Genomic DNA, 49,682 nt, shown 5'->3' on the forward strand with positions numbered 1-49,682 from the left:
ATCGGATTTTTCGTTGGTGTAGTTGTTGATGACGATTATTTCCGTGCCGTAAGATCTGAACAGCTTCTCGAAGAAATTGAAGCCGGTCCTGGTCAACCTGTCTTTGTAAGTGATGATGACCTTTTCAATCCGGTAGTTGAGGATCTCTTTAAGTAATTCGTTAAAATCTTTCCGGTTGTCAAAATCTAAAGCGGAAGCAATGTCTTTGTAAATCCCATCAATTGTCCAACCGTTGTTGAGGCAGAACTGTTTCAACAATTCTAGCTGATTTTCTAAATCTCTCTTTTGCTTATTTGTGGACACCCTGGCGTAGAGCACGGTTTTCCTCTTGACAGGCTTGCCGGTGGTCTTTAGCAGGTATTCATAAACGGATTTTTCGTCGTAGTCGTAGTAGCCGTTGGGTAGTTTGTTTACTTTGATTTTATTTTCCCACCGCAACCTGTTGAGGGTGCTCCGGCTGATACGTAATAATTCCATTACTTCTTTGGCTTTCATAGTAAGTAAAGTATATCCAATTTGATAAAGACTGTCAAGAAGGTGTTAGAATTGTGGACTATATCAGGAAAACAACGGGTAACAGACGTTGGAGTTTTTCTTACTGTTTTTTGCTTATAGCCGGGGCGGCAAAATGCTTGCAAAAACCCGCCCATAGTTGTAAAATATAAAAGCGGAGAGCGGGCGGCTAGCACCCTTAAACCCTTTGCCAGGTACCCCCCTCTTGAGTTTTTTGTGCGGCATGAATATAATAAATTATACAGAAGAATAGCGTACCAGCGGCAGTAGGCCACGGTCATGGCGTGGAGAGATGGCTGAGTGGTTGAAGGCGCTCGCCTGGAGAGCGAGTAGACGGGTACAAAGCCTGTCTCGTGGGTTCGAATCCCACTCTCTCCGCCAGTGTCAAGTTTTTGGCCGCAGGTTTGGCAGGGCCGGCCGACGGCCTGTGGAAGCATTGGCCGTGCTAGACGGGGAGGTAGCGGTGCCCTGTACCCGCAAACCGCTGTAGCGGGGTCGAATTCCTGTCCGCGGGTGTGGCTTGTGGGGTCTGGCCCCTGTAAGGGGTGACGACGGTTGGGTCTTGCGCGACGGAGACTTCTGAACCGTGTCAGGTCCTGGCGGAAGCAGCACTAAGGAAGCCCCTCCGGGTGCCGCAAGGGTGCCTGACCCGAGCTACCTGCAGGGGTAACGCCCGGAAGTCACCATTCAACGACAGGTGCACGGCCAACAAGAATTCGCGAACTGCGTAAAAGCAGTTCTTTTTTTCTATAAAGAGGAAATTAATTAAAAGGTGACGAATTTGTAGTAAGGCTTATGCACCAAGCGTGTGCGCATCCAATAACCGGATTCATTAAATGCTTACTGCCATGCCGTATGGCAATTTAAATGAGCACCGTGGAGTGAATTACCATGTCTTACCAGGCCCTTTACCGCAAGTGGCGCCCCCGGCGTTTTCAAGAAATAGTCGGCCAGGAACATGTTACCCTTACGTTGCAAAATGCCCTGCTGGCCGGGAGAGTTGCCCACGCCTACCTTTTTTGCGGTCCCCGGGGCACGGGCAAAACAACCACAGCCAAGGTGTTGGCCAAGGCATTGAATTGCCTTGCCCGCCAGGGGTCCGAACCCTGCAACGAATGTGCCGTTTGCCGGGAGATTAGCGCGGGCACGTCCATGGACGTGGTGGAAATAGATGCCGCCTCCCACCGGGGCATCGATGAAATCCGGGAGCTGCGGGAAAAAGTGAGATTTTCGCCGGCAATGGCCGGCTACCGGGTTTATATTATCGACGAAGTGCATATGCTGACCAGTGAAGCCTTTAATGCCCTGTTGAAAACTTTAGAGGAGCCGCCAGCCCATGTGGTTTTTGTTCTGGCTACCACCGAGCCCCATAAAGTTCCCCTGACCATCTTATCCCGGTGCCAGCGTTTTGATTTTTATCCCATTGGCCTTGAGGATATGCTGGCCCGCTTGCGGGAGGTAGCTGCCGGTGCAGGTTTTAAAGTGGAAGAGGAGGCTTTATACCTGATTGCCCGGGCTGCCGATGGCGGCCTGCGGGACGCTCTGGGCATCCTGGATCAGGCGGCGGCCTATGGCAACATGGTTGTCACCGTAGACCATGTGCACCGGATTATGGGTACCGTCCGGGACGACCTGCTGGATGAGGCAGCCCGGGCTCTGGCGGCCGGCCGGGCCGACCGCCTGCTGCACCTGGTGGCCGCCCTGGTAGCAGAAGGAAAAGACCTGCGCCTCTTTGTCCAGGGGCTGGCGGCTTATTTGCGCAACCTCATGCTGCTCCGGGTTTCCCCCCAGCAAGAGCTGGCTCTGGCTCCCGGGGAAAGGGAGCGTTTGCTGGAACGGGCCGCTGAATTCACCCGGGAACAATTGCTGCACATTTTACAGGTGCTGACCCGGGTGGAGCAGGATATGAAATGGGCCAGCCAGCCCCGCATATTACTGGAGGTGGCCCTGGTGGAAGCCACCCGTCCCGAAAGCGGCAGTTCCCCGGCCGCCCTTGCCCGGCGGGTGGAACAGCTGGAGTTGCGCCTGGAACAGATGATAGCCGGTTGCGTGAATGGTTTCGTTGAGGAAAAAGATGTTGTTGCAAAAGATGTCCGACCGCCAGAGGAAGAACTAAAGGCTGGCAACACGGGCGACACAAGCACAGAACGGTCCCAGGCAAGAAAAAACACCGCTGCGGGAGGGCGGGGGAAAAAACAAGCCGCCACAGAAGAAGTTCAGCCAACTCAGGCCGTAAAAGCTCCCCTCGAAAGCGGGAATGCTTGCGCCAACGGCGGGATCACTCTGGACAAAATCAGGCAGCGCTGGCAGCAGGTGCTGGATCTGGTCCGCAGCAAGAGCGTTCCAGTATACAATTATCTTACCCACAGCTGGCCGGAACAGGTTGAGGAGGGTTGCTTAACCATAGCCTTCGGCCTCGATGACATGTTCAAGAATTTGCTGGACACGGCGGTAAACCGCCGGGTGCTGGAAGAGGCGCTGGCCGTTTTATTCCCGGGAACCTGGCGGGTAAACATAGTGTACGGGAACGCTCCCCCGGAAGAAAGGAAACCGGACGAGCCGAATGAGCACCTTGACGCCGCCACGGCCATCCAGCTGTTCGGGGGAGAAGAGATAGAAGAAAACAATTAATCAAAAGGAGAGATCAAATCATGATGGGTCCCAATATGAACAAAATGCTAAAGCAGGTCCAGAAAATGCAGGCAGAAATGATGCGCCTGCAGGAGGAACTGGGCAACCGGACGGTGGAGGCCACTGCCGGAGGGGGAGCCGTAAAGGCCGTGGTGAACGGGAAGCAGGAACTGGTGGCTCTGGAAATAAAGCCCGAGGCAGTGGACCCGGAAGATGTGGAAATGTTGACGGAGCTTGTTCTCACGGCCGTAAACAGCGCCCTCAATCAATCCCGGGAAATGGTGACCAGGGAAATGGGCAAGTTGACCGGCGGACTAAACCTCCCCGGCCTCTTTTAGGGGTGAGCTCCGGTGAGGTATCTTTCCGGCCCGGCAAACCGCCTGATTGAGGAGCTCGCCAAGCTACCAGGCATCGGTCCTAAAACGGCCCAGCGCCTGGCCTTCCACCTTTTGAACGCTCCGCCGGAAGTAGCCCACAACCTGGCCCGGGCCCTGGTTTTCGCCCGCGATAACGTCCGCTATTGTTCGGTCTGCGCCAACCTCACCGACCGGGAAGTCTGCCAGATTTGCTCCGACCCGGAGCGGGACCCCACCCTTGTCTGCGTGGTCCAGGAACCGCGGGACGTGGTGGCCATGGAAAAAACCCGGGGCTACCGGGGGCTCTACCACGTTCTGCAGGGAGCCATCTCCCCCCTGGCCGGGGTGGGTCCGGACGACCTGACCATCAAGCAACTTCTGGCCAGATTGGGCGAAGGAAAGATCAAAGAAGTAATTCTGGCCACCAATCCGGACGTTGAAGGTGATGCAACCGCCCTTTACCTGGCCCAGCTAATCAAACCCCTGGGTTTAAAGGTTACCCGCATCGCCCACGGTTTGCCCGTGGGCGCCCATCTGGAATATGCCGACGAGATGACCCTGGCCATGGCTCTGGAAGGCCGGCGGGAATTATAATAGGTGAGCATATTTTTCCATCCCACCCCATATACATGCTGTGGGACAAGATTGCCGCCAAAAGGGGTGGGGCTGATGGAATTAAGATTAATTTTTTTAATAGGCCTCGGGCTTCTGGGCTTATTTCTCATGGGTGGTGTTTTGTTCAAGGTTTTTAAATTTAGCATACAGTTGATCCTCCATATCCTGCTGGGGGGAGTTATATTGCTTATGTTCAATATTTTCTTCGGACAGTTGGGCTTAAGGATCGCTGTTAACCCGGTTACTCTCCTCACCGCCGGATTGCTCCAGGTGCCCGGGGTGCTCCTGTTAATCCTGTTGCACTACTTTTTTATTTAGAAAGTTTACTTTAGATAAGCGTAAATTTTGCAATTTTTGACTTGTGTTGACGTGGAGTCCTTTTTGCAATATACTAAATACGGATTGAAGGGTCGTGATAAAACAAATAAAATTAATAAAGATGAATAAAATTAGGGACAGTAGGCCCAACTGTCCCGGTTTTCGTTCTTATGTTGTTGTAGTCTTTTTAGAAAATAAATATGGGTTTTTAAAATTTTTTATTTTCGCGTCGACTTGGCGGAGGTGAGATGTATTTCCGGCCGGATAGTAGAAGCCTATATTGGAGAGTATGCCAGTGGCAAGAGTGAAGTGGCAGTCAACCGGGCTATTTTTCTAGCCTCCAGTGGCCGGCGGGTTAACCTGGTTGATCTGGACATCGTGGAGCCCTGCTATACCCTGCGGCCGATCAAGAAAAAATTAACTGCTATGGGGATGAATGTAGTGGCCTGGGAAACCAGGGAAATGATGGGTTTGGGAGAAACGGGAAGCATTCTTCACCCCGCCAATCGTTGGGCCCTAAGGCTTCCCGGGGACGTAATCCTTGATATCGGCTACGGCGTGGAAGGAGCCAAAACCTTAAACCTTGTGGAGGGTGCGGCTACCGACCCTGACTTAAAAATTTTCGCGGTGGTAAACGTAGGCCGGCCCATGACCGGTACGGTGGAAGAAATTGTGGAATATGTCCGGTCCCTGGGAAGAGTGGATGGCCTGATCAACAACAGCCACCTGGGTGATGAAACTACCGTGGAATTTGTCCAGGAAGGGGCAAGGATTGTGAACGACGCTGCCAGGCAACTGGGCATTCCCGTGGTGGCCACTACCGTCCTGGAAGAGCTGGCCCGGGTCATCGGCACCCATGATGCGGCAGGCCACCCGGTGAGGCCCATCAAGCGTTATATGACCAAAACCCTGTGGTGAAAAAGAAAAGCTCTTTTTGCGCTTTTCTTAAGGGCAAGAGTGAATGTTCAGCAAAACCGTACTGACGAGGGTGCGGCACTGTCCGGAGCGAACGACTTGCGAAGCGCCGGTAACAGCACCCGGTGAACCCGGCACTCACCGGCAAAAAATGCTCATTTCAAGGCTAATGCAACAGGCAGGAGAAGATTTGGTCTTCCTCGTACAGCTTTTTCAGTGAGTGCTGGGCGGCCGAAGCGAACCGTGGTGCGCATCTTACGCGAAGCACTGGAGTGAGCAAGGACAGCGCCGCACCCAAGCGGGTTCACTGAACATTTACGGGATGAGATTTTCAGGAGGTGTAGGTTCTTATGCCTGATAAACCAATTGAGGGTGAAAAGCGGGTCTTTATGACCGGTAATGAGGTGGTTGCCTGGGCTGCGCTGGTGGCCGGCGCCGAGATCATGTACGGTTACCCGATTACCCCTCAGAATGAAATCATGCACTACTGGACCCGCCTGGCGCCCAAATATGGCCGCGAGTTCCTGCAAACGGAGGATGAGCTTTCCGCCGGTTTTACCACCGTCGGCGGAGTGCTGGCGGGACGCAAAGCCTTCACGGCCACGGCAGGACCGGGTAACACCTTGATGCAGGAACCCATGTCCATGGCTGAGGCCATGCGCCTGCCCACGGTAGTGGTAATCCAGCAGCGGGGCGGTCCTTCCACGGCCACCGTAATTTACTCCCAGCAGGAAGTGACCATGACCACCCTGGGCGGCAACGGCGAAGGCTTGCGTATCGTCTACTCCACTGCCAACCACCAGGAGCTCTTTGATTATACCATCAAGGCCTTTAATACGGCCTGGAAATATCGTTTCCCCACCTTTGTTCTGGGTGACGGCTACCAGGCGAAAATGAGGGAATCCCTGACCATCTACGACCCCGCCAGCCGGGGCATTGAGCTGGTAGAAGCCGAGCCTTACTTTGGCAAGCCCGGTGTTCCCGGGGTGGACAGGCCTCCCACACAGCTGCGCAATACCTACAACGTAGAAGAAGAACTCTACGAGGTGTTGGAAGGGTACTTCAGGGACTATCAGAAAATCGCCCCGGAAGTAGCGGAGCACGAAGCCTTTGGTCTTGAGGATTCCGACCTGGTGGTGGTTTCCCACGGTGTTGTATCCCGGGCATGTAAGGCCGCCGTGAAAGAGCTGCGGGAAGCGGGTATCAAGGTTGGCTACTTCCGTCCTATCACCCTGCGTCCCCTTCCGGTGGAAGCCATCCGGGAAACGGCCAGCAAGGCCAGGCAATTCCTGGTTGTTGAATCGGCCCAGGGGCAGTTGGCCAGGCTTTTGAAGGAAGCGGCTTTCGGATGTCCCGTGGAAATGCTGGATCTTTTCAAGCCCGGTGTAGGCATCACTGCCGAAGATGTGGTCAGCCGCGTGAAAGAGATTGTCGGTTAATGGCGAAACAAGGAAAGGAGGCCATATTTGATGTCTGTGCAACCTGCCATGCCCAAGAGCTGGCGTGTAGATACCAAGCCCCACAAATTTTGTCCCGGTTGCGGCCACGGCCTGGTGCTGAAGGCGCTGGGTCAGGCCATTGACGAATTGGGGATCCAGGACCGGGCCGTTTTTGGCTGTGATATTGGCTGTTCCTTGCTTGCCTGGGACTTCTTCAACGTGGATACCATACAAACCCATCACGGCCGGACCACGCCGGTGATCACCGGTTTAAAGCGGGCCAATCCCAACCTCATCGGCATCGCTTACATGGGTGACGGCGGCGGCTATGCCATTGGCTCGCAGCACCTGGTAAATGCTGCGGCAAGGAATGAAAAGATCACCGTGATTCTGGTCAACAATACCCAGTACGGCATGACCGGCGGCCAGATGGCGCCCACCACCCTGCCCGGCCAGAAGACCGAAACCACACCCTACGGCCGGGATCCGGAAAAAACCGGTTATCCCACCCAGGGTCCGGAAATGGTGGCCGCCATTACCCGGGAGGGAGCCTATGTGGCCCGGGGTACCGTGGCCAACCTGCGGCAGTTAAAGAATTACCTGAAAAAGGCCCTGGAAAATCAGATGGCGGGCAACGGTTTTTCCTTTGTGGAGGTCCTCTCCACCTGCCCCACAAACTGGCGGACCAACGCCGAGGAGACCTGGAAAATGGTGGAACAGGAACTTCCCAAGTACTTCAAGGTGGGCGAAATTAAAGTGCCCGGCGGCCAGAAGGAGGGTGAGGCAAATGGCTAAGGCGGTGAAGATTCTTCTGGCCGGGGAAGGTGGTCAGGGGGTCCAATCAGTAGCGGAAATCATTGCCGAGGCGGCCAACGAGGAAGGCCGCGAGGCCCTGTACATCCCTAACTTCGGCGTGGAGCAACGCGGGGGCGTTTCCATTGCCTATTTGCAAATCGGGGATGAACCCATTGGCGCACCCAAGTTCCAGACCGGGGACATTGTCATTGCCTTGAGCGACCGGGCCGTGCACCGGACCCGGCAGTATGTAGGCCCCCAGACCCTCTTTGTTTACGATTCCAGCATTGAAGGTGTGGACGATGCCCTGCCCACCCAGGCGAGGAAGATTTTACCTATCCCGGCCATAGATGTTTCCAAGAAGGAACTGCACCCCCGGGTATTCAACATTGTCATCATGGGAGCGGTAATCAAGGCTACCGGGGTAATTTCCGTAGAAGAGGCTAAAAAGGCCATTGAGAAAAAACTTGGCTACAAGTTTGAAAAGAACCCCAAGTTGCGGGAACTAAACTTCCGTGCCCTGGAGCGGGGCATGGAGCTTGTGGCCCAAGCCATCTAAGGGGGGGTAAGCAATGACACAGCACTTTAAGGCCCGGACCATAGAAACCACCAAAAGCTTCTGGACGATCTTCCCCGGCCTGTGCAAAGGCTGTGGGTTGTGTATGCAAAAGTGCCCCAAGAAGTGCCTTTCCTGGTCGGATGTCCTGGGAGTTTACGGTACTCCTTCGGTTGAACCAAACGATGAGTGCATTGCCTGCGGCATCTGCCAGACAGTTTGCCCTGACTGTGCCATTAACGTGACCAAGAAGAAAGAAGAAAGAAAAGCCGGTTAATAATCAAGGGCCCTTTCCCCATGGGGAAAGGGCCTTTATCTTAACAGCACCGCCTTACGGCGGGGCTGGTCAAAAAATTTTTAAGGATACCTTGGACATCTGAACAAGTAAAAGTTGCTATACACTATGAAGGAATACAGGCAATGGTTCTGGATGGGGTTTTGGTGATACGGTTAAAGATAGACCAGACGGTTTAATTCCTTTTTCCGGGCCAGGCGCAGGCGGCGGTGGGCCATTTCGATATCGCCCCGGATTCTGTTTAAGGTAGCGGGGTCGATACCCGTGCTGGCGGCAATTTCCATATCCGAAAGGCCCCTTTTCCAGGCCCGGATCAGGCGGGAAACATTGGTTTTATACTTGCGGGAAAGGCTTTTTTCGTCAATTTTATCACCCCTCATCCGTTGCCTCTCCTTTCTCTTTGTCTTTAAACTTATTTTGACCGCCGCCTTGACCGGATATAAGATTAAAGTAATGGCAATGCTTTATGACGAAGGGCACTCATGTTAAAATAAAGCTGTTAAACCAAAATTTTGACTTGTTAAAAGGTGAAAACGGTTTATGAACCAGCGGGAAGCGCCCCTGTTGGCCGCACTCTATGCCCATTGTGCCCGGGATTACGCCCACCTGCACGTGCCCGCACACCGCCAGGGAGAAGCCGTTTTTCCCGAGTGGCAGGGGGTCAAAGAAATCCTCCAGCTGGATCTTACCGAGTTGCCCGGTCTGGATGACCTGCACCGTCCCGAAGGGGTGATTGCCCGGGCCCAGGCCCTGGCGGCAGAGCTTTTTGGTGCCGGGCAAACCTTTTTTCTGGTTAACGGGAGCACGGTGGGTATAACGGCGCTGTTGCTGGCCCTGTGCCGCCCGGGGGAGGAAGTCCTGCTTCCCCGCAACGCCCACCGGGCCGTGCTGGGGGGGTTGATTTTTTCCGGGGCCAGGCCCGTCTTCCTTGAACCTGTAATACTGGAGGAGTTCGGTATAGCTGCCGGGTTGACTCCCCGGGCAGTTGCCGGAGCCCTGGAAGAGCACCCGCTGGCGAAGGGGCTTTTGGTTATCCACCCCACCTATTATGGAATTACGGGCGACCTGCCGCGGCTGGTGGGGCTGGCCCACAGGGTGAACAAGCCTGTAGTGGCCGATGAGGCCCACGGGGTGCACTTCCCTTTTTATGAGGGGCTGCCGCCGCCGGCGTTGCAGTGCGGCGTGGACGCCGCAGTGCAGAGTATGCACAAGATGGGTGGTTCCCTTACCCAATCCTCGTTGTTGCATCTCAAAGGAAACCGGGTGGATGTCCGGAAAACAGCCTGGGCTTTGAGCCTTTTGCAGAGCAGCAGCCCTTCTTATCTTCTGCTGGCCTCCCTGGACGGCGCCCGCAGGCAGCTGGCCACAAAGGGCAGGGAAATGCTGGAACGGGCGGTGGGTCTGGCCCGGGAGGTGAGGCAGATCCTCTCCCGCTTGCCCGGCATTACCCTGCTGGGGGAAGAACACCTGGGCCGGCCGGGAGCACACGGCCTGGATCCCACCCGGCTGGTGGTTTCCGTACGGTTCCTGGGTTTGACGGGATACCAGGCGGCCCGCATCCTGGCCCGGGATTACCGGGTACAGGTGGAAATGGCCGATTACTATAACCTGGTGGTGGTGGTTGGCATAGGTACCACCCGCCGGGACTGCGATCTCCTCGTCCGCGGTTTGCAGGAAATGGTTCACCGGGAGGGAGGGAGGCAACCTCTTGGAGCCTGCCCCGAACGGCCGCCGCTTCCACTGGCGCGACTTACCCCCCGCCAGGCCTGGTTGGCTCCCAGCCGCCCCCTGCCGTTGGAGGAGTGCGCCGGCCACATCTGTGCCGAATGGGTGAACGTATCCCCGCCGGGCATTCCCCTGCTCTACCCCGGGGAGGAGATTGGCCCGGAGATGGTCGAATATCTACAATGGGTGAGGAAACTGTCACTTCTCGTACAGGGCCCTGAAGATCCCGGGCTGGCGAGCTTGCGGGTGGTGGTCTGTTGAAAGGTTTTTTTATCGTTTTTGAAGGCATTGACGGTGCCGGCAAAACTACTCAGGCCCGGCTTTTAGCGGCGGCCCTGACCCGGCGGGGGCACCCGGTGGTGCTCACCCGGGAACCAGGGGGGACTCCGGTGGGGGAAAAGATTCGCAGCCTTTTGCTCGATCCGATACTGGCCGGTTTAAACCCCCTGGCCGAGGCCCTGCTTTACGCCGGTGCCCGGGCCGAGCTGGTGGCCCGCACCATCCGCCCCGCTTTAGCCCGGGGCCGGGTGGTGATCAGCGATCGCTTTGTGGATTCCAGCCTGGCTTATCAGGGCTACGGGCGTTGCCTCGACTTAAAGGAATTGGAACAGCTTAACGCCCTGGCCACGGGAAGGCTTGTGGCGAACCTGACGGTGTTGCTGGACATGCCGGCTGCCGGGGCTTTGGCCCGGCTGGCGGGCAGGGCGGATCGCATCGAGCGGGAGCGGCTGGAATTTTTTGATCGTGTGCGGCAGGGATACCTCCAGCTCGTAAAAAGGGCCCCCGAGCGTTACCTGGTGCTGGACGGACGCCTGGACTGCCAGGAACTCCACCGGCAGATCTTAAAGGCTGTGGAGGAGAGGCTTTAGGTGAAACTGTCGAACATTATCGGACACGGCGAAATAATCCGCGCCCTGTGCCGGGCGGTGGAACAAAACAGGGTCAGCCATGCCTATTTATTTGCCGGGCCGGAAGGCGTGGGCAAAACCACCACGGCCCTGGCCTTCGGGGCCGCCCTGCTGTGCCGGCAGCCTGACTTTGGGGATGCCTGCGGTCAGTGCCGGGATTGCCGGCAGGCAGCCGGACAAAACCACCCCGACCTGCACCGGATTGCTCCCCAGGGGGCGTCCATCAAGATCGGGCAAATACGGGAGATGTTGCGCCGCATTACCTTGTCCCCCTACCAGGGGCAGCGGCAGATTTTTCTCGTGGAACAGGCTGACCTGATGACCCAGGAGGCGGCCAACTGCCTTTTAAAGACCCTGGAAGAACCACCGGCCGGTACGGTGCTTATTTTAATTTCCGACCGCCCCCAGGCTTTGCTGCCTACAATCCTTTCCCGCTGCCAGATCTTCACCTTTCACCCGCTGCCTCCGGAACAGGTGGCCGGTATCCTGAAAAGGGAAACGGACGTTTCCCGGGAAGAGTTGGAGCTGCTGGCCCGGCTTATCGGGGGATGCCCCGGACGGGTCGTGCGGCTGGCCGGTATGAATGGCGGCTATTTTGGCTTCCGGCAAAAGGTGGTGGATCTGGCCACCGGGTTGGGTCGTGCTTCCGTTGCGGAGGCCTTCCGGCTGGCAGCTATGGTGGCTGAAGATAAAGAGCTGGCTTTAGCTTACCTGGAGCTTTTCCTGCTGTGGTACCGGGATTTGCTGGTGTGGAGGGAAACCGGGGCACCCGGGTTGCTTTTCAACCAGGATCACCTTTCCCTGATAGACCGGGAGGCCCGTTTGTACAGCCGCACCCGGCTCCTGGACATTATCAAGGAAATTGAAGGAACCAGGGATTCCCTTTTGGCAAACGTTAATACCAGACTGGCACTGGAAATGCTTTTTATGCGTCTGGCTGGTGCCGCCTGATTTAACAAGGAGGCGCCCAGGCCAGGAGGTTGAATGGAGGGGGAAACATGCCCTACCGGGTTGTAGGGGTCAGGTTCAGGCGGGCGGGTAAAATCTACTACTTTGACCCGGGGGAATACCAGCTTAAACCCGGCGATACGGTCATTGTAGAAACGGCCCGCGGTATAGAAAACGGGCAGGTGGTAATCGGGCCCACCGAAGTGCCGGACGAAGAAGTGGTGGCACCTTTAAAAAAGGTCATCCGGCCGGCCACCGGGGAAGATCTGGAGAAGATTGCCGCGAACAAACAAAAGGAAAAACGGGCTTTTCAAATCTGCCTGGAAAAGATTGCCGCCCACGGTTTGCCTATGAAGCTTGTGGACGTGGAGCAGACCTATGACGGAAACAAGATCATTTTTTACTTTACCGCCGAGGGGCGGGTTGATTTCCGGGAATTGGTGAGGGATCTGGCCGCGGTTTTCCGCACCCGCATCGAACTGCGGCAAATTGGAGTGCGGGATGAAGCCAAGATGATGGGCGGCCTGGGTTGCTGCGGGCGGGAATTATGCTGCAGCACCTGGTTGTGCGACTTTGCCTCCGTTTCCATCCGCATGGCCAAGGACCAGAATCTTTCCCTGAATCCGACCAAGATTTCCGGCATTTGCGGGAGGTTGATGTGCTGCCTCAAGTATGAAAACGAGATTTACGAGCAGGCCAAGGAGGAACATCCCGAAATTGGCGCCCGCGTGTTGACTCCCCAGGGAGAGGGCAGGGTTACGGCTGTAAACATTTTTCGCAAAACCGTGACGGTGGAATTAAAGGAAACCAGGCTTAACAAGGAGTATTCTTTTAGCGAGGTAATCACCAAGACGAGAGGTGACCAGTGTGCAAGCTCTGACCGCAATGCTCAAGGAAATGGAAGCCAGGATCCAGGCACTGGGGAGCGACATGCAGAAAATCAAAAAGCAGATCCGCCTTTTGATGGAGGAAAATGACAAATTGCGGGAGGAGTTAGCCAGGGCCTACGGGCAGGCAGGCGACAGCACCCCTGCCAGGGAAGGACTGAAAAACCTGTGGGACCTCTACCAGCAGGGTTTTCATATTTGCAACGTACACTTTGGCCGCATCCGGACGACGGAATGTCTGTTTTGTGAAGCATTTTGGGACAGGGAGCGGGAGGGGGGAAGGTGAGCCAGCAGGGAGTCCTCTTTCTCTGCGCCACCCCCATTGGCAACCTGGAGGATATTACCCTGCGGGTCTTACGGGTGCTGCGGGAAGTGGACTTGATTGCAGCCGAGGATACTCGCCACACCAGAAAGCTCCTGGCCCATTACGATATACACAAACCAGTGGTCAGCTACCGCGAACAAAACCGCCGGCAAATGGGCCGGCATCTTTTAAACCTCCTGATGGCCGGCCATAGGATCGCCCTGGTTTCCGATGCCGGCATGCCTGGTATATCCGACCCCGGGGAGGAACTGGTTTCCCTGTCCATAAGCCAGGGTATTCCAGTGGTGCCCCTGCCCGGACCCAACGCGGCCCTGGCCGCCCTGGTGGCCTCTGGTCTGCCCACCTCTTCTTTTTGTTTTGAGGGTTTCCTTCCGGCGGCAGCCGGTGCCCGGCGCCGCAAACTCCAGGAGTTAAAGGGAGAGAGGCGGACCATTATTTTTTACGAAGCCCCCCACCGCCTTTTGGAAAGCCTTTCCGATATGGCGGATATTTTCGGAGAGCGGCAGATTGCCGTAGCTAGGGAGCTGACCAAAAAATATGAAGAAATCTGGCGGGGGACGCTACCCCAGGCGGTGGAACACTTTCGCCTCCATTCTCCACGGGGTGAGTTTACGCTGGTGGTGGCCGGCGCCCGGGAAGGGGAGGCAGAGGGTACACGGGATGAACCCTGGCGGGGGCTTTCACTACAGGAGCACGTTGCTTTCCTCCAGGTGCAGGGTTTGGATAAAAAGGCAGCTATCCGTGAAGTGGCCCGGCTGCGGGGAATGTCCCGGCGGGACGTTTACAACCGGGTGGTTCGGGACGGTGAAGGAAATTCTTAAGGGCCGGTTGGTGAAAAAATTTCCTCCCCCCGGCCCTTCGCCATGGTCATTAAAGGTCATGATTAAATTTTATGATTCCCTACATGGCCTTGGCATTTTCAAACATTTCCACAGCACAGTTCCGGCATACCAGCTTGCCGCGGTAAAGCTGTACCTCCGCCGCATTGCCGCAGAAGACGCAGCCGGGCTCGTACTTCTTGAGGATGATCTTTTCGTTGTCCACGTAGATCTCCAGGGCGTCCTTTTCATCAATCCCCAGAGTCCGCCGCAGTTCAATGGGAATAACCACCCTTCCCAGCTCGTCCACCTTCCTGACAACACCTGTTGATTTCAAAGTCTTTCCCTCCCCTTAAAATTTACATAGATCGACAAGAAACTAGTTTATCATACAAGTAAATGGTACCAAGATACCCAGTTAAAGTCAATATGTTTTTGGCTTTTTTTGTATAAATTTTTCGTGTGAAGGGAAAACTTGACAAGTCAAGGCTTTTTTCAATACAATCTAGGTGTTGGGAACAGGTGATGAAGGGGAAGAGTAGGACTGCCGGTACCCGTACAGAGAGCGGGGGTCAGGTGAAAGCCCGCCGGGGAGGACAGTTTGAACATGGCCCCGGAGCTGCCCGCTGAACGCCTGCAAGGCCCAAAGGGGTACACTTTTTAGTGAAGGGTCAGTAGGTGGGGCCGGGGTTGAGCACCCGTTATCCACGCTTGCAGTATTGCCGCAAAGGTTGTGCCCTTGCGGCCGTACTGACCGAGGCTCCGGACCGTGAGGCCGGGGTGAATCTGGGTGGTACCACGGAAAGATCTCCGTCCCGGAAAGAAGGACGGGGTTTTTTTATGGCAGCAAAGGAGGGATCAGTTTTTGCGCAAAACGTTTTATATCACTACGCCAATTTACTACCCCAGTGACAACCTGCATATCGGCCATGCCTACACCACCGTGGCCGCCGATGCCATGGCCCGGTTCAAACGCCTCACCGGCTACGACGTCAGGTTTTTAACCGGCTCCGACGAGCACGGTCAGAAAATTGAGCGCACTGCCCGGGCAAAAGGTATGACTCCCCAGGAATATGTGGACAGGATTGTGGCCGGGTTCAAACATCTGTGGCAAAAACTGGACATCAGCTATGACGACTTCATCCGCACCACCGAGGAAAGGCACAAGCGGGTGGTCCAGGCCATTTTCCAGAAGCTTTACGACCAGGGGGATATTTACAAGGCCAGCTACGAGGGCTGGTACTGCACTCCCTGCGAAACCTTCTGGACGGAAAGCCGGCTGGAGGAGGGCAACTGCCCGGACTGCGGCCGCCCGGTGGAACTGGTGCGGGAGGAGAGCTACTTCTTCCGCCTGTCCAGGTATGCCGGCCGGCTGCTGCAGTACATCGAGGAAAATCCCCATTTCATCCAGCCCGTCTCCCGGCGCAACGAAATGATCAGCTTTATCAAAAGTGGTCTGGAAGATTTGTGCGTTTCCCGCACAACCTTCGACTGGGGCATCCCGGTACCCTTCGATCCCAAGCACGTGATCTACGTCTGGGTGGACGCCCTGACCAACTACATCTCAGCCCTGGGCTACGGCAGCGAGGACGACAGCCTTTTCCGCAAGTTCTGGCCGGCCGACGTCCACCTGGTGGGCAAGGACATCGTACGCTTCCATAGCATCATCTGGCCCATTATCCTTATGGCCGCCGGCATAGATTTGCCCCGGCAGGTGGTGGGACACGGGTGGCTCCTGCTGGAGAGCGGAAAGATGAGCAAATCCAAGGGCAACGTGGTGGACCCCCTGGTCCTGATTGACAAGTACGGGGTGGATGCCATCCGCTACTACCTGCTTCGGGAGATGCCGTTTGGTGCCGATGCCTATTACTCCGAGGAATCCCTGGTACAGCGCATTAACATCGACCTGGCCAACGACCTGGGGAACCTGGTCAGCCGCACCCTGGGTATGATCGAAAAATATTCCGGCGGCGTGCTGCCACAGCCCGGGTCGGTGGAAGGCGTGGACCGGGAACTAATTGAACTGGCCGAACAAACCCCCGCGGCGGTGGAGGAGCTGATAGACCGCCGGGAGCTGTCCAGCGCCCTGGGCGCTATTTGGAAGCTGGTCAATCGGGCCAATAAGTACGTCGACGAAACTGAACCCTGGGTTTTGAACCGGGATCCCGTCCGCCGGGAACGCCTGAACACCGTACTCTACAACCTGGCGGAAAGCGTGCGCTTTATCGGCGTGTTGATCACCGCCTTTATGCCCAATACTCCCGGCCGGATCTGGTCCCAGCTGGGCATTGCCGACCAACCCGGGCTCCATACCTGGGAGTCCTTGAGCTGGGGACGCCTGCCGGCGGGAATCAAGGTGCGGCGGGGCGAAGCCCTCTTCCCGCGCATTGATCTGAAGACCCTGGAAAAGGATAAGTAGGGGGTTAGCATGATTAACCTGATTGACAGCCACGCCCACCTGGACGACCGCAAATTTGAAGCCGACCGGGAAGAAATGCTGGACCGGGCCCAAAAGGCCGGCGTGGTGCAGATAATCAATGCCGGTTACGATCTGCCTTCCTCCGCCCGGTCCATAGATCTAGCTGCCAAATATCCCTTTATATTTGCCGCCGTGGGCATCCATCCCCACGATGCCGGGGGGGTCCCGGAGGATTACCTGGCCCAGCTGCGGGAAATGTGCCGCCGGCGGGGTGTGGTGGCCATCGGGGAAATCGGCCTGGACTATTACCGGGACTTGAGCCCGCGGGACGTGCAGCAAAGGGTTTTCCGGGAGCAGCTGGCCCTGGCCCGGGAAGTGGGCCTGCCGGTGATCATCCACGACCGGGACGCCCACGGGGATATTTTGGACATCCTGCGCAGGGACGGTGTTGGGCCGGCCGGGGGAGTAATGCACTGTTTTGCTGGCAGCTGGGAAATGGCCAGGGAATGTATGGCCATGGGCCTTTACATCTCCTTTGCCGGGCCGGTGACCTATCCCAATGCCCGCCGGTCCAAAGAGGTGGCCGCCCGGGTGGATCTTTCGCGCCTGCTGGTGGAAACCGACGCTCCTTACCTCACCCCCCAGGCCCGGCGGGGGAAGCGCAACGAGCCGGCCTATGTTCGCTATGTGGCGGAGGAAATAGCCGCCTTAAAGGGCGTGACCCTGGAAGAGCTGGCCCGGGCGACCACGGCCAATGCCCGGCGCCTGTTTGGACTGCCCGAAGCCGTTGCACAAGCCGGCTGCGCATCAAAGCCGCCGGCCCGTGACATTCCGCCTCTATAGCCCTGGAAAGCTCCGGTCCGGTGGGAGGATAGTATAAGGCTGTTAATGAAATCAAAAATAGAGGATGTTGACAGCTTGCCCCGAAATCAAACGTACAGGGGGATACATTGCGGTTGCGGACTATACGTGGGGGGAGAGGGGAAAAATGAGCGAAACAAACGGGCTGATCCTGGTTTTCACCGGCAACGGCAAGGGCAAAACCACCGCCGCCCTGGGCATGGGTCTGCGGGCCTGGGGCCAGGGGATGAAGGTGCTGGTGCTGCAGTTTATTAAAGGGGGCTGGCGGTATGGTGAGCTGAACGCCCCCGCCAGGCTGGGTGACCGTTTTGAAATTCGCCAGCGGGGGGAGGGTTTCACCCGGGTGGATAACGGTAAAACCCTGGAAGACCACCGGGAAGCGGCCAGGCACGCCCTGGAAGAAGCCAATAAAGAAATAACCGCCGGCAACTTTGACCTGATCATCCTGGATGAAATTTTGTACGCCCTGAAATTCGGCCTGATCACCCGGGAAGAGGTTTTAGCCCTGCTGGACAAAAAGCCACCCCGCCTGCACATAGCGCTTACCGGCCGGGACGCTCCCCCGGAAATTATCGACCGGGCGGACCTGGTCACGGAAATGAAGGAAATCAAGCACCACTATAAAAAGGGGATTAAAGCCCAGCGGGGGATCGAGTTTTAGTTTCTCTTGCACCCACCCCATTAAGGCGGTGGGTTTTCTTTTGATCGTTGGTGAAAAAATTGACGGTTTGCGGAAAATCGCTTTACAGATAGGAAGACTTTAAAGTAAAATAAAAAGCAAACTTTTTGTTACCGTAGAAACAAGGTGCGTTGACCATGATCGTGAATATTGTAACAGGCTACCTTGGCAGTGGGAAAACCGCTCTTATCCAGCATCTGGTAAGGCAGCTGACCCCCGGGGAACGGGTAGCTGTTTTGGTAGGAGAGTTTGGAGAGATAGGAATTGACGGTGCCCTTTTGGCCCAGGATGCACCCGATGTGCTGGAATTGGGCTGTGAATGCATTTATTGCACCTTGAGCGCCGACCTGGCCAGGCAGATTCCCTATGTGGCAGGTTCCCTCTCGCCGGACAGGTTGATCATAGAATACCCCGGTGTGGCAGCAGTTCAGGGGTTGCTGGCGGCGGCAAAGGTAATGGGTCTGCATTTAATGGACCACCGTTTCAGCATCATTCACGTTATTGACGCCTGTTCCTTTGACGAACTCTACGCCCGGTCCCCGCTTTTTGCCGAATCCCAAATTTGCCGGGCCAATGTGCTGGTGTTGAACAAGTGTGACCTGGTCCCGGAGAAAAAGGTGCAATCGTTGGCGAGAAAAATCAAGGAGCTTAATTCCCGGGCACGCTTTGTTTCTACGCACCATGGACAGGTAAGTCCGGCGGATTTGCAAGTGGCCTCTCAAACCGGGTTTTCCTCTCCCAGGGAGAGGAAGGTTTGCCGGAGGCCCCAGAGTGCCGTGGATATCCCCAGTTATTACAGTTTCTCACGCAAGTTTCAGGGCACCTTTTCCAGAACACGGCTCACCAGGTTATTTGAAAACCTATCCGGATCATGTATTGGCGAAGTGGTAAGGGCCAAGGGCATCTTTTGCTGCGAAGAAGGGTGGATGCGCCTGGATTTTCTCCCTTCCGGCGTTTCCCTTGAACCTGTGACGGGCCGCTTTGACGAGAGCAAGGTGCTGGTTATTGGTTCTACCCTGGCCGCCGGTAAGCTTACCGCCGCCCTTCTGGATTGTCTTCACAAAGAGCCGCAGGGTTTCTATGAAAATGGTGGTGACCGGCGGCGCAGGGTTTCCCGTCCGACCGGCTTAAACCGCCTGCGTTCCCAGGCTTGCACTGCACCGGGCGATTATGCAGGTTCCCCCTTCCGGTTGGGCCATGACAAAAAGGAATTGAGTTAGAATTCCCTGGAGGCTTGCTGCTATACAGTACTCAGGTTGGGCTATGACAAAAAGGAATTGAGCTCGTAAAAAATCCCCTCGCCGGGGGTTTTATTTCTCCAGTTATGAAAGTCTGCTTGAATCTCCGGGCAGCCTGTGCTATGATTTCGATCAAAGTCACCGGTGTGAAGCCATAGATTTTAACGGGATGAAAGGGTGGACGGGATGAGTTTGGGGCAAAAAATCAGGGACTTTCGCAAGGAAAGGGGCATTACGCTGACCGAACTGGCCAACCAGTTAAAAATATCCCCTTCTTACCTCAGTGCGGTGGAACGGGAAATCCGCAAGCCGTCCATCCCCATGTTAAAGAGGATTAGCGAGGCTCTCAACGTTTCAGTGAGTTACCTGGTAGGCGATACCGACGATACAATCACCGGGGAAAAGCTGCGTTTTATGCGGGAAAGCCGTGGTCTTTCCCTCGAAGACCTGGCCGAAATCAGCGAACTGCCCGCATCCATGCTGGAAAAGTTTGAAAACGGGCAGGCTACTCCGGATTTAGAGGATTTAAAAAAACTTTCCGAGGCCCTGAATGTAACCCTGCGCTATTTCCTTGACCAGACGGATCGTCCCGATAGCCTGGGCTACCGCCTGCGCAAGCTTCGGCAAAAGCAGGGACTGACGGTGGCCGCCCTGGCCGAGAAGGCGGGAGTTTCCCCGGGCTTGTTAAGTCAGATTGAAAACGGACAAACCACTCCTCTGTTGGATACCCTTGAAAAAATTGCCAGGGTGCTCAATACCTCAGTTAGTTACTTTCTGATGAAACAGGAGGATGTGGAGGATCTCCTGGCCACATTGAATTCAGATATTTTAGAAACGCTGGGGGACCCCAACGTTCAGGCAGTTTTGCGGGCGGTGCGGGATTTTGACGCCAGTGAGATCAAATACATTCTTAATTTCATCCAGTTCTTTAAACAAAACCGTCACCTGCTCTGATCTTCTTGCCGGGGAACCTTTCAAGGGCAAAATAGGACGATTCATGGATTGGCTGTTGTCAGTTCCAGCTTTCCCCTTTAGGATAAGAATTAAAAGGTCCGGAGGTGGGGGTGGGTGCTGGAGCCGGAACGGGAATGGCAAGAACCGGAATTATATTTATTGATCAGGCTGAAAAAGGCGGTGGTAGAACACAATGAGGAAGAACTGCTTGCCGCCATTGAAGACGCCTTCTGTGAAGGTCTGGATGCCCGCAAGGCCATCTTCGAGGGACTGGTTCCCGGCATGGAGGAGGTCAGCCGGCTCTACGAGGAAGGAATTTACTATATTCCCGAGTTGCTCCTCTGCGCCGAGGTGTTATACCGGGGGCTGGCCGTTTTTAAAGAACATGTCGAGAAGAGAGATCTGGGCATAAAAGGTACGGTAATTATCGGGGTAGTGGAAGGGGATATCCATGACATCGGCAAGAACCTGGTAAAGATGATGCTGGAGGGGGCCGGTTTTGAAGTAATCGACCTGGGGCGGGACGTGCCCCTGCACCGGTTTCTGACCGAACACCGTAAAGTGTGCCCCGACATTGTTTGTCTTTCCACCATGATGACCACCACCCTGGCCGAAATGAAAAAAGTGATCAAGGAACTGCGGGAACGCAACCCCCGGGTGAAGATCATGGTCGGGGGTGCCCCATTAAGCGATTGTATAGCCAGGCGCTGGGGAGCCAGCGGCTATGCCCCCAACGCCCACCAGGCTTTAAAAAAGGCAGTGGAAATTATGCTTTCGGTGAAAGACAGTTGTCATGAGTCATAGCGGGGCCGGGGAATTACCGTGACGGGTGGCCAATGATTTCAAAATATTCTGGTTAACCGGTTCCTTATAGCTCTGGAATTAAAAATCTTGAGTAGGGGGGTAGATGGCGCGTGCTGTGTTCGCAAAAGGAGAGGGAACTTCTCAGTCGCCTGCGGGAAGGGGTAATCAGTTTTGATGAGGATGCTGTGGTACAGGCGGCCCGCGAGTGCATAGAGCTGGGGATGGATGCTACCAGGGCCATTTTTGAAGGGCTGGTGCCGGGAATTGAAGAGGTGGGCCGTCTTTATGAAGAAGAGGTATATTTTATCCCCGAAATGCTTTTATGTGCCGATGCCCTCTACCGGGGCCTGGCGCTGCTCCGGGAGCATGTGGTCAAAAAAGACGTGGGTGTCAGGGGAAGGGTACTCATCGGGGTGGTGGAAGGGGATATTCATGACATCGGCAAGAACATCGTGAAGATGATGTTTGAGGTTTCCTCTTTCGAGGTTTATGATCTGGGGAGGGATGTGCCCCTGGAAACTTTTGTCCGGGAATACAGAAGGCTAAAACCGGATCTGGTGTGTCTTTCGGCTATGATGACCACCACCATGCTCAGAATGAAGCCTCTGATTGCCAGGCTAAAAGAAGAAAATCCGCAGGTGCGCATTATGGTGGGCGGGGCGCCGGTAACCGAACACGTAGCTGCCCGCTGGGGAGCCCACGGTTACGCTCCCAATGCCCCCCGGGCTTTAAAAGCGGCCATTGACCTGCTGGTGGCGGTAAGAAACCACCTTGCCGGGTGTACTGCAGGATGATCCTGGGGGCTGCAAAAGCACCTTCGCTCCACAAAGGCTGGACGTTCAAAAAGAAATGCCTGGCAACCGTTGGGGGCTGAAAACCGACCTTTTGCCGGGCATTGATTGCATTTAATGGCAGAAAAATTTACATTCAGCGCCGGGCTTAGTAAAATAATACAAACGCTTTCTTTTGCCCTTTGTTTAGCCAAAGAGCATTTCAGTTAAACATCCTTAAACTCCCGTTTTTGTTAGCTAGCCGGCCAAAAGAGGTGGTGACGCTGCTTTTTTGCGGCAAGCATTAAAACAGTAAGGAGGTGGAGAATTTATAAAATTCGTAATTGCCTAAAACCTTTGCAGAATTAAATGGAAATTATGCGTGGGGGGGTAAAATGTGGCGAAGCAAATGTTAATTGATGCCATCCGGGGGAAGAGAACCCCGAGGGCACCGTGGGTTCCTTATGCCGGTGTCCACTGTGCCTTTGTGATTGGTGAACCGGCGGATAAATTTCTAAAGGACCCGCAACTGCTTGCCAAAGGCGTGGTGGAAACGGCCAGGAAGTATAAGGCCGATGGGATTCCTCTGGTTTTCGATCTTTCCGTAGAGTCGGAATCCATGGGATTAGAAATTAAGTACTGGAAGGATAACGTGCCGTCTGTGCAGTCTCACCCTTTATCGGATAAGACTGTAGAAGAGGCCGGCCTGAAGGTTCCGGGTCCCAACGACGGCCGCTGGCCGGTGCTTTTCGAGGCTGCCAGGATTGCCAAGCCCCAGTTGGACGAACTGGATTGTGCCTTAATGGGCCTTGCCTGCGGGCCGCTCACCCTGGCAAGCCACTTAGCTGGTGTGCGCATCTTTACTGATGTGGTCAAGAACAAGGAAAAGGCACATCATGTATTAAAGTTCTGTGCTCAAGTTGTCAAGAAGTCGGTGGAAATGTATTGCGACATGGACTGTGATATTATCGCCATCGTAGACCCGGTAGCCTCACAGATCCGGAACGAAACATTTAAGGAGTTTGTTCACCCCTATTGCCAGGATGCCATCGCCGTCATTCATGAAAGAGGAAAGACATCCAGCTTCTTTATTTGCGGCGACGCCACAAAGGTGCTGGAGTCCGTTTGTCAGATTGGTACCCACGGATTTGCTATTGACGAGCAGTTAAACCTGACATTTGTGCGGGACCTGGCCAGGAAATACGGGGTTGGTTTTGGCGGCAACCTGAAGCTTACCCTGGCCATGTCCTTGGGGATTGTTTCACCGCGGGAGGATGCCATTGTCAGCCTGGCTGCCGGTGGTACGCACGGTTATGTATTCGCCCCTGGATGAGATATGCCCTATGATGTTCCGTTGGAACACATGGAGCAGATTCTGGAAGCCAGGGAATGGTTTGAAAAGTACTATGCCAAGTATCCCGAGTCCTGGTAAAAAGGGGGGTAAAATATGTCCGAGCAGAAAATCAAGATTGACGTGCTTACCCTGGACAGCGTGCAGTGTGCCGCCTGTGGCTACATGATGGAGTCCATTGCGGCCATGCCCCCCGATGTGCAGGAGATGATTGAATACAAGGAATGGTCCATTAAAAACCAGGCCGGCATTCAGAAGTTCCTGGAGCTCAATGGCCGGGTACTGCCTACAATTTGCATTGAAGGCGATCTGGTTTTCGAGAGCGTTATTCCCCAATATGAAGAGCTGATTGATGAACTGGCGAAAAGGGCTCCAACTCCCGAGATGCGCGAGCGGATACTGTCCTTACGTGATAAAGGCTTTGATTTCGACCGGATTAAAGAGAACCTGGAAAAAGCGGGCGCCGGTCTTCATACCAGAAGGGATTCTACAGTCGAATGAAGTCGTTGCGCCTGGAGCTAATCTACGCGGGGGATCACAACCTTTCATGCTACTATGCCGCAAAGGTGGTGGAGGCTGTGGTCCCCTTTTTCCCCAACTTGCTTGAGTGGGAAAAGGTATATATCAGGCAAAAAGAAGGCGCCCGGAGGTTTTACGAGCTCTCCGTTTCGCTGTACGGGGAGGAGGATGTAAGAAAGCTACACTGTCACGCACCCATCCCGTCGATTTTTATTAACGGTGAGATGGTATTTGATCGCATACCGTCGGTGGAGGAACTGGCGCAGAGCATCGAAGATTTCATTTACCGCGGGGGGAACGGAAAATGACGGGGGATTACGGGCACAGTTTCGCCGGTGAATTGCTGGGCACCTTTATGCTGGTGTTTTTCGGGTGCAGCACGGTGGCTGTAACAGTGCTTTTTTCGGCCTATACAGGACTTTTTCAAGTGGCCGTGGTCTGGGGGATTAGTGTGACTCTGGCCATATATGCCACCCGGCATCTTTCATGCGCCCATTTAAATCCGGCCGTCAGTCTGGCCATGGTCATTGCCGGTCGTATGGACGTGAGAAAACTGCCCGTATACTGGGTGGCCCAGTTAACTGGTGGTTTTCTGGCCGGTGCTGCCGTTTATGCCATTTTTTCCCCTTCCATGGCCGTTGTGGAAGCTGCCCGGCATATTGTGCGCGGTGCTCCCGAATCCGTGCTAACCGCCATGCTTTTCGGCGAATATTATCCCAATCCGTCTTCCCCCGTGCTCTGTTCTGTTTCTCCAGCAGGTGCTTTTGCGGTGGAAGCTCTGGGTACCTTCTGGCTGGTGTTAATTATTTTCGCCCTGACTGAAGGATGCAATGTGGGTCGGCCTTCCAGCGACGTAGCGCCCATTTTAATCGGACTGACCATAACTGTTCTGATCAGCATTTTTGCTCCCCTGACCATGGCTGGATTCAACCCGGCCCGGGATTTCGGCCCCAGGTTGTTTGCCTTTCTGGCCGGTTGGGGGAAGGTGGCCATTCCCGGTCCCCGGGGTGGTTTTTTCACCATATATATACTTGCCCCTTTGGTAGGCGGTTCTTTGGCATCCCTGTTGTTCCACAAGCTGCTGGAGCCCTTGATGCGCGGTAAGCACGGCGCTTGCAGTTGCAAGGATCATTTTTCCCTGTAGCATGGTACGGGTGTAATCCGGGTGATATTAAGAAAGCAACGCCGGAAAGGAAGATGAAAATGGGAAACAGGGTGAGCATACTGGTCTTTGGCACCTCACCTCCATGCCAGAAATGCCTGCAGGCCGAAAGGGAGGCCCGGCAGGCGGCGGCTCAATTTCCTCCGGGAGAGGTGACGGTGGAAAAACAGGACGCCTTTTCGGAAACAGGACAAAAATACGGGGTCATGATCACTCCCGCCGTGGTGATAAACGGCAGGATGGTGGCTGCCGGCAGGTTGCTTACGGAACCGGAACTGGTGGAGCTGATCAAGAAAGAGAGGGGGGATTGACGTGCCCGTTAAAATGGAGGTCTTCAGCGGTAATCCTCCCTGTCCCGGGTGCCTGGAGATGATCAAACTTTGTGAGGCAGTGGCCGGCGAATACGGAGGGGAAATAGATTTTAAAAAGTATGTGGGTGAAGAGGGGCTGGAGAAGTTTAACGAATACAACATGTTCTGCGTTCCGGCGGTGGTGATCAACGGTTATATTAAAATCGAAGGGGTTGTTCCCACCCGTTTTACCCTTTTGAACGCATTGAGGGAGGGTGGATTATGTCTAAAGTAAGCATTGAGGCCTTTTTGTCCGTCCCACCCTGTTCCGGTGGCATTGCCCTGTCCCGGTTGCTGGAGGGTATCCAGAGGGAATTTGGCGAAAAGGTGGCCATTACTATTCACAGGGGGCCGACCCCTCGCCTGGAGGAACTGAAAATATCCGCCACCCCAGCTATAATTGTGGGCGACCTGGTCAGAATCATGGGCGTATGTCCCGACAGGGAAACGGTTGTGGCCGCCCTGCGGGAATGCGGTATGATATAAAAACCTGCCGCGTGCGCTGTAAAGGCAGGTCCGGGAGTGGGAAAGGTGAGACCCATCCTTATCGAAATCATCTATGAAGGCGACCACTGTATCCCTTGTGTTTACATGCTTGAAACAGTGGAAGAGGCCATAGGCGATATGGGGGACAGGGTGAAGCTGGAACTGGTCTACCTCCGGCAGGAAACGGGCGGCCGTCGTTACAAGGAGCTGTCGGAAGGGCTGGGCGGGCCGGCTCCCATCCCGTCCATTTTCATTAACGGAAGGTTGTATTTCAGCACCACACCGCCGGTGGAAGAGCTAAAACAGACCCTGCAGGGGCTCTTACAGGCGGGTGAATAGGTCATGTATATATACAAGACCAAGGGGATTTGTCCGCCCGAAATCCACTTTCAACTGGCGGGAAATATCCTGACCGGCGTGAGGTTTGTGGGCGGGGGCTGCCGGGGCAACGCCCAGCTCATCAGCCGCCTGCTGGAGGGCCGGGAGCTAAGTGAAGTGCTCCCCCTCCTGAAAGGAATTCAATGCCGGAATGACACATCCTGCCCCGACCAGCTATACCAGGCCATCCAGTTGGCCCGGGAGGGGAAGCTCAGGGAAGAGGAGCCGATCACCGTTTATGAAACTCCAGCGTCCTATCAAAGGGTAGCGGTGATTGCCGATGTAAACGGAAATGTTGAGGCATTGCAGGTAGCTTTGCGCCAGCCTGTTGAAACCGTTTTCTGCCTGGGTAACCTTACCGGTCCGGCAGGGGACAACGACGGGGTGGTTGAACTGGCGCGAAGGAAGAAGTTGGTTTTTGTACAGGGTCCATTTGACCGTACTCTCTCCTGTACCAAACCGGAGAATCGAGAATTTCTCCGGCGGGCACCCCTCTATCTGCGGTTTCAACTGGGCCGGTGCCGTGTCCTGGGGTTTTACAGCGGTTTTATCCAGGAATTAAGCGGCTTTTCGGATTTTGCCCCTTATTCCCTGGAATTGCTCATGGTGAGCAATCTATCCGACTACTTGCGCAATGAGAGCGTCTTTTCCGCCCTGGAAACCATGACCGAACAGTTTTCCGTCGATGTGGTCCTCTTTGCTTCTACCAATGAGTGGAAACATGTACGCCTGGGTAAAGTGGACTTCATTAACGTGGGTCCTGTAAAAGAGGGCGGCCAGTTTAAATACGCCTTGCTGGGGTGGGCGAGGGAAGAATTACAAGTTTCCTTTGAAACGGTGAAGGCATAGCGGGGAGGGAAGGGACGTGCGCCGGGTACTGGTGGATGTATTGCTGACCGATTTCCGGCAATGAGCGGCCTGCGTCTACATGGCGGAAGCGGTAAAGGCTTTACCGCAGGAAATTAAGGACATAATCGAGGTCCACGAGTGGGACATGAGGACGCGGGAAGGAATAAAACGTTTCCTGGAGTTAAAGGCGAAATCCCTACCCAGCATTGCCCTGGACAACGAACTGGTCTTTGAAGCCGTTATTCCGCCGCAGGAGGATTTGATCGCGGCCATTAAAGCAAGATATGCCGGTTAGTTCTAGCGCGGGGGTGGAGGAAAATTATGTCAAAGGTTTTTGTGGAGGTATTGCTCACCGACCAGTGAGCATCCGGGCCGTATATGGCCGAAGCGGTAAGAGCCTTACCGCAGGAAATACAGGACGGCATTGAAATGTTTATCTGGAATGTTAAGACCCTGGAGGGAATCAAACGCAAACTGGAACTGGGAGTCAGGGTCATACCTGCCATTGCTCTGAACAACGAAGTGGTTTATGAGTCCACCATTCCTCCCCAGGATGAGTTGATTGCCGCCATTTTAAAATGCAAAGATAATTTTCAATGGGGAGATGCAGGGGGGAGCCCGGTGTATCTGCAGGAAGTCACCTTAACCGGTTTTAAATCCTACGCCACGGAAACGGTGGTTAATTTTAAGTCCGGCATTGGAGTAATCATCGGTAATAATGGCGTGGGCAAAACAAATGTACTGGATGCCATTGCCTGGGCCGTGGGCGAGAGCGATCTGCAGCGGTTGCGCTGCCAGCAATATGGGGACCTGTTTTTTAGCGGGTCGCAGGAATACCCTCCGTCGGAAACGGCCAGGGTGGCTCTGACCATTAAGCTGGGTGAGGATAAAAAAGCCCCGCAGGTTAAGCTGACCCGGCAGGCCCGTCGCCATGGAACGGAAGAATTCTTCTGTGACGGGGTTGAGCTGACGGCCGCAGGTTATTACCAGAAATTAACCGAACTGGGACTGGAAAATGTTACAAAAACAGTGATCCGGCAGGGGCAGGTGGAAAGCTTTCTGCAGCTGGGACCCGCGGATCGGCTTAGACATGTTAAAGCACTGTTCAATGAAAAGATGGATGGAGATCTAATCGGCAGGATTAACGCCCATTTCAAGAATTTCTTGAGCATACTTGTTCCGGAGGGAGGGGGCGAGCTGTTCCTGGTTGATACCAGTGGTGAACCCGGCCTGGCCGTTGAAGTCGTTTTTCCTGGAAAAGGAAGAAAGAACCCGCTCCTTCTTTCCGGCGGTGAGAAAACTATCTGTTCGCTGGCCGCCAATCTGGCCCTTTTTGAGGAATTGCAGAGCCCCTTTTACCTGTTGGACGAAGTGGAGCCAGCCCTGGATTGGATATATCACCACCATATGCAGCAGTTATTCAAGAAGCTGGCCCGGAATAGGCAGCTGATCATGATCACTCACTTGCGAAGCACCATTGAGCTGGCCGATACCCTGCACGGGATTCGCGCCCGCAGGGACGGTACCTCCTACGCGAAGTTCTACTTTGACATGGATGAACGTATCTTAAGGGCTTACCAATGTTGTTGTTAAAAGGGGCGAGTTGCATGGAACTGGAGACCATCGAACAATTCAGGAATTTGGTCCTTAAGTTGGGGCTTCCCAGGACGGACATGGTTTTGTTTGGGATTGTCTGCCCCTATTGCGGCAAAAACGACCGCATCAGGTCCCTGGAACCTCCGGAGGAACTGAACGAAGAAGATCTGGGTCGGATAAATATGGATCTCTACCGCAGGATATGGGGTGAATTGCAGCCTAAAGACGTCCTGGCCGTGTGCAAATTTTGCCATAACATTATGCAGTTGCAGGGCGAGGCTAAAAAAGCAATACCATTGTATGAATGGTAGCCAGGGGGGGAAAACCATGGCTGACTTCACAGACGTTTATCTCGTTACCGGGTTTTTGGGCAGCGGCAAAACCACTTTTTTGAACCGTCTCATCCGCCAGTTCCCCAGGGACCGGAAATTGATGATATTAATGAATGAGTTTGGTGAAATTGGCGTTGACGGCACGCTGGTGGCTGGTGAAGACCTGGATATCCTGGAAATCAGCAAGGGGTCCATCTTTTGCGCCTGCGTGAAAACGGATTTTATCAAGGGCCTTTACGAGATTGCCCAAAAAATCAAGCCGGACATTTTGTTGATTGAATCTACCGGTGTGGCCAATCCCGTTGACCTCAAAAAGGACCTGAACCTGCCCATATTTAAGGGCCGTTTTCAGTTTAAAGAGCAGTTTTGCATTATCGATGCGGCCAACTTCCTGGATGCCTTCCAGGTCTATGCTTCGGTGGAAAAGCAGATATCCTCCTCCACCATATTTATTATCAACAAGATCGACTTGGCTTCCCGGGAGCGGGTTGAAGAAATAAAAAATCTCGTAAAAAAGTACCACCCCGATCCCCACTTTTACGAGGCAACATATGCCGATATAAACGTGGCCGAGCTTTTATCTTTGGAGCAGCCGCTTGAAGGTGCTAGGTATGAACCGGGGCGGCCAATGAGCGAAGAGGAATTGGAACGGTACGTGGAAGAGCTGTTGTCCGATATTCATGAATCCCTTACGCCCCCCGACCTGCTAATGTCTGCATCCTTTTTCTGGAAGGGAGGCACGCCATCCGATCTCCGGGAAATGACGGCCCGGTTACCCCGGGAAGTGCTCCGGGTAAAGGGCTTTGTGCAAATAGAGGGCCGGCTTCACCTGTACAACTATGTGATGGGCCAGTGCACCATTGAAATGCAAGATGTGCCGGTGAAGGAGAATCAGATCAATGTGCTGGTCTTTATTGCCCCGCCGCAAATCATGCCGGCAGTGGAAAAGCTCATGGGCGATTTTAACTTTGTGAAAACGGGGGAAATCAACCGCCAGGAATTTTTTCAAAAGCGGTAGTTTGCAGGAGGTAATTATGCGAATTGTCTCGCTCGTACCCGGTCATACGGAAACCCTTTTCGCCCTGGGGCTTGGCGAGCAGGTGGTGGGGGTTACCGCCCACTGTGATTACCCACCACAGGCAACGGGTAAAGAACAGGTTGGTCTTTTTAACCGTCCGGACGTAGATAGGATTATCTCGTTGCGGCCCGACCTGGTCCTGGCCGGGGGAGCTATACACCGGGGTTGCGTAGAGGAGTTGCGCCGGGCGGGAATAACGGTTTTTGACTTTGCACCCCGCCGGGTTGCGGAACTGCTGGAGGGAATGGAAGAGATAGTGCGCATTACACGGGCCGGTGAAGCGGGCCGTTCGGCGGTGGCCACGTTCGGGGCCAGAGTAGCCGGGCTCCGCGAAAAGGTGGCACGCCGTTCCCGTATCAGGGTTCTTTTTGTCATGGGTGAGAAGACCCTGGTTACGCCCGGACCGGCTTCCTGCCAGTATGACGCCCTGAGAGTGGCCGGGGCGGAACTTTTTGCTCCCGCGCACGAACCTGCCATTTTGCTTTCCCGGGACGGGGTACGTCGCTTTAACCCGGAGGTAATTTTGGCCTGCGGTCGGGTTTCCGGTGAACCGCCAAAAAAGAGGTGCCCGGGCTGCGACCGGCCAGAACGCCCCTGCGTACGGGATGTGGCAGACATGCTGAACCACCCCCTGTTGACGGGGGTTGACGCGGTAGAGAAGAAGTGCGTCCATGCCGTTCCCTGCCACTGGTTGTGCCGGCCCGGACCACGCCTATTCGACGGGATGGAGAGGGTGGCCCAACTGCTGCAAAAAGTTCTCGTCCGCTAACCGGCTAAAATAAACAATTCACGGGGCTGTTTTGCCCGTTGAAGAAAAGAATCTTGCGCTGGGGCGGCAACCATTTTACAATTCTGAAAAAATGTTAGTTATGTTTGCTATAGATAAATGTTTAGTAGCAGAGCAATAAGCATCAACGTCGTAATCACGCAAGTATAATTTAAATTTTATAAAAAAAGAGGGGGGGTAGAGCGACCGGACGAAAAGGAGAGGCAAATTTCCAGCAGTGGCTTTGGGGTCTTAACGCAGGAGATTACTAAAAAGTTTAACTTTTTAGAGACTTTAACAGTGGCTTGTTACTGACATTGCAGGTTGACCAAAGTGTAAGTTTTAACCGTTTGGTTAAGAAAACAATTGTTAAAAGAAAGGAGAATGGGAAATGACACCTGAAAGGGAAAAGGACATTCTGGGGAGACTGGCCGAGGGTGTACTCAATTATGATGAGGAAATGGTGCGCCAGGCGGCCCAGGAGGCACTGGATGAGGGCATGGACGCCAATAAGGCCGTATTCGAAGGACTGGTAGAAGGAATGAAGAAGGCCGGCGACCTGTATGAGCAGCAAGAGTACTTTGTCCCCGAGCTTCTCATGTGTGCCGACGCTCTTTACGCCGGTTTGGAAATACTACGCCCCCATATGCAATCGGCAAAAGGAGACGGTGGGGTAAAAGGCCAGGTGGTCATGGGAGTAGTGCAGGGAGACGTGCACGATATCGGCAAAAACCTGGTGAAGATTATGTTTGAAGCTTCCGGTTTTGAGGTGCACGACCTGGGCAAAGACGTGCCTTTGGAAAAGTTTGTGGAGGAACAACTGAGAACCGACTCGGAGATTGTAGCTCTCTCGGCCATGATGACCACCACCATGGTGGGCATGAAAGATATTATTAAAGCAATTAAGGAGAAGAACCCCAAGGCCAAAATTATGATTGGTGGCGCTCCGGTAACCGATGAGATTGCCGACCGTTTCGGCGCGGATGGTTATGCCAAAGATGCCAGCAACGCCCTGAAGGAAGCTATAAACATGATCGCTTCTTTGAGAGAGTTGTAGAGGGAGGATGAAGCAAAAGTGCAGCACCAGGTAATCTTTCAGCCTTCAGGCCGCCGGGGAATGGTGGAGCGCGGCATCACCCTGCTGGAAGCGGCCAGGGAGCTGGGCGTGGACATTGAAAACCTCTGTGGCGGCGCCAAGGTCTGCGGCAAATGCAAGGTAAAAATCGAAGAGGGTTTTTTTGAAAAATTCGGCATCGACTCCAGCATGGCTCATCTTTCCCCACTGCAGGAGGAAGAAAGGGATTGCCTTACCGAAGCAGAACTGGCGGACAACTACCGTTTGGCCTGCTGCTGCGAAGTGCTGGGGGATGTGCTGGTCTTCGTGCCCGAAGAAAGCCGGGGAGCCAAGCAGGTAGTGCTGGAGACGGGCAAGGAAAGAAAGTTCAACCTGAACCCCGCCGTACGCAAATATTATGTGGAAATGTCACCGGCTACCCTGGAGGACCACCGGGGGGATTTCGAGCGCCTGCGGGAAGCCCTCCACGAGCAGCACGGCCTGCCGCAGGACCTGGAAATCGACTATTTTGTGTTGCGGGACCTGCCCAATGCGGTCCGGGAAAGCCAGTGGAAGGTCACGGCGACCGTCTGGTGCGACAGGGAAATCATCCGGGTGGAACCGGGCTTAAAGGATACCCTGGTCGGCCTGGCGGTGGACATCGGCACCACCACGGTGGCTGCCTATCTCTGCGATTTACGCACCGGCCAGGTGCTGGTGGTGGACTCCATGATGAACCCCCAGGTGCGTTACGGCGAAGATGTGCTCTCCCGGATTACCTACTCCATGATGAATGAGGACGGCCTGGAGAAAATGCACCAGGCCATTATCGAGGGGCTGAACACTCTGGCCCAGCGCATGACCGAAAAAATCGGCCTTTTGCCCACCGACATCGTAGACATGACCCTGGTCTTTAACACCGCCATGCAGCATATCGCTCTCTGTATTGATCCCAAATTCCTCGGTCGTTCTCCTTTTGCTCCGGGGACCAAGCAATCAAGGAACATCAAGGCCCGCGATCTGGGCGTTAACATCTGCCGCGCCGCCATCATCCATACCCTTCCCGTAGAATCGGGCTTTGTGGGTCCGGACAACGTGGCCGTGCTCATTGCCGAGGAGCCGTACCGGGAGCCGGAAAAAATCCGGCTAATTATCGACATTGGCACCAATGGTGAAATCGACCTGGGCAACGAAAAGCGCCTGCTCTGCACTTCCTGCGCCACCGGCCCGGCCCTGGAAGGGGCCCAGATCAAGTTCGGCATGCGTGCCGCACCGGGAGCCATTGAAAAGATACGCATCAACCCCGAAACCCTGGAGGTTTCCTACAAGGTCATCGGACAGGAGCAGTGGTATCCGGAAATCCAAAAGACGGAGGCCAAGGGGATCTGCGGCTCCGGGATTATCGATATGGTGGCCCAGCTGTTCCGTTCCGGCGTCATCGACCGCAGCGGGCGGTTTAACATGAAGATCAACCACCCCCGGGTCCGCCGCGGTGCCGACGGGAAACCGGAGTTTGTGGTGGCCTGGGCCGAGGAAACGGCCATCGGCAAGGATATCACCTTCACCCAGGCCGATGTGCGGGCGGTACAGCTGGCCAAAGCGGCCCTGTATGTGGGAGCCAAATACTTGATGGAGAAGCTAGGTGTAGATAAGGTGGACAGCGTAACTCTGGCCGGCGCCTTTGGCAGTTACATCGACCGGGAAAGCGCCATGGTCATCGGTATGTTCCCGGACTGTGATCTGGAAAACGTGCAGGCCGTGGGCAACGCTGCCGGGGACGGCGCCAAGCTGGCCCTGCTGGACGTGGGCAAGCGGGAAGAAGCGGCCTGGATTGCCCGGCGGGTGGAATTTGTGGAAACGGCCATTGAGCCGGACTTCCAGACCCGTTTTGCCGCCGCCATGGCGTTACCGCACTCAACGGATAAGTTCCCGCATATCCAGCACATCCTGGATGCCATTCCCAAACGGTAAAAGGAGGAGTTTTGCATGTTTAAACTAAGCCGCCCCCAGCGGGTGTGCCGCATCGGCCGGTGGAACATCGGCGGGCAGCCCGGGGAAAACCCGCCCCTGCTGATTTCCTCCATGTTTCATAACGGCGATAAAATTCTGGAATCCCGCAAGGAGAGGAAATTTAACCGGGAAAAGGCCACGGAATACGTAAAGCGGCAGGAAGAACTTTCGGCTCAAACGGGCGTACCGGCCCTGGTGGCCATGGTGGCCACCTCTTTGGACGAGATGAAGACCTACATTGACTTTTTCCTGAGCATCAGCGACCAGCCCTTCGGGATCGACATGTGGGTGGAGAAAACGCGGCTGGAAGTGGCGGAATACATTGCGCAGTTGGGTATCCAGGACCGGGTGCTGTACAACAGCATCACCCCCTGGGACAAGGACATCCCCGGCCAGGTGGCCCGCCTGAAGGAACTGGGCATCAAGCACGTGGTGGTCCAGGCCTTCAACCAGGAAGACCAGACCCCCAGGGGGCGGGTAACCGGGCTCAAAAAGATGCTGGACATCATTGGGGAAGATACCTTTGACACCATCCTGGTGGATACTGCGGTAATGAACCTGCCCTCCACCTCTTTCTCCTGTATTGCCAGTCGGCTGGTTAAGGAGGAGTTTGGCTGGCCCGCCGGGGTGGCTTCCTCCAACGGCACCTACATGTGGAAGGCGGCCCGGGAAATGTGGGGAAGCGAAGGTTTCAACGCTATGAATGCCGCCGGCCAGGCCATTGCCGCCCTGCTCTGGAGCGATCTACTTTTCAGCGGCCCCATCGTTAATATTCCGAAAATTATTCCTGCCGTCACCACCGCCAGTCTGATGCTGGCAACCCTGGTTTACGACGAGACGGGTAAATTGCCGTCTAACCAGGATCACCCCCTGTACAAATTCTTTGCAGACTTTGTGAAGCAACTGCAGTGATCAGGTTGTACCGGGTGCCGGTTGTCAAAAGAAAAGGAGGCACAATCGGCTATGCCTAAAATTACTGAAGAAATGAGGAATATAGTTGAAAAGGAGCAGTGTTTTATTGTAACCGCCGATAAGACGGGGCAGCCTTCCGCTGCCCCCAAAGGCTCCATGCTGGTGCTTGATGAGCAAACACTGGCCTACGGGGAACTGGTAGGCAAACAGACCTACCGCAACTTGCTGGAAAACCCTAAGGTGGCGGTGGTGGTTACCGACCGCCAGGCGCTGAAAGGCTACCGGTTCATGGGCCGGGCTGAGCTGCTCTCCGAAGGGCCACTTTATGACCGTTTTGCCGAAAAATTTGCTCAAATGGGCCTGCCCAAGCCGAAGGCAGCGGTCAAAATTATCGTGGAAGAAATTTATGATCTGTCTGTGCGCAACCCGGGTGAAAAAATTTGTTAAGGAGGTTACCCCATGTCCATGAAACCGCGGGATAGGGTTCTGGGTCTTTTTGAAGGAAAAGAAGTAGACCGCATGGCCTGCTACAGTGGTATGGGCAACGTGACCACGGCAGGCCTGGAGCAGCTGGGTTACAAGTTTGCCGAAGTGCACACGGATCCGGTGAAAATGGCCAATTCGGCGGCCACTTCCTACAAGCTGTTTGGTTATGAGTGTGCCGTCGTTCCCTATGATATGTGCGTGGAAGCAGAGGCCATGGGCTGCGTCATGAACGCCTATGAGGACGTGGCGCACCTGTTGTATCCGACCATCAAGGAGAAGCTGATCCACTCCCCCGACGAAATGACCAAGGTAACCATTCCGGACAATATAGCCGGGCGGGGACGTTTCCCCCTGGTGATGGAGGCCATTTCCCTGCTCAAAAAAGACATCGGTGACGAAGTGGCCATTGGTTCCTGGTTTTTGGGTCCCTTTACCCTGGCCGGCCAGTTGATGGACTTGAACGACCTGTTCAAGCTGGTCTTTAAAAAACCCAATGAAGTGAATATTTTACTGGACAGGTTGGCCGACCTGATTATAACCATGGCCGCCAAATACCGGGAGGCCGGGGCGGATTATATCACCATCCGGGAAATGGGCGCCCCCACCGACGTGCTCAGCCCGCGGAGCTTCCGCCAGGTCATCAAACCGCATCTAGAAAAGATCTTTAAAAACATTCCGTCGCCAAAAATCCTGCACATCTGCGGGGATACCAACCTGATTATCGGATTGATGAACGAGTGCGGTGCCGACGCCATCAGCGTGGAGACCAAAAACGACCTGGCCAAGAGCCGGGCCACCATCGGTTCTGAACCGCTGCTTTTCGGCCATGTGGACGGGTACAATGTGCTCTGCAATGGTACGCCGGAAGACGTGGAGAAAGCGGTCCTGGCCAGTATCGAAGGGGGAGTGGACGCCGTCTGGCCGTCCTGCGACATCTGGCCCACCGCTCCCCTGGAGAACCTGCGCGCCATGGTGGACACCGTCAAAAAATACGGTGCGGAAAAGTGGGCTCGCAAGAACAGGTAAATGCGCACCTCTTATGCCCGGCGGGGGGAAAACACCGGTGTTTTTCCCCCGCCCCGCCTTGAAGGGTAGCGTGGGCTATGGGGGTTGTTAGAACGGGGGTTGCAGGATGGCCATGGAAAGAGCACTTAAACATGCATTTACTTCCTTTGAAATAAGAAAATACCTGCTGGAACTGGGGGCCACCCTGGTAGGTTTTGGCGATGTAAGCGAGGGCCTGGCCGGGGAATTACGGCACCTGCCGGTAGCCATTTCCCTGGCCATCCGGCATCCCTCCCCCGGGCGAAACCTCATCCATACCACCCGGGGACCAATTTATTCTAACCGCTACCAGCAGATCGATTTAAAACTGGAACAATTGCAGAAACGCCTGGTCTCCTTGCTGAAAAGCCACGGGTTTAAATGCCTGGCCATACCTCCCGATTCCCACCGGCATGACACCAGGTTTGTGGCCCGCCTGTACCCCCTCTTTCCCCACAAGACGGCGGCCACCTGCGCCGGCCTGGGCTGGATCGGCAAGAACGGCCTTCTGGTAAACGAAACCTACGGCCCCCGCTTGAGCTGGGCCACGGTGCTGACCAATGCCCCCCTGGAGGTTTCTGCCACTCCTTATGTTTCCGGCCGCTGCGGCAAATGCCGCCGCTGTGTGGAAACCTGCCCTGCGGGAGCCATTGCCGACCGGGAGTGGGTGCGGGATGAAGGGCTGGTGCCCCATATCGATGTGGAGGCCTGCCGCCGCCAGTTGGAGCAAAACCGGCAGCAGGTGGGGGAAGATATTTGCGGCCTCTGTATTCTGGCCTGCCCCCGGGGTCAGGCCAACCTCCAGGAAGCACGGGACCTCCGGTGGGTTTTAAGGTGAAAACACATAATTTATCTCCTGCGGTAAGCGGATACTGGTTTTAGGGATTACCCAGGAATTAATTAGTTTTTTAAATTAGTTTTTTATAAGACCCCCATGCCGCTTTTAGCGGCACCAGTGGATAATGAATTAATTAAAAATAATTAAAAAAATAAAATTAATAATCAAAAAATTATGAAAGTCATTGAAATTTTTGAAAGGAAAGGATTAGAAGTGAAAATCAGGATAGTAAGCGGCTTTTTGGGGTCTGGGAAAACCACCTGTATTTGTAACATGCTGGAGAAGAGGGAAGGTATCACCGGCGTGCTGGTAAATGAGTTCGGTGATATCGGCATTGATGCTGAACTGATCCAGCGGGGAGATGCGGTGGATATGGTTGAGCTCCCCAGTGGCTGTATTTGTTGCACTCTGAGAAATGATCTCGTACAGGCGGTAGAGGAAATAAAAACCAGGGTCAACCCGGAGCGTCTGATTATTGAACCATCAGGCCTGGCGGTACCTTCGGGTATCCTGGAGGCTCTGGAACCAGTAAAGGAAAAATTGGGTTTGGAGATTGAAGCGATCATCGGTATCATAGATGCCGACGGTTTTTTGCCCAACCTTGAGTCCGGCCTATTTGGTGATTTCTATACCGACCAGTTGGCCAATTCCGATATTATTCTGATCAACAAGGTCGATTTGGTTTCGCCGGAAATGCTCCAGAAGGTAGAGGAAGAAATTCGCAAGTATAACCAGTCGGCGATCATCCTCCATACTGTAAACTGCCGGGCCGAAATCCCGGCACTGGAAAAACATGAAGGAATTGATTATCTACATTTACACTTTGATCATGAATTTGACTCCCTCGCCATTACTCCGGGAGGCATTTTCCGGCGGGATGGCATTGAACAGGTCCTGCGAGACGCAAAAGAAGAGAAATTTGGTCATATCTATCGTGCTAAAGGAATTTTTCAAACCGGGGAGGGTTACTACAACTTTGACCTGGTCCACGGCCAGATCAATTTTAAGAAACTAAAGGGTGGGAGTGGCAATAAGTTTATTTTTATCGGCAAAGGTTTTGATAAAAAGGCGGTTGAGGAAAGCCTGGCCCGGGCCAGGACATAAAACCCGGGGAAGGAGAGATTACCCGGCATGGGCGCCGTTGTAGAATGGAAAATCGGGGACGTTTGGACTCAAAAGGAACCCTTTTATCTCCCGGTGGGAGAGGAAATACAGTTATTTGAAGCCGCGGCGGCGGGGCGGCTGCCGGTGATGCTCAAGGGACCCACGGGATGCGGGAAGACCAGGTTTCTGGAATATATGGCCTACCGGTTACGCCGTCCCCTGGTTACCGTGGCATGTCACGAAGATTTAACCACTGCCGACCTGGTGGGGCGATATCTTTTAAAGGGTGAAGAAACAGTTTGGGTCGACGGACCGCTTACCACGGCTGTAAAACGCGGTGCCATCTGTTACCTGGACGAGGTGGTGGAAGCCCGCAAGGATACCATCGTGGTCATTCACCCCCTCACTGACGACCGGCGCTTTCTTCCACTGGAAAAAAAGGGGGAAGTAATTAAGGCGCCGGACACCTTTATGCTTGTAATTTCATATAATCCGGGTTACCAGACAATTTTAAAGGACCTCAAACAGAGCACCAAGCAAAGGTTTGTGGCGCTGGAATTTGATTTTCCACCGGCCGATTACGAGACAGAAATCGTGCGCAGGGAGGCGGGAATAAACTCCGATGTGGCCGCCAAGCTGGTTAAAGTGGCGGGGAAGATGCGCACACTTAAAAACCGGGGTCTGGAAGAAGGAGTAAGCACCCGCCTGGTGATTTATGCCGCCACCCTGGTTAAACATGGTATTGAGATGCTAGAAGCAATAAAAACAGCCATGATTAAACCTATTACCGACGATCAGGTAATTCAAAAGAGTCTGGAGGAGATTGCCGCCACCCTGCTGGCGGAGGGCTAGACCGGAGGATTGAGGTAATGTCCGAAATAAAGGATCGGGCAAAACATGTTTGGGCTGTAGATAAAAGCACCCTGGAGGGTGTCCTGGACGGTAAAATGAACCCCGTCCTGCGTGAGGCCTGGCAGCAAGCCGTGGCTATTCTGGAGACGGCCGGGGATGAAGAATTTTACCAGCACTGGCTGGCAGGGACGGGGGAGCTCATGGCAGCATCCTGGGAAGTAATCTGGGAATGGTTACACCGCAGCCCTGGCACCCTCGGTATCGTTACTCCAGTTGCGTTGGTTCCATGGGCCCGTTGCAGCGCCCTGGTGGCCCGGTATGCTCCCGCCGAGGCGGTGGGGTTGATCCGCTCCGGACGCCGGATTTTAGCACAGATACCCCCTGACATACAGCAGTCCTTACTGGAGGACTGCGCGATTTTAGCCCGGATTAACTGGCCGGCAGCAACGGTGTTTTATGCCAGTTTACCCATGCTGGCCCAGTGGTCTGATAAAGGCGCCGTGAAGAGATGGGTGCAGGCGGGTCTAGCCCTGGCGGGACAGGATGTGGAAATGGGGCGGGCTTATTTCGCAGCCCATAGCCTTTGGCAAAAGGCTTCTTTCAGCGACCTTTTTGTTCCCTGGGTTACCTGGGGCCAGGAATTGGCCCGGATTACTCCGGTTATGGCGCAGGCTTATTTCACCAGCACTCCGGTGCTGGCTGGTGCCCTGGGCGAACAATTTTCCACATCCTTCCTGGCAGAGTGGGCCGACTGGGCCAGACTCCTGGCCGAACAGGATGTCGAAACGGCAATCGCCTTTCTGAACAGCAGCCCGGGGGTGCTGGGTTCAGGTACGGGGGTAGCTTTTAAGGAATGGGCAGAGTGCGGGCGAGAACTTTTAACCCGTGATCAAAAAGTGGCCCGGTCCTTTTTTGAAATGACCCACCGGGCCTTGCAGCAGGCCACCTGGCCGGAGGTACGCGCCTGGGTTGAACGGGCGGTCCGGAAGTGTGGGGAAAACGCGGAAAAGCTGGCCGAAATGATGGCTTTGGCCACTCGTGAAAGCATGGCCCTGCTGGCCGGTTTACGCCAGGGGATCACATTGGCGGAGGAGGAGCGCAGCCTGGTTACATACGGGGCAGCCCTCTTTGAGCGGCCGGTAGTTTTAAAACCCAGTAACATTCTCCCCGTAGAAATAACCGGAGGAGATCGCCTGTTTGCCACCACCGATGGCCGGCGGGTTTACCTGCCGGAAAACGTGAATGTTTTTCCGGTCCGGGAAAAGAATCAGGCCCTGTTAAGATTAATGCTGGTGCACGAAATGGCTCATCTGGCGGAAGGCACTTACCGGTTAACCGCAGCCGAACTGGCGGAGGCGGCCCGGCGCACTGGTTTACCGGAGGCGCAACGGGGAGAAGTATCCTGTCTGGAAGAGTGGCTGGACCTTTTCCCGGACTATGCCCTGATGCGTACCGTCTTTGAACTGGTGGAAGACGCCCGGGTTGATCATCTTACCCGGGTGAGATATCCGGGACTGGTCCGGGAATACCATGAGTTTGGCAGGCTGGCGCCGGTGTCCTTTCCCTCCGGTACCCGGGAGGCCGGGCTGGCTTCCCTGGCCAGGTTGTCTTTGGGGCAGCCGGCCCCGGAAGATATGGCCATCGAGCCGGGTCTTCTTCTCCAGCAAAAAATACTTGCCAACCGGTCGGCTACCGTGAAGGAAAGCCTGGAAGTGGCCGCCGCCTGGTACCGTTTTCTAGCAGATAAGCCTGCTGCCGGAGGGGAAGCCCGTTACCCCCAGGCCCTCTACCGGGGCCGGTTACGGCCGGACCTTGTTGCCGTCAATGCCGAGGTGGAAGCTGAATCCTCGCCGGTAAAGAGCCGGCAGAGGGCTGAAAGCTGCCTTCGGGTTAGGCCGGGTCCGCCGGGTACGGCCACTGCCTACCGGACGGGCAAATTTTACGGTGCCTTAAAAAGCCTTTTGCAGGGCTTTTTCCAGGAAGAATACACAGCCTACCGCAACGTTTACTATTACGATGAGTGGGACGTTACGGTGACCGGATACAAGCCTGACTGGTGCCGGGTGGGTGAAGTTGTTTTGCAGCCCAGCACCCGGCGGTTTGTGGAACAAACGTTAAGGGATTATTACGGCTTGATCAGCACTCTGAAAAGATATTTCGCCATGTTGCGCCCCGACCGCTTCCGGCGCTACCGCCGCCAGGAGGAGGGGGAACAGGAGGATATTGACGCCATTGTTGAGGCCTGGGCCGAGCGAGCCGTGGGGGCGCCGGCTACCGGTTTCATGATCCGCCGGGATAAGCGTTTGCGGGATGTGACAGTGGCCTTTTTATTGGACCTTAGCGGCTCCACGAACCAGGTTTTGGACAACGGAAAGACCATTCTGGATATTGAAAAAGAAGCGGTTATTATCATGGCCGAAGCACTGGAGGTGATTGGTGACCGCTACGCCCTCTACGGGTTTAACGGGGAAGGGAGACAGAAGGTTAATTTTTACATCGTTAAAGAGTTTAACGAGCCATACGGGCAGCAGGTCCAGCAAAAGTTCGGGGGTATGGTCAGTGATGGCCTCACCCGTCTGGGGGCGGCCATCCGGCATGCCACCAACAAGCTGCAATCGGTAGAGGCAGCGGTAAAACTGCTGCTGATCTTGAGCGATGGGCGACCCTACGATGTGGATTACTGCGCTGCGAAAGGCAACAGCGATCTGCGCTCTTGGTTAAGTGCAGACTATACGCTTTATGCACGGGAAGACTGCCGCATGGCTCTTCGGGAAGCACGAATGAAATGCATAACGCCCTTTTGCATTACGGTGGATCGTAAGGGAAAGGAATATCTGGAGGAAATTTTTGGACCTGGCGGGTATGTGGTAATTGACGATGTGACCATGTTGCCGGAAAAATTGCCATTAATTTATAAAAAGTTGACCGTTTAACAGGGGAGGAACATCTTATGCAAAACAATATCTGTGGGGCCGGTTTATCCGTCCGCCCGGGAAAACCCTGCCCCCGTTGCGGAACCCCCGGCTTGCCTGTAAACGTGATCACCGTATCCAGTCTGGTGGTCGATGAAAAACTGTCCCGGATAACAGGAGATTCCTACCATTTATGTGCCTCGCCGGAATGCTCCGTGGTTTATTTCGAAGGTAGCGGTAATGTACTTGAAGAAAAAGATTTAAAGGTGCCGGTATGGTTCAAAAGGCATGCTGGACCCGTACCTGTTTGCTACTGCCGCGGAGTGACCGACGGGGAGATCCTGGCCCACATTGAAAAAGGGTGTTGTTCGTCTCTCGCCGACATCCAGCGTCATACCGGTGCGAATACGGGTAAAGAATGCCTGACCAGAAACCCTGCCGGCCGTTGATGTAAACCGGCGGTGCAATCGGTGATTGCACGGGGTTTGGCTCAAAGGATTCAAATCAAGTAAGTTCATGAGATACTATCACAAATTATGGTAATAAATTAGGAGGGGTTTGCTATGATGTTGCTCAAACACAAGGGCGAAGAGATGACCTCAGTAGAACGGGTGGTCGCGGCTTTAAATTACCAAAAACCCGACCGTGTACCGGTAGCTCCGCTCTTATGCGGTGCTGCCCGTCGGGTTAACGGCGTTACCTATCCCAAATGGGCCACCGATGCTGAGGCCTGTGCTGAAGCCTATATCCAGTCTGTGGATCTGTTTGATTATGATGTTATTGTGGGGCTCGTTGACCTATCTGTGGAATCGGCCGATTGGGGCCAGGCAACGGTTTTCCCACCGCACAGCACACCCTACACCGATACCAACAAGCCGTTTATTAAAAATGAAGAGGATTATTACCGTTTGGAAAAGATCAATCCCCGGGAAACACCCCGCATGAAAATGGTTCTGGAAACCATGGCGCGGGTGGTTAAAGCACGGGGCAAGGAAAAGGTTGTTTGTGGTTTTATATATGGCCCACTGGGTGTGCTCTCTCAGCTACGCGGCCATGAGCGCTTGTTTAAAGACTGCTTGAAACGGCCTGAGGCTGTGAAAGCGGGACTGGAAGTGGTTACCGAAGTATTGTGTGATTACGCCCGGGCCATGATTGAGACCGGGGTACATGCGATTGCCGTTGATACCCTTTATGCCTGCAAAACCATCATGAGTAAGAAAATGTGGGAGAATATAGAGGGGCCATACGCTAAAAAGTTGTGCGACGTAATCCGGGATGCAGGCATTACCTTGGCGTTGCACAACTGCGGTGGGGCCACCTATTTCGATGCCCAGATCAAATGGCTGAATCCGCAGGCCATTTCCCACGCCTACCCGGCGGATGATTGCAAGGATTGGGCCGAACATGCGGCCAAATGGGGGAAGAAAGTGGTAACCATGGGCTATTTGGTTCCGTCTGAATTGGGCCTGATCATGACTCCGGAGCAGGTTATTGAAGAATGCCGCCGCGAGATTGAAACCTTCAAGGATTGCGATGGAGGATTTATTCTGGCACCGGGCTGTGAGTTCCCGCCAAACGGGTCACTCCTGAACCTGGCAGCCATTATGCAAGCGGCGCGGACATACGGGGTTTACCATTGAGTTTGCCTATTATCAAGTTGGGTTGGGGGTTCTTTTAATGGCCAAAGTAGAAATCTTTGGCGGTATCTGCGGTTTTAATACCGTTGTTTCGGCCACAGCAGAACAAAGGCGTATGGTGGAGTTGAAGGTGGAAAGCGAATGTCCCAACTGGCAAAAAGTGCAGGGACAATTGAAGGTCGACGCATATAAGGAACTGTTCGGCAAGCTGCATGAGAGTGAGGTATACCGCCTCAGCTCTCCCTTTATTCCCCATCCGGCCTGTTTGGTGCCTGCCGGCATTATGAAGGCCATCGAGGTGGCCGCCGGGTTGGCCCTCCCCCGGGATGGGTTCATCAGGGTAATCGGTTAATACTTATCGTTGTCGATGCCGCTGTAAAGCTGGCTTTTTAAGCAGTTTACGGTAAAATCTTTTGGACAAACCTTACCATACTAAGTTGACAATTCCCTTATTTGTAATATTTTTTTTCGCCAACTATATGACTAAGTCTATTATTGGAGTGAGTCTTATATTGGAAATTAAGAATTGTCCCTGTGAAGGCAAATACCTGGACAAAATGGTTCAGCCTGCCATATTGATAATTCTCACTGAGGCAAATCTCCACGGTTATAAAATTGTTCAAAGGTTGGCCGAAACACCAATGTTCAACGGTGATGAGCCGGATCCCGCCGGTGTTTACCGCTGCCTTAAGGCTATGGAAAAGCGTGGCTTAATCGTTTCTTGCTGGGATATCTCCCGGACAGGACCGGCCAAACGCTTTTACCGTATCACAGAAGGAGGTAAGGAATGCCTAAGGCGCTGGATTGAAACCCTGGAAGAATATCACCGTATAATAGGTATGCTACTTTCGGAAGCAAAGAAAGTAACCACTAAAGACCGGTCATAAAGCATGATTTATAACATCTATTTCTTTCGGTCAGGGAAAGAATTTCCCGGTTCTTTTCCCTGACCAGCGGGCAATCCGGAAAAGGGCACGGACCAGAAAAGCATGGGAAAGAAAGAATGTTCTTTGAAAGCGGTTCAAAGTAACCCGTGGGTTAAGCATACAACAAAATTTCCGTGTGTTCAGGGGGTGAGGCAAAAAATTTTGAGGTTTTTACGAAAGGGTAGGCATGGGGGAAGACTGGTTTATTGGATTTGGATAATTACGGAGGTGGTACGAAATGAACTCTGCAGTCATTATGGAGTAGTGCCCGGAGAACCCATAGTATGAATGGCAAGAAAGAAGGGTTGTTGCCTATCATAAATGAGTAAAACCCACAGGAGGTGTTAAAAAATGAAACTGGACCCTGAGATTGAGAAAATCCTTGATAAGGCATTAGCAGGCGAGCAAATCACTCGTCAGGAAGCAGTCAAACTTCTGCAAGTAGATGAAAACTCACCCGAGCTCTATGCTATTATGTCGGTAGCCAACACACTGACGAGGAGACACTTCGGGGATAAAGGCGAGGTATGGGCGCAAGTTGGTATAAACATTTGGCCTTGTCCTAAAAGCTGCGCATTCTGCACTTTCGGCGAGAAATGGGGCGTCTTTACCTCGCGTGTGGAACTGAGCCTTGAGGAGGTCGTCAGCAGGGCAAAGGCATTTGAGGATGCTGGAGCAAACGCTATCTTCCTGATGACTACTGCGGATTATCCATTTGAGCGCTTCTTGGAAATCGCAAAAGCAGTGCGTGAAGTTCTTTCCCCTGATATGCCAATGGTAGCCAATATCGGAGATTTCGGTCCAAAAGAAGCGGAGAAATTACTGGAAGCGGGATTTCAAGGCGCCTACCATGTCTTCCGTCTGCGCGAAGGAAGGGATACTGAAATAGATCCTAAAGTCAGATTACGCACGCTTGAAACGATTAGGGATTTCGGACTCGCTCTCGCTTATTGCGTTGAGCCAATTGGTCCTGAGCACTCCCTAGAGGAATTAGTCGAGGAGATGTTCAGAGGAAAAGATTATCTCGCTGCAAGTCTTGCAGCTATGTGGAGAGTTCCCGTTCCCCAAACTCCTCTCTATAAATACGGTATGATATCCCAGTGGACTTTAGCCAAAACAGTTGCCGTCACAAGGATAGTTGCGAGAGATTCCATAAAGGCTATGGGCGTTCACGAAGCAAGGATATTACCTCTGCGAGCTGGAGCTAATCAGATATACGCGGAAACAGGACCTAATCCTCGGGATGTGCTCGAGGATACCTCAAAAGGTAGGGGTTTCACCGTTGAAGATTGTAAGGAACTACTTGTAGAGGCAGGTTATACACCTCTGGAAGGACCTTCCGAGGCATTTCCCGTTCGCCCCAAAGCTGTATCGCCCCTAACTGATTGAAGGAATTTTTAAAATTAGCGACCCCCTCGCGCCCAAGGTGGACCCCATTATCAAGACAGTTTTATTTAAAATTTAAGAGTCAAACACGTGTTTTATAGACCTTGTAATAGGTAGAATGGTTAGGGTTAATAAACCATTGGCACTACCAAATTTTTTCGTCAGCTGGCTCTATTCCTGGGATATCGTCTTTGGAAAATGGCCTGCTTAGTTAAAAATGACGGGAGTAACAGAAGGTAGTAAATATTCAGTGAACCAGTTATTGGGGTGATAACCCGAGGAGAATGTCTCGAAAATTTTTCACGAGGGGGTAAAGATAAATATCCTTAACCGGAAGCTTGTATTCTTTGAACCGGTCCAGCTTGCCCCGGCCCTGCGTGCTGCCGACAAATATCCAGTTGGCCGCCCTGTAGCAGGTTCCGGGCAAATCGGTCCTTTTCCACAAGAGTTTCCAGGAGCACCGGCCGGTAGTAGCTGTAGGTCTTTTCCCAATCTTCCGGTAGCTTTTGACCAAAAGGCTGCCTTGCTGGCAGGGAGTCTTGACATGTGTGGTTCAACCGTGGCCCTTGCCCTTACCGCGGCTTCCAAGGGTGAGCCGGTGGTAGCCGTCTGCGGTCTTTGTAACAAGTGTTCAGCGCTGGTGGTGCGAAAAGATTCAGAAATTCATAAGCCTTCGGATTTAAAAGGGAAGAAAATCGCTTATGTACCGGGTACCATGCACCATGTCCTGCTACTGGAAGTATTAAGGCGGGCGGGGCTCGATCCAGAGAAAGACGTACATCTCACGCGGGTTGACTTTTTCGATATGGGGCAGGCCCTTTCCCAAGGAGCTGTAGACGCTTTCTTAAGTGGAGAGCCGTACCCCTCCCTGGCCGTTGTTAACGGCTACGGGCGTATACTTGCCTATCCTTATTACGGAGAAGATGTCGGGACCATTAACGCGGTTATGATTACCACCCGTGACAAAATTAAAAACAACCGCCGGCTTATCCAGCAACTGGTAAATGCCCACGCCATGGCTACGGAGCAACTGAAAAATCGCCCGGAGGAGTGGCTCAATCTGGCTTCCCGATTTGGAACGGACCGGAAAGTTTTGGATATAGCTGTCGGAAACATGGAGCTTGCCTGGGATCTGGATAAAGAGTATATCCAGCGCGCAAAAAACCTTGCCAAGCGCATGAAGGAACTGGGAATGATTTCTCAAATACCGGACGTGGACGCGCTGTTCGATCTAAGTTTTGTCGAGGAGGCACGGAAAAATATGGGGAAATGAGGTCATTTAAAGAATCGGGGACTAAAATTTTATGTTGGTCAGATATTGACGGCAGGCTTAACCCGTTAGGGTTAGCCCTGCCCGCCCTATTATTAATTGTTTGGCACCTGGTAACGGTCGATGGCAATATCCCCGGCTACTTGTTGCCCAGACCAATGGAGATTGGTAAAGTTGCCCTTGATTTTGCCTTGGGAAACTGGCAACTAACACCCTATTCAGGCACCATGTTGGATCACTCCCTGGCTAGCATTTCCAGAGTTTTTTCCGGGTTTGGCTTTGCGGCGGCTGCAGGGCTGCCCCTGGGTTTTTTAACTGGGCGTATTACTGCGGTAAAGAGAACCATTGATCCCACGATACATCTTTTCCGGACCATTCCGGGAATTGGCTGGCTTCCAGTGGCAATGGTCTGGTTTGGGGTGGGAGAGAGAACAACTCTGTTTCTTATAGCCCTGGCTGCTTTTTTTCCCATTTATGTCAACTCAGCCCAGGGTGCGGCCTCGGTGCCCCCACAGCTAATATGGGCAGGAAGAATGTTGGGGGCCAATAAGATATCCCTATTCACCACGATAATAATACCGGCCTCAGCCCCTGCCGTAGTAGCTGGACTGAGACTGGGCATGGGGCTGTCCTGGGCTTACCTGGTACTGGGTGAACTCACCGGTGTTGCCCAGGGTCTGGGAGCCGTAATGATGGATGCCCGCATGCTGGGTCATGTTGATATGATTATAGTTGCCATGGTTTGTATAGCTATTTGGGGACGGGTGACTGATTTGGTTCTTACTACCATGTTTAAATTATACCAACCGCGGGCGGGTGGTGCGGTATCATGAAGAACGGAACAGGGCATTACCTGCTTATAGATGGGGTAAGCAAGACCTTTCCCGGCCAAATTGGCCGGGAAAGGCTAAAAGTTTTGGATGAAATCAACCTTTATGCGGATGAAGGCGAAATCATAGGCATTGTGGGTCCCAGCGGCTGCGGAAAATCCACATTGCTTAACATAATTGCCGGGTTTGTGCCGCCGGACCGGGGTCGGGTTATCTTTTGCGGTAAACACGTCCAAAAGCCTTCTCCGGAAAGGGCGGTGGTTTTTCAAACAGCCGTTCTTTTTCCTTGGCTCACCGTATGGGATAACATTTCTTACGGTCTCAAGCGCAGGGGGGAGAAGAATATTGCCAGGTTGGTGAAGAGGTATATACAGATAGTTGGATTGGATTCGTTTGAATATTATTACCCCGACCAGCTTTCCGGCGGTATGCAGCAACGGGTAGCGTTGGCTCGAGTGCTTGTACTGAACCCCCGACTGTTACTGATGGACGAACCTTTTGCTTCTCTTGATGCCCTGTCCCGTTTAACCATGAGCAGCTTTTACTTGACATCTGGCAGAAGCTAAGGATAACCGTTTTATTTGTTACTCATGATGTCGAAGAAGCATTGCTTTTAACACATCGAATCTACATTATGAGCCGGCGTCCGGGAAGGATAATTCGGGAAATACAGGTTCCTTTTGGCTTTCCTCGTTCTTTTTCGTTAACCGGTACTCCTTGTTTTGCCCAACTGAAAAGCGAGATACTAAACACATTAATATTAGGACTTAAGTAAAAATCCCTAAAAATAATGACTAAATTCTTTTTTTGCCGGTAGGGTTATTGGAATCCCGCTGATAACCAAAGAGAGCATACTAGTTGTCCACCACCTTATGATCGTCTGGCAAGCTACCCAAGAAGTGGGCGTCAAGGCCGCCGCTGTGAAGCTTATGTTTTAAGCGGTGAGGTTTCATTACGGTAAATTTTTTTTGTAGAGATACCAGCTGAATCTTGACACGGACTAGTCTTCTCGCCCCGTTGCCATACCAGGGTATTTATTTTATAATAAATTAGCTAAATTCCGCTTTTCCCGGGAAGAGGGGTAGGCAACATGGCCAAAGCCAAAGTGATGGCTGGCGCCTGTGGGTTTACCAGTGTGATAAAAGTCACGAAGATAGGCAAGATGAAGGTGCGGGTGCAGATTATCAGCGCCTGCCAGGACCTGCGCAGTCTAAATGAGGACCTGGCCGAGGTGGACTGCAGCCGCAATGTCTTCGGCAAAATGATCGATTCGGTAATATACCAGAAGGCCAGCAAAAGGCTGAAGCATCCCGACTGCCCGGTGCCCTGCGCCATCATCAAGACCATTCAGGTGGAACTGGGCGGAGCCGTTCCCAAGGACGTGATCATTAAAATTGACGCTCATGGCTAGGGTGAGGGAACTAAAGACGTAGTGCCCGGTTAAAACGTCGTCCCGTAAAAACGGGACATTTTTTATTGTTAAGGAAAGTATACTTTTTGGGGGGCTCTTATAGGGGTACCCAATGAGCCCATATTATGGTAATATTTAGACATGAGGTACTCGTCGAAAATTAAAGAAATACTGAAGTTAAAATGGCCTGAGTTTGAAGCGAAGTATTCAGCGGCTATCCGTGAATGCGAAAAGGAAGCTGTCACTAAGGTCCTTGGATGTGGGGACCCCCAAAACGGGTTTGCTGAATACTGGTGTTTAGATTGCGGGGGCAAAGAAAAAAAGATCGTTCCATTTACTTGCAAAAGCAGATTTTGTCCCTCATGTGGTAAGGT

58 protein-coding genes, 1 tRNA gene, 1 other RNA gene and 1 other annotated feature are annotated in these 49,682 nt (G+C 53.8%); of the genes, 57 read left to right on the plus strand and 3 right to left on the minus strand.

What is annotated here, in order from left to right:
• The coding region (locus tag BUA65_RS10270) for an IS607 family transposase (RefSeq protein WP_072869459.1) at window positions 1–495 on the minus strand (495 nt) is incomplete at its 3' end.
• Between the two features lie 304 nt (window positions 496–799).
• Here BUA65_RS10270 and BUA65_RS10275 point away from each other — a divergent pair.
• The 11 genes from BUA65_RS10275 (at window position 800) to BUA65_RS10325 (ending at window position 8,415) form a co-directional block, all read left to right on the plus strand.
• Window positions 800–894, plus strand: a tRNA-Ser gene (locus tag BUA65_RS10275).
• Between the two features lie 59 nt (window positions 895–953).
• Window positions 954–1,218: signal recognition particle sRNA large type (gene ffs / locus BUA65_RS10280), an RNA gene on the plus strand.
• 186 nt (window positions 1,219–1,404) lie between these two features.
• A complete protein-coding gene (dnaX, locus tag BUA65_RS10285; protein WP_072869460.1) occupies window positions 1,405–3,144 on the plus strand; it encodes a DNA polymerase III subunit gamma/tau in 1,740 nt (579 codons plus the stop codon).
• Window positions 3,145–3,164: 20 nt separating this feature from the next.
• On the plus strand, window positions 3,165–3,482 hold the full coding sequence (locus BUA65_RS10290) for a YbaB/EbfC family nucleoid-associated protein (RefSeq protein ID WP_072869461.1): 318 nt from the start codon (window positions 3,165–3,167) through the stop codon (window positions 3,480–3,482).
• Between the two features lie 12 nt (window positions 3,483–3,494).
• Window positions 3,495–4,094: a recombination mediator RecR gene (gene recR, locus BUA65_RS10295; protein ID WP_072869463.1), complete on the plus strand. Its 600-nt coding sequence runs from the start codon at window positions 3,495–3,497 to the stop codon at window positions 4,092–4,094.
• Between the two features lie 75 nt (window positions 4,095–4,169).
• Window positions 4,170–4,433: a pro-sigmaK processing inhibitor BofA family protein gene (locus tag BUA65_RS10300; protein WP_072869464.1), complete on the plus strand. Its 264-nt coding sequence runs from the start codon at window positions 4,170–4,172 to the stop codon at window positions 4,431–4,433.
• A 243-nt stretch (window positions 4,434–4,676) separates the two neighbouring features.
• On the plus strand, window positions 4,677–5,351 hold the full coding sequence (locus BUA65_RS10305) for a hypothetical protein (protein ID WP_072869465.1): 675 nt from the start codon (window positions 4,677–4,679) through the stop codon (window positions 5,349–5,351).
• A 347-nt stretch (window positions 5,352–5,698) separates the two neighbouring features.
• A complete protein-coding gene (locus tag BUA65_RS10310) occupies window positions 5,699–6,787 on the plus strand; it encodes a transketolase C-terminal domain-containing protein (RefSeq protein ID WP_072869467.1) in 1,089 nt (362 codons plus the stop codon).
• Window positions 6,788–6,817: 30 nt separating this feature from the next.
• Window positions 6,818–7,582 carry a thiamine pyrophosphate-dependent enzyme gene (locus tag BUA65_RS10315; RefSeq protein ID WP_072869468.1) on the plus strand — a complete coding sequence of 255 codons (765 nt, stop codon included), beginning with the start codon at window positions 6,818–6,820 and terminating at the stop codon, window positions 7,580–7,582.
• Window positions 7,575–8,141 carry a 2-oxoacid:ferredoxin oxidoreductase subunit gamma family protein gene (locus BUA65_RS10320; protein ID WP_072869470.1) on the plus strand — a complete coding sequence of 189 codons (567 nt, stop codon included), beginning with the start codon at window positions 7,575–7,577 and terminating at the stop codon, window positions 8,139–8,141. Before BUA65_RS10315 ends, BUA65_RS10320 begins: the two co-directional genes overlap by 8 nt.
• A 13-nt stretch (window positions 8,142–8,154) precedes the next feature.
• Window positions 8,155–8,415: a 4Fe-4S dicluster domain-containing protein gene (locus tag BUA65_RS10325; protein ID WP_072869472.1), complete on the plus strand. Its 261-nt coding sequence runs from the start codon at window positions 8,155–8,157 to the stop codon at window positions 8,413–8,415.
• Window positions 8,416–8,588: 173 nt separating this feature from the next.
• Here BUA65_RS10325 and BUA65_RS10330 read toward each other — a convergent pair whose 3' ends face one another.
• Entirely contained in the window at window positions 8,589–8,813 is a 225-nt protein-coding gene (locus tag BUA65_RS10330; protein WP_072869473.1) for a hypothetical protein, read from the minus strand.
• Window positions 8,814–8,973: 160 nt separating this feature from the next.
• Between BUA65_RS10330 and BUA65_RS10335 the strand changes: the two genes are divergently transcribed.
• From BUA65_RS10335 to rsmI, 6 genes are read left to right on the plus strand one after another with little or no spacing between them, the layout of a single operon-like run.
• The gene (locus tag BUA65_RS10335) at window positions 8,974–10,419 is read left to right on the plus strand and encodes an aminotransferase class I/II-fold pyridoxal phosphate-dependent enzyme (RefSeq protein WP_072869475.1); all 1,446 of its coding nucleotides are present in this window, start codon (window positions 8,974–8,976) and stop codon (window positions 10,417–10,419) included.
• Window positions 10,416–11,027: a dTMP kinase gene (tmk, locus tag BUA65_RS10340; RefSeq protein ID WP_072869476.1), complete on the plus strand. Its 612-nt coding sequence runs from the start codon at window positions 10,416–10,418 to the stop codon at window positions 11,025–11,027. The genes BUA65_RS10335 and tmk overlap by 4 nt, the downstream gene beginning before the upstream one ends.
• Window positions 11,028–12,017 carry a DNA polymerase III subunit delta' gene (gene holB / locus BUA65_RS10345; protein WP_072869478.1) on the plus strand — a complete coding sequence of 330 codons (990 nt, stop codon included), beginning with the start codon at window positions 11,028–11,030 and terminating at the stop codon, window positions 12,015–12,017.
• 47 nt (window positions 12,018–12,064) lie between these two features.
• Complete coding sequence (locus BUA65_RS10350) at window positions 12,065–12,991, plus strand: PSP1 domain-containing protein (RefSeq protein ID WP_072869480.1); 927 nt, start codon at window positions 12,065–12,067, stop codon at window positions 12,989–12,991.
• Window positions 12,912–13,187 carry an initiation control protein YabA gene (locus BUA65_RS10355; RefSeq protein WP_165613236.1) on the plus strand — a complete coding sequence of 92 codons (276 nt, stop codon included), beginning with the start codon at window positions 12,912–12,914 and terminating at the stop codon, window positions 13,185–13,187. Before BUA65_RS10350 ends, BUA65_RS10355 begins: the two co-directional genes overlap by 80 nt.
• Window positions 13,184–14,047: a 16S rRNA (cytidine(1402)-2'-O)-methyltransferase gene (gene rsmI, locus BUA65_RS10360; RefSeq protein WP_072869483.1), complete on the plus strand. Its 864-nt coding sequence runs from the start codon at window positions 13,184–13,186 to the stop codon at window positions 14,045–14,047. Before BUA65_RS10355 ends, rsmI begins: the two co-directional genes overlap by 4 nt.
• Window positions 14,048–14,126: 79 nt before the next feature.
• Here the strand turns inward: rsmI and BUA65_RS10365 are convergent, their stop codons facing one another.
• A complete protein-coding gene (locus tag BUA65_RS10365; RefSeq protein WP_013821206.1) occupies window positions 14,127–14,381 on the minus strand; it encodes an AbrB/MazE/SpoVT family DNA-binding domain-containing protein in 255 nt (84 codons plus the stop codon).
• A gap of 179 nt (window positions 14,382–14,560) precedes the next feature.
• Window positions 14,561–14,865: a binding site (T-box leader), on the plus strand.
• Between BUA65_RS10365 and metG the strand changes: the two genes are divergently transcribed.
• The 40 genes from metG to BUA65_RS10570 form a co-directional block, all read left to right on the plus strand.
• Window positions 14,835–16,463 carry a methionine--tRNA ligase gene (gene metG, locus BUA65_RS10370; protein WP_072869485.1) on the plus strand — a complete coding sequence of 543 codons (1,629 nt, stop codon included), beginning with the start codon at window positions 14,835–14,837 and terminating at the stop codon, window positions 16,461–16,463. Its footprint overlaps the feature before it by 31 nt.
• A gap of 9 nt (window positions 16,464–16,472) precedes the next feature.
• The gene (locus tag BUA65_RS10375) at window positions 16,473–17,306 is read left to right on the plus strand and encodes a TatD family hydrolase (RefSeq protein ID WP_072869486.1); all 834 of its coding nucleotides are present in this window, start codon (window positions 16,473–16,475) and stop codon (window positions 17,304–17,306) included.
• Between the two features lie 145 nt (window positions 17,307–17,451).
• Window positions 17,452–17,985 carry a cob(I)yrinic acid a,c-diamide adenosyltransferase gene (cobO, locus tag BUA65_RS10380; protein ID WP_072869488.1) on the plus strand — a complete coding sequence of 178 codons (534 nt, stop codon included), beginning with the start codon at window positions 17,452–17,454 and terminating at the stop codon, window positions 17,983–17,985.
• A gap of 155 nt (window positions 17,986–18,140) precedes the next feature.
• Complete coding sequence (locus BUA65_RS10385; protein ID WP_072869490.1) at window positions 18,141–19,223, plus strand: CobW family GTP-binding protein; 1,083 nt, start codon at window positions 18,141–18,143, stop codon at window positions 19,221–19,223.
• 204 nt (window positions 19,224–19,427) lie between these two features.
• Window positions 19,428–20,195, plus strand: coding sequence for a helix-turn-helix domain-containing protein (locus BUA65_RS10390; protein ID WP_072869492.1), 768 nt, complete (start codon window positions 19,428–19,430; stop codon window positions 20,193–20,195).
• A gap of 114 nt (window positions 20,196–20,309) precedes the next feature.
• Window positions 20,310–20,999 (plus strand): corrinoid protein, encoded by a 690-nt coding sequence (locus tag BUA65_RS10395; RefSeq protein ID WP_072869493.1) that lies wholly within the window; start codon window positions 20,310–20,312, stop codon window positions 20,997–20,999.
• 110 nt (window positions 21,000–21,109) lie between these two features.
• Window positions 21,110–21,793 carry a corrinoid protein gene (locus tag BUA65_RS10400; protein ID WP_072869495.1) on the plus strand — a complete coding sequence of 228 codons (684 nt, stop codon included), beginning with the start codon at window positions 21,110–21,112 and terminating at the stop codon, window positions 21,791–21,793.
• Between the two features lie 373 nt (window positions 21,794–22,166).
• A complete protein-coding gene (locus BUA65_RS10405; RefSeq protein ID WP_072869497.1) occupies window positions 22,167–23,102 on the plus strand; it encodes a uroporphyrinogen decarboxylase family protein in 936 nt (311 codons plus the stop codon).
• Between the two features lie 114 nt (window positions 23,103–23,216).
• Window positions 23,217–23,621, plus strand: coding sequence for a hypothetical protein (locus tag BUA65_RS10410; protein WP_072869498.1), 405 nt, complete (start codon window positions 23,217–23,219; stop codon window positions 23,619–23,621).
• A complete protein-coding gene (locus BUA65_RS10415; RefSeq protein ID WP_072869500.1) occupies window positions 23,618–23,947 on the plus strand; it encodes a hypothetical protein in 330 nt (109 codons plus the stop codon). The genes BUA65_RS10410 and BUA65_RS10415 overlap by 4 nt, the downstream gene beginning before the upstream one ends.
• Complete coding sequence (locus BUA65_RS10420) at window positions 23,944–24,783, plus strand: MIP/aquaporin family protein (RefSeq protein ID WP_072869502.1); 840 nt, start codon at window positions 23,944–23,946, stop codon at window positions 24,781–24,783. Before BUA65_RS10415 ends, BUA65_RS10420 begins: the two co-directional genes overlap by 4 nt.
• A 59-nt stretch (window positions 24,784–24,842) precedes the next feature.
• Window positions 24,843–25,112, plus strand: a complete 270-nt coding sequence (locus BUA65_RS10425; protein WP_165613237.1) for a thioredoxin family protein — start codon at window positions 24,843–24,845, stop codon at window positions 25,110–25,112.
• Between the two features lies 1 nt (window position 25,113).
• Window positions 25,114–25,386, plus strand: a complete 273-nt coding sequence (locus BUA65_RS10430; RefSeq protein WP_072869504.1) for a thioredoxin family protein — start codon at window positions 25,114–25,116, stop codon at window positions 25,384–25,386.
• Complete coding sequence (locus tag BUA65_RS10435) at window positions 25,374–25,637, plus strand: hypothetical protein (RefSeq protein ID WP_072869506.1); 264 nt, start codon at window positions 25,374–25,376, stop codon at window positions 25,635–25,637. Before BUA65_RS10430 ends, BUA65_RS10435 begins: the two co-directional genes overlap by 13 nt.
• 45 nt (window positions 25,638–25,682) lie before the next feature.
• A complete protein-coding gene (locus tag BUA65_RS10440; protein ID WP_131821489.1) occupies window positions 25,683–25,976 on the plus strand; it encodes an HUIPC motif thioredoxin-like (seleno)protein in 294 nt (97 codons plus the stop codon).
• Between the two features lie 3 nt (window positions 25,977–25,979).
• A complete protein-coding gene (locus BUA65_RS19120) occupies window positions 25,980–26,864 on the plus strand; it encodes a TIGR03905 family TSCPD domain-containing protein (RefSeq protein WP_072869509.1) in 885 nt (294 codons plus the stop codon).
• A gap of 79 nt (window positions 26,865–26,943) precedes the next feature.
• Complete coding sequence (locus BUA65_RS10450; protein WP_072869511.1) at window positions 26,944–27,159, plus strand: thioredoxin domain-containing protein; 216 nt, start codon at window positions 26,944–26,946, stop codon at window positions 27,157–27,159.
• Between the two features lie 83 nt (window positions 27,160–27,242).
• The gene (locus BUA65_RS10455; protein ID WP_072869513.1) at window positions 27,243–28,457 is read left to right on the plus strand and encodes an AAA family ATPase; all 1,215 of its coding nucleotides are present in this window, start codon (window positions 27,243–27,245) and stop codon (window positions 28,455–28,457) included.
• Window positions 28,458–28,471: 14 nt separating this feature from the next.
• Window positions 28,472–28,771, plus strand: coding sequence for a hypothetical protein (locus BUA65_RS10460; RefSeq protein WP_072869515.1), 300 nt, complete (start codon window positions 28,472–28,474; stop codon window positions 28,769–28,771).
• A gap of 16 nt (window positions 28,772–28,787) precedes the next feature.
• The gene (locus tag BUA65_RS10465) at window positions 28,788–29,810 is read left to right on the plus strand and encodes a CobW family GTP-binding protein (RefSeq protein WP_072869517.1); all 1,023 of its coding nucleotides are present in this window, start codon (window positions 28,788–28,790) and stop codon (window positions 29,808–29,810) included.
• A 16-nt stretch (window positions 29,811–29,826) separates the two neighbouring features.
• A complete protein-coding gene (locus BUA65_RS10470) occupies window positions 29,827–30,639 on the plus strand; it encodes an ABC transporter substrate-binding protein (protein WP_072869518.1) in 813 nt (270 codons plus the stop codon).
• A gap of 388 nt (window positions 30,640–31,027) precedes the next feature.
• Window positions 31,028–31,693 carry a corrinoid protein gene (locus tag BUA65_RS10475; RefSeq protein WP_072869520.1) on the plus strand — a complete coding sequence of 222 codons (666 nt, stop codon included), beginning with the start codon at window positions 31,028–31,030 and terminating at the stop codon, window positions 31,691–31,693.
• An 18-nt stretch (window positions 31,694–31,711) separates the two neighbouring features.
• Window positions 31,712–33,661, plus strand: a complete 1,950-nt coding sequence (locus BUA65_RS10480) for an ASKHA domain-containing protein (protein ID WP_072869521.1) — start codon at window positions 31,712–31,714, stop codon at window positions 33,659–33,661.
• Between the two features lie 15 nt (window positions 33,662–33,676).
• The gene (locus tag BUA65_RS10485; RefSeq protein WP_072869523.1) at window positions 33,677–34,612 is read left to right on the plus strand and encodes a tetrahydromethanopterin S-methyltransferase subunit H family protein; all 936 of its coding nucleotides are present in this window, start codon (window positions 33,677–33,679) and stop codon (window positions 34,610–34,612) included.
• A 51-nt stretch (window positions 34,613–34,663) separates the two neighbouring features.
• Entirely contained in the window at window positions 34,664–35,059 is a 396-nt protein-coding gene (locus tag BUA65_RS10490; RefSeq protein WP_072869525.1) for a pyridoxamine 5'-phosphate oxidase family protein, read from the plus strand.
• A gap of 12 nt (window positions 35,060–35,071) precedes the next feature.
• Window positions 35,072–36,124 carry an MtaA/CmuA family methyltransferase gene (locus BUA65_RS10495; RefSeq protein ID WP_072869526.1) on the plus strand — a complete coding sequence of 351 codons (1,053 nt, stop codon included), beginning with the start codon at window positions 35,072–35,074 and terminating at the stop codon, window positions 36,122–36,124.
• A gap of 106 nt (window positions 36,125–36,230) precedes the next feature.
• The gene (locus tag BUA65_RS10500) at window positions 36,231–36,980 is read left to right on the plus strand and encodes a 4Fe-4S dicluster domain-containing protein (protein WP_072869528.1); all 750 of its coding nucleotides are present in this window, start codon (window positions 36,231–36,233) and stop codon (window positions 36,978–36,980) included.
• A 213-nt stretch (window positions 36,981–37,193) separates the two neighbouring features.
• The gene (locus BUA65_RS10505; RefSeq protein WP_072869530.1) at window positions 37,194–38,084 is read left to right on the plus strand and encodes a CobW family GTP-binding protein; all 891 of its coding nucleotides are present in this window, start codon (window positions 37,194–37,196) and stop codon (window positions 38,082–38,084) included.
• Window positions 38,085–38,111: 27 nt separating this feature from the next.
• Window positions 38,112–38,936, plus strand: coding sequence for a CbbQ/NirQ/NorQ/GpvN family protein (locus tag BUA65_RS10510; protein ID WP_072869531.1), 825 nt, complete (start codon window positions 38,112–38,114; stop codon window positions 38,934–38,936).
• A 17-nt stretch (window positions 38,937–38,953) separates the two neighbouring features.
• Window positions 38,954–41,869, plus strand: a complete 2,916-nt coding sequence (locus BUA65_RS10515; RefSeq protein WP_072869533.1) for a nitric oxide reductase activation protein NorD — start codon at window positions 38,954–38,956, stop codon at window positions 41,867–41,869.
• Between the two features lie 17 nt (window positions 41,870–41,886).
• Window positions 41,887–42,360 carry a (2Fe-2S)-binding protein gene (locus BUA65_RS10520; RefSeq protein WP_278246275.1) on the plus strand — a complete coding sequence of 158 codons (474 nt, stop codon included), beginning with the start codon at window positions 41,887–41,889 and terminating at the stop codon, window positions 42,358–42,360.
• A 51-nt stretch (window positions 42,361–42,411) separates the two neighbouring features.
• Window positions 42,412–43,488: a uroporphyrinogen decarboxylase family protein gene (locus BUA65_RS10525; RefSeq protein ID WP_072869536.1), complete on the plus strand. Its 1,077-nt coding sequence runs from the start codon at window positions 42,412–42,414 to the stop codon at window positions 43,486–43,488.
• Between the two features lie 37 nt (window positions 43,489–43,525).
• Window positions 43,526–43,837 (plus strand): DUF6951 family protein, encoded by a 312-nt coding sequence (locus BUA65_RS10530; protein WP_072869538.1) that lies wholly within the window; start codon window positions 43,526–43,528, stop codon window positions 43,835–43,837.
• A gap of 61 nt (window positions 43,838–43,898) precedes the next feature.
• Window positions 43,899–44,372, plus strand: coding sequence for a PadR family transcriptional regulator (locus tag BUA65_RS10535; protein ID WP_242656304.1), 474 nt, complete (start codon window positions 43,899–43,901; stop codon window positions 44,370–44,372).
• Window positions 44,373–44,762: 390 nt separating this feature from the next.
• Window positions 44,763–45,800 carry a biotin synthase BioB gene (locus BUA65_RS10540; protein ID WP_072869540.1) on the plus strand — a complete coding sequence of 346 codons (1,038 nt, stop codon included), beginning with the start codon at window positions 44,763–44,765 and terminating at the stop codon, window positions 45,798–45,800.
• Window positions 45,801–46,320: 520 nt separating this feature from the next.
• Complete coding sequence (locus BUA65_RS10550) at window positions 46,321–47,070, plus strand: ABC transporter substrate-binding protein (protein WP_278246276.1); 750 nt, start codon at window positions 46,321–46,323, stop codon at window positions 47,068–47,070.
• The gene (locus tag BUA65_RS10555; protein ID WP_084062297.1) at window positions 47,067–47,900 is read left to right on the plus strand and encodes an ABC transporter permease; all 834 of its coding nucleotides are present in this window, start codon (window positions 47,067–47,069) and stop codon (window positions 47,898–47,900) included. The genes BUA65_RS10550 and BUA65_RS10555 overlap by 4 nt, the downstream gene beginning before the upstream one ends.
• The gene (locus BUA65_RS10560; RefSeq protein ID WP_207543886.1) at window positions 47,897–48,463 is read left to right on the plus strand and encodes an ABC transporter ATP-binding protein; all 567 of its coding nucleotides are present in this window, start codon (window positions 47,897–47,899) and stop codon (window positions 48,461–48,463) included. Before BUA65_RS10555 ends, BUA65_RS10560 begins: the two co-directional genes overlap by 4 nt.
• Before the next feature lie 524 nt (window positions 48,464–48,987).
• Window positions 48,988–49,308 (plus strand): DUF6951 family protein, encoded by a 321-nt coding sequence (locus BUA65_RS10565; protein WP_072869545.1) that lies wholly within the window; start codon window positions 48,988–48,990, stop codon window positions 49,306–49,308.
• Between the two features lie 141 nt (window positions 49,309–49,449).
• Window positions 49,450–49,682: transposase zinc-binding domain-containing protein (locus tag BUA65_RS10570; RefSeq protein WP_207543887.1), on the plus strand; the 233-nt coding region annotated here is incomplete at its 3' end.

This window comes from Desulfofundulus thermosubterraneus DSM 16057 (assembly GCF_900142025.1).
Taxonomy (GTDB): domain Bacteria; phylum Bacillota; class Desulfotomaculia; order Desulfotomaculales; family Desulfovirgulaceae; genus Desulfofundulus; species Desulfofundulus thermosubterraneus.

Bases quoted from the DNA above. Each gene is read 5' to 3' on its own strand.
- dnaX (WP_072869460.1), top strand. From the start codon at position 1,405: ATGTCTTACCAGGCCCTTTACCGCAAGTGGCGCCCCCGGCGTTTTCAA.
- BUA65_RS10290 (WP_072869461.1), top strand. From the start codon at position 3,165: ATGATGGGTCCCAATATGAACAAAATGCTAAAGCAGGTCCAGAAAATG.
- BUA65_RS10300 (WP_072869464.1), top strand. From the start codon at position 4,170: ATGGAATTAAGATTAATTTTTTTAATAGGCCTCGGGCTTCTGGGCTTA.
- BUA65_RS10310 (WP_072869467.1), top strand. From the start codon at position 5,699: ATGCCTGATAAACCAATTGAGGGTGAAAAGCGGGTCTTTATGACCGGT.
- BUA65_RS10315 (WP_072869468.1), top strand. From the start codon at position 6,818: ATGTCTGTGCAACCTGCCATGCCCAAGAGCTGGCGTGTAGATACCAAG.
- BUA65_RS10320 (WP_072869470.1), top strand. From the start codon at position 7,575: ATGGCTAAGGCGGTGAAGATTCTTCTGGCCGGGGAAGGTGGTCAGGGG.
- BUA65_RS10325 (WP_072869472.1), top strand. From the start codon at position 8,155: ATGACACAGCACTTTAAGGCCCGGACCATAGAAACCACCAAAAGCTTC.
- BUA65_RS10330 (WP_072869473.1), bottom strand. From the start codon at position 8,813: ATGAGGGGTGATAAAATTGACGAAAAAAGCCTTTCCCGCAAGTATAAA.
- BUA65_RS10335 (WP_072869475.1), top strand. From the start codon at position 8,974: ATGAACCAGCGGGAAGCGCCCCTGTTGGCCGCACTCTATGCCCATTGT.
- BUA65_RS10350 (WP_072869480.1), top strand. From the start codon at position 12,065: ATGCCCTACCGGGTTGTAGGGGTCAGGTTCAGGCGGGCGGGTAAAATC.
- BUA65_RS10355 (WP_165613236.1), top strand. From the start codon at position 12,912: ATGGAAGCCAGGATCCAGGCACTGGGGAGCGACATGCAGAAAATCAAA.
- BUA65_RS10375 (WP_072869486.1), top strand. From the start codon at position 16,473: ATGATTAACCTGATTGACAGCCACGCCCACCTGGACGACCGCAAATTT.
- cobO (WP_072869488.1), top strand. From the start codon at position 17,452: ATGAGCGAAACAAACGGGCTGATCCTGGTTTTCACCGGCAACGGCAAG.
- BUA65_RS10385 (WP_072869490.1), top strand. From the start codon at position 18,141: ATGATCGTGAATATTGTAACAGGCTACCTTGGCAGTGGGAAAACCGCT.
- BUA65_RS10390 (WP_072869492.1), top strand. From the start codon at position 19,428: ATGAGTTTGGGGCAAAAAATCAGGGACTTTCGCAAGGAAAGGGGCATT.
- BUA65_RS10410 (WP_072869498.1), top strand. From the start codon at position 23,217: ATGTCCGAGCAGAAAATCAAGATTGACGTGCTTACCCTGGACAGCGTG.
- BUA65_RS10415 (WP_072869500.1), top strand. From the start codon at position 23,618: ATGAAGTCGTTGCGCCTGGAGCTAATCTACGCGGGGGATCACAACCTT.
- BUA65_RS10420 (WP_072869502.1), top strand. From the start codon at position 23,944: ATGACGGGGGATTACGGGCACAGTTTCGCCGGTGAATTGCTGGGCACC.
- BUA65_RS10425 (WP_165613237.1), top strand. From the start codon at position 24,843: ATGGGAAACAGGGTGAGCATACTGGTCTTTGGCACCTCACCTCCATGC.
- BUA65_RS10435 (WP_072869506.1), top strand. From the start codon at position 25,374: ATGTCTAAAGTAAGCATTGAGGCCTTTTTGTCCGTCCCACCCTGTTCC.
- BUA65_RS19120 (WP_072869509.1), top strand. From the start codon at position 25,980: ATGTATATATACAAGACCAAGGGGATTTGTCCGCCCGAAATCCACTTT.
- BUA65_RS10450 (WP_072869511.1), top strand. From the start codon at position 26,944: ATGGCGGAAGCGGTAAAGGCTTTACCGCAGGAAATTAAGGACATAATC.
- BUA65_RS10455 (WP_072869513.1), top strand. From the start codon at position 27,243: ATGGCCGAAGCGGTAAGAGCCTTACCGCAGGAAATACAGGACGGCATT.
- BUA65_RS10460 (WP_072869515.1), top strand. From the start codon at position 28,472: ATGGAACTGGAGACCATCGAACAATTCAGGAATTTGGTCCTTAAGTTG.
- BUA65_RS10465 (WP_072869517.1), top strand. From the start codon at position 28,788: ATGGCTGACTTCACAGACGTTTATCTCGTTACCGGGTTTTTGGGCAGC.
- BUA65_RS10470 (WP_072869518.1), top strand. From the start codon at position 29,827: ATGCGAATTGTCTCGCTCGTACCCGGTCATACGGAAACCCTTTTCGCC.
- BUA65_RS10475 (WP_072869520.1), top strand. From the start codon at position 31,028: ATGACACCTGAAAGGGAAAAGGACATTCTGGGGAGACTGGCCGAGGGT.
- BUA65_RS10485 (WP_072869523.1), top strand. From the start codon at position 33,677: ATGTTTAAACTAAGCCGCCCCCAGCGGGTGTGCCGCATCGGCCGGTGG.
- BUA65_RS10490 (WP_072869525.1), top strand. From the start codon at position 34,664: ATGCCTAAAATTACTGAAGAAATGAGGAATATAGTTGAAAAGGAGCAG.
- BUA65_RS10495 (WP_072869526.1), top strand. From the start codon at position 35,072: ATGTCCATGAAACCGCGGGATAGGGTTCTGGGTCTTTTTGAAGGAAAA.
- BUA65_RS10500 (WP_072869528.1), top strand. From the start codon at position 36,231: ATGGCCATGGAAAGAGCACTTAAACATGCATTTACTTCCTTTGAAATA.
- BUA65_RS10510 (WP_072869531.1), top strand. From the start codon at position 38,112: ATGGGCGCCGTTGTAGAATGGAAAATCGGGGACGTTTGGACTCAAAAG.
- BUA65_RS10515 (WP_072869533.1), top strand. From the start codon at position 38,954: ATGTCCGAAATAAAGGATCGGGCAAAACATGTTTGGGCTGTAGATAAA.
- BUA65_RS10525 (WP_072869536.1), top strand. From the start codon at position 42,412: ATGATGTTGCTCAAACACAAGGGCGAAGAGATGACCTCAGTAGAACGG.
- BUA65_RS10530 (WP_072869538.1), top strand. From the start codon at position 43,526: ATGGCCAAAGTAGAAATCTTTGGCGGTATCTGCGGTTTTAATACCGTT.
- BUA65_RS10540 (WP_072869540.1), top strand. From the start codon at position 44,763: ATGAAACTGGACCCTGAGATTGAGAAAATCCTTGATAAGGCATTAGCA.
- BUA65_RS10555 (WP_084062297.1), top strand. From the start codon at position 47,067: ATGAGGTCATTTAAAGAATCGGGGACTAAAATTTTATGTTGGTCAGAT.
- BUA65_RS10560 (WP_207543886.1), top strand. From the start codon at position 47,897: ATGAAGAACGGAACAGGGCATTACCTGCTTATAGATGGGGTAAGCAAG.
- BUA65_RS10565 (WP_072869545.1), top strand. From the start codon at position 48,988: ATGGCCAAAGCCAAAGTGATGGCTGGCGCCTGTGGGTTTACCAGTGTG.